At 65.4% G+C, this 55,025-nt stretch carries 60 protein-coding genes (1 of these 60 running past the window's edge); 26 read left to right on the plus strand and 34 right to left on the minus strand.

From position 1 onward, the window contains the following. Positions 1-173: 173 nt before the first annotated feature. From ACTIEZ_RS12760 to hisI, 7 genes are all read right to left on the minus strand, one after another. Entirely contained in the window at positions 174-2,357 is a 2,184-nt protein-coding gene (locus tag ACTIEZ_RS12760) for a 3-hydroxyacyl-CoA dehydrogenase NAD-binding domain-containing protein (protein ID WP_439547063.1), read from the minus strand. Positions 2,358-2,492: 135 nt separating this feature from the next. After that, on the minus strand, positions 2,493-3,704 hold the full coding sequence (locus ACTIEZ_RS12765) for an acetyl-CoA C-acetyltransferase (RefSeq protein ID WP_439547064.1): 1,212 nt from the start codon (positions 3,702-3,704) through the stop codon (positions 2,493-2,495). 139 nt (positions 3,705-3,843) lie between these two features. After that, the gene (locus ACTIEZ_RS12770) at positions 3,844-5,634 is read right to left on the minus strand and encodes an acyl-CoA dehydrogenase C-terminal domain-containing protein (protein WP_439547065.1); all 1,791 of its coding nucleotides are present in this window, start codon (positions 5,632-5,634) and stop codon (positions 3,844-3,846) included. A 1-nt stretch (position 5,635) separates the two neighbouring features. After that, on the minus strand, positions 5,636-6,148 hold the full coding sequence (locus tag ACTIEZ_RS12775) for a MerR family transcriptional regulator (protein WP_439547066.1): 513 nt from the start codon (positions 6,146-6,148) through the stop codon (positions 5,636-5,638). A 33-nt stretch (positions 6,149-6,181) separates the two neighbouring features. Further along, positions 6,182-6,796: an NAD-dependent dehydratase gene (locus ACTIEZ_RS12780; protein WP_439547067.1), complete on the minus strand. Its 615-nt coding sequence runs from the start codon at positions 6,794-6,796 to the stop codon at positions 6,182-6,184. Further along, positions 6,793-8,007: a cytochrome P450 gene (locus tag ACTIEZ_RS12785; RefSeq protein WP_439547068.1), complete on the minus strand. Its 1,215-nt coding sequence runs from the start codon at positions 8,005-8,007 to the stop codon at positions 6,793-6,795. The genes ACTIEZ_RS12780 and ACTIEZ_RS12785 overlap by 4 nt, the downstream gene beginning before the upstream one ends. Then, complete coding sequence (hisI, locus tag ACTIEZ_RS12790; protein ID WP_439547069.1) at positions 8,004-8,378, minus strand: phosphoribosyl-AMP cyclohydrolase; 375 nt, start codon at positions 8,376-8,378, stop codon at positions 8,004-8,006. Before hisI ends, ACTIEZ_RS12785 begins: the two co-directional genes overlap by 4 nt. A gap of 85 nt (positions 8,379-8,463) precedes the next feature. On the opposite strand from hisI, the gene purF reads away from it, so the two are divergent. Both purF and ACTIEZ_RS12800 read left to right on the plus strand, forming a co-directional pair. Further along, positions 8,464-9,930: an amidophosphoribosyltransferase gene (purF, locus tag ACTIEZ_RS12795; protein WP_439547070.1), complete on the plus strand. Its 1,467-nt coding sequence runs from the start codon at positions 8,464-8,466 to the stop codon at positions 9,928-9,930. A gap of 46 nt (positions 9,931-9,976) precedes the next feature. Further along, positions 9,977-10,651: an SDR family NAD(P)-dependent oxidoreductase gene (locus ACTIEZ_RS12800; protein WP_439547071.1), complete on the plus strand. Its 675-nt coding sequence runs from the start codon at positions 9,977-9,979 to the stop codon at positions 10,649-10,651. Positions 10,652-10,663: 12 nt separating this feature from the next. Here the strand turns inward: ACTIEZ_RS12800 and ACTIEZ_RS12805 are convergent, their stop codons facing one another. Next, on the minus strand, positions 10,664-11,044 hold the full coding sequence (locus ACTIEZ_RS12805; protein WP_439547072.1) for a virulence factor: 381 nt from the start codon (positions 11,042-11,044) through the stop codon (positions 10,664-10,666). Between the two features lie 59 nt (positions 11,045-11,103). Further along, entirely contained in the window at positions 11,104-11,673 is a 570-nt protein-coding gene (gene def / locus ACTIEZ_RS12810; protein ID WP_439547073.1) for a peptide deformylase, read from the minus strand. 118 nt (positions 11,674-11,791) lie between these two features. Here def and ACTIEZ_RS12815 point away from each other — a divergent pair, with 118 nt between their 5' ends. Further along, complete coding sequence (locus ACTIEZ_RS12815) at positions 11,792-12,565, plus strand: glucose 1-dehydrogenase (protein WP_439547074.1); 774 nt, start codon at positions 11,792-11,794, stop codon at positions 12,563-12,565. A gap of 185 nt (positions 12,566-12,750) precedes the next feature. Further along, positions 12,751-13,593 carry a helix-turn-helix domain-containing protein gene (locus ACTIEZ_RS12820; protein WP_439547075.1) on the plus strand — a complete coding sequence of 281 codons (843 nt, stop codon included), beginning with the start codon at positions 12,751-12,753 and terminating at the stop codon, positions 13,591-13,593. On the opposite strand, the gene ACTIEZ_RS12825 is transcribed toward ACTIEZ_RS12820, so the two are convergent. Beyond that, positions 13,590-14,120: a DUF2306 domain-containing protein gene (locus ACTIEZ_RS12825; RefSeq protein WP_439547076.1), complete on the minus strand. Its 531-nt coding sequence runs from the start codon at positions 14,118-14,120 to the stop codon at positions 13,590-13,592. The two genes, ACTIEZ_RS12820 and ACTIEZ_RS12825, sit on opposite strands and share 4 nt — an antisense overlap. Before the next feature lie 74 nt (positions 14,121-14,194). Between ACTIEZ_RS12825 and rlmN the strand changes: the two genes are divergently transcribed. Beyond that, the gene (gene rlmN / locus ACTIEZ_RS12830) at positions 14,195-15,523 is read left to right on the plus strand and encodes a 23S rRNA (adenine(2503)-C(2))-methyltransferase RlmN (protein WP_439547077.1); all 1,329 of its coding nucleotides are present in this window, start codon (positions 14,195-14,197) and stop codon (positions 15,521-15,523) included. A 4-nt stretch (positions 15,524-15,527) separates the two neighbouring features. Here rlmN and ACTIEZ_RS12835 read toward each other — a convergent pair whose 3' ends face one another. The 3 genes from ACTIEZ_RS12835 to hrcA all read right to left on the minus strand — a co-directional run bounded on the left by ACTIEZ_RS12835 (position 15,528) and on the right by hrcA (position 18,439). Next, a complete protein-coding gene (locus tag ACTIEZ_RS12835) occupies positions 15,528-16,754 on the minus strand; it encodes a class I SAM-dependent methyltransferase (protein ID WP_439547078.1) in 1,227 nt (408 codons plus the stop codon). Positions 16,755-16,859: 105 nt separating this feature from the next. Then, complete coding sequence (locus ACTIEZ_RS12840) at positions 16,860-17,390, minus strand: nucleotide exchange factor GrpE (protein WP_439547079.1); 531 nt, start codon at positions 17,388-17,390, stop codon at positions 16,860-16,862. Further along, entirely contained in the window at positions 17,387-18,439 is a 1,053-nt protein-coding gene (gene hrcA / locus ACTIEZ_RS12845) for a heat-inducible transcriptional repressor HrcA (protein WP_439547080.1), read from the minus strand. The genes ACTIEZ_RS12840 and hrcA overlap by 4 nt, the downstream gene beginning before the upstream one ends. 103 nt (positions 18,440-18,542) lie before the next feature. Here hrcA and rph point away from each other — a divergent pair, with 103 nt between their 5' ends. The 3 genes from rph to hemW are packed head-to-tail and all read left to right on the plus strand — an operon-like array spanning position 18,543 to position 21,096. Next, positions 18,543-19,259: a ribonuclease PH gene (gene rph / locus ACTIEZ_RS12850; RefSeq protein ID WP_439547081.1), complete on the plus strand. Its 717-nt coding sequence runs from the start codon at positions 18,543-18,545 to the stop codon at positions 19,257-19,259. Then, complete coding sequence (gene rdgB / locus ACTIEZ_RS12855) at positions 19,256-19,870, plus strand: RdgB/HAM1 family non-canonical purine NTP pyrophosphatase (protein ID WP_439547082.1); 615 nt, start codon at positions 19,256-19,258, stop codon at positions 19,868-19,870. Before rph ends, rdgB begins: the two co-directional genes overlap by 4 nt. A gap of 2 nt (positions 19,871-19,872) precedes the next feature. Next, on the plus strand, positions 19,873-21,096 hold the full coding sequence (gene hemW / locus ACTIEZ_RS12860; RefSeq protein ID WP_439547083.1) for a radical SAM family heme chaperone HemW: 1,224 nt from the start codon (positions 19,873-19,875) through the stop codon (positions 21,094-21,096). A gap of 47 nt (positions 21,097-21,143) precedes the next feature. Here the strand turns inward: hemW and ACTIEZ_RS12865 are convergent, their stop codons facing one another. Continuing rightward, positions 21,144-22,409 carry a penicillin-binding protein activator gene (locus tag ACTIEZ_RS12865; RefSeq protein ID WP_439547084.1) on the minus strand — a complete coding sequence of 422 codons (1,266 nt, stop codon included), beginning with the start codon at positions 22,407-22,409 and terminating at the stop codon, positions 21,144-21,146. On the opposite strand from ACTIEZ_RS12865, the gene rsmI reads away from it, so the two are divergent. Genes rsmI through gshB form a run of 4 tightly spaced genes read left to right on the plus strand, consistent with a single transcriptional unit; the run spans position 22,410 to position 25,414 of the window. Continuing rightward, positions 22,410-23,288, plus strand: coding sequence for a 16S rRNA (cytidine(1402)-2'-O)-methyltransferase (gene rsmI / locus ACTIEZ_RS12870; protein WP_439547085.1), 879 nt, complete (start codon positions 22,410-22,412; stop codon positions 23,286-23,288). Then, entirely contained in the window at positions 23,278-23,643 is a 366-nt protein-coding gene (locus tag ACTIEZ_RS12875) for a YraN family protein (RefSeq protein ID WP_439547086.1), read from the plus strand. Before rsmI ends, ACTIEZ_RS12875 begins: the two co-directional genes overlap by 11 nt. Before the next feature lie 6 nt (positions 23,644-23,649). Then, positions 23,650-24,447, plus strand: coding sequence for a transglutaminase family protein (locus ACTIEZ_RS12880; protein ID WP_439547087.1), 798 nt, complete (start codon positions 23,650-23,652; stop codon positions 24,445-24,447). 10 nt (positions 24,448-24,457) lie between these two features. Then, complete coding sequence (gene gshB, locus ACTIEZ_RS12885; protein ID WP_439547088.1) at positions 24,458-25,414, plus strand: glutathione synthase; 957 nt, start codon at positions 24,458-24,460, stop codon at positions 25,412-25,414. 1 nt (position 25,415) lies between these two features. Here the strand turns inward: gshB and ACTIEZ_RS12890 are convergent, their stop codons facing one another. From ACTIEZ_RS12890 to ACTIEZ_RS12920, 7 genes are read right to left on the minus strand one after another with little or no spacing between them, the layout of a single operon-like run. Then, a complete protein-coding gene (locus tag ACTIEZ_RS12890; RefSeq protein ID WP_439547089.1) occupies positions 25,416-25,793 on the minus strand; it encodes a hypothetical protein in 378 nt (125 codons plus the stop codon). Positions 25,794-25,837: 44 nt separating this feature from the next. Next, positions 25,838-26,560, minus strand: a complete 723-nt coding sequence (gloB, locus tag ACTIEZ_RS12895) for a hydroxyacylglutathione hydrolase (protein WP_439547090.1) — start codon at positions 26,558-26,560, stop codon at positions 25,838-25,840. A 1-nt stretch (position 26,561) separates the two neighbouring features. Then, positions 26,562-26,978 (minus strand): VOC family protein, encoded by a 417-nt coding sequence (locus ACTIEZ_RS12900; RefSeq protein WP_439547091.1) that lies wholly within the window; start codon positions 26,976-26,978, stop codon positions 26,562-26,564. Continuing rightward, positions 26,975-27,406, minus strand: a complete 432-nt coding sequence (locus ACTIEZ_RS12905) for an acyl-CoA thioesterase (RefSeq protein WP_439547092.1) — start codon at positions 27,404-27,406, stop codon at positions 26,975-26,977. The genes ACTIEZ_RS12900 and ACTIEZ_RS12905 overlap by 4 nt, the downstream gene beginning before the upstream one ends. Beyond that, entirely contained in the window at positions 27,406-28,194 is a 789-nt protein-coding gene (locus ACTIEZ_RS12910; RefSeq protein WP_439547093.1) for a tetratricopeptide repeat protein, read from the minus strand. The genes ACTIEZ_RS12905 and ACTIEZ_RS12910 overlap by 1 nt, the downstream gene beginning before the upstream one ends. 5 nt (positions 28,195-28,199) lie before the next feature. Further along, positions 28,200-28,934, minus strand: coding sequence for an alpha/beta fold hydrolase (locus tag ACTIEZ_RS12915; RefSeq protein WP_439547094.1), 735 nt, complete (start codon positions 28,932-28,934; stop codon positions 28,200-28,202). 58 nt (positions 28,935-28,992) lie between these two features. Further along, positions 28,993-30,339, minus strand: a complete 1,347-nt coding sequence (locus ACTIEZ_RS12920; protein WP_439547095.1) for an aminopeptidase P N-terminal domain-containing protein — start codon at positions 30,337-30,339, stop codon at positions 28,993-28,995. Positions 30,340-30,495: 156 nt separating this feature from the next. Here ACTIEZ_RS12920 and thrS point away from each other — a divergent pair, with 156 nt between their 5' ends. From thrS to ACTIEZ_RS12945, 5 genes are all read left to right on the plus strand, one after another. Next, positions 30,496-32,499 carry a threonine--tRNA ligase gene (gene thrS / locus ACTIEZ_RS12925; RefSeq protein ID WP_439547096.1) on the plus strand — a complete coding sequence of 668 codons (2,004 nt, stop codon included), beginning with the start codon at positions 30,496-30,498 and terminating at the stop codon, positions 32,497-32,499. Positions 32,500-32,588: 89 nt separating this feature from the next. Next, positions 32,589-33,026 carry a c-type cytochrome gene (locus tag ACTIEZ_RS12930; protein ID WP_439547097.1) on the plus strand — a complete coding sequence of 146 codons (438 nt, stop codon included), beginning with the start codon at positions 32,589-32,591 and terminating at the stop codon, positions 33,024-33,026. 1 nt (position 33,027) lies between these two features. Beyond that, positions 33,028-33,921 (plus strand): c-type cytochrome, encoded by an 894-nt coding sequence (locus tag ACTIEZ_RS12935; protein ID WP_439547098.1) that lies wholly within the window; start codon positions 33,028-33,030, stop codon positions 33,919-33,921. 191 nt (positions 33,922-34,112) lie between these two features. Then, on the plus strand, positions 34,113-35,570 hold the full coding sequence (locus ACTIEZ_RS12940) for a TolC family outer membrane protein (protein WP_439547099.1): 1,458 nt from the start codon (positions 34,113-34,115) through the stop codon (positions 35,568-35,570). 94 nt (positions 35,571-35,664) lie between these two features. Continuing rightward, complete coding sequence (locus tag ACTIEZ_RS12945; protein WP_439547100.1) at positions 35,665-36,291, plus strand: NAD(P)-dependent oxidoreductase; 627 nt, start codon at positions 35,665-35,667, stop codon at positions 36,289-36,291. 40 nt (positions 36,292-36,331) lie between these two features. Here ACTIEZ_RS12945 and ACTIEZ_RS12950 read toward each other — a convergent pair whose 3' ends face one another. The 4 genes from ACTIEZ_RS12950 to ACTIEZ_RS12965 all read right to left on the minus strand — a co-directional run bounded on the left by ACTIEZ_RS12950 (position 36,332) and on the right by ACTIEZ_RS12965 (position 41,086). After that, entirely contained in the window at positions 36,332-36,985 is a 654-nt protein-coding gene (locus ACTIEZ_RS12950; RefSeq protein WP_439547101.1) for a PEPxxWA-CTERM sorting domain-containing protein, read from the minus strand. 134 nt (positions 36,986-37,119) lie between these two features. Further along, complete coding sequence (locus tag ACTIEZ_RS12955; RefSeq protein WP_439547102.1) at positions 37,120-39,147, minus strand: S9 family peptidase; 2,028 nt, start codon at positions 39,145-39,147, stop codon at positions 37,120-37,122. A 157-nt stretch (positions 39,148-39,304) separates the two neighbouring features. Then, positions 39,305-40,204: an acetylglutamate kinase gene (gene argB, locus ACTIEZ_RS12960; protein WP_439547103.1), complete on the minus strand. Its 900-nt coding sequence runs from the start codon at positions 40,202-40,204 to the stop codon at positions 39,305-39,307. A gap of 12 nt (positions 40,205-40,216) precedes the next feature. Then, positions 40,217-41,086, minus strand: a complete 870-nt coding sequence (locus ACTIEZ_RS12965) for a 3-hydroxybutyryl-CoA dehydrogenase (protein ID WP_439547104.1) — start codon at positions 41,084-41,086, stop codon at positions 40,217-40,219. A gap of 211 nt (positions 41,087-41,297) precedes the next feature. Here ACTIEZ_RS12965 and ACTIEZ_RS12970 point away from each other — a divergent pair, with 211 nt between their 5' ends. Next, a complete protein-coding gene (locus ACTIEZ_RS12970) occupies positions 41,298-41,591 on the plus strand; it encodes a hypothetical protein (protein ID WP_439547105.1) in 294 nt (97 codons plus the stop codon). 92 nt (positions 41,592-41,683) lie between these two features. Here ACTIEZ_RS12970 and ACTIEZ_RS12975 read toward each other — a convergent pair whose 3' ends face one another. Next, on the minus strand, positions 41,684-43,243 hold the full coding sequence (locus ACTIEZ_RS12975; RefSeq protein WP_439547106.1) for a long-chain-fatty-acid--CoA ligase: 1,560 nt from the start codon (positions 43,241-43,243) through the stop codon (positions 41,684-41,686). Between the two features lie 102 nt (positions 43,244-43,345). Between ACTIEZ_RS12975 and ACTIEZ_RS12980 the strand changes: the two genes are divergently transcribed. From ACTIEZ_RS12980 to ACTIEZ_RS12995, 4 genes are read left to right on the plus strand one after another with little or no spacing between them, the layout of a single operon-like run. Next, positions 43,346-43,657, plus strand: a complete 312-nt coding sequence (locus ACTIEZ_RS12980) for a YggT family protein (RefSeq protein ID WP_439547107.1) — start codon at positions 43,346-43,348, stop codon at positions 43,655-43,657. After that, a complete protein-coding gene (gene folD / locus ACTIEZ_RS12985) occupies positions 43,654-44,523 on the plus strand; it encodes a bifunctional methylenetetrahydrofolate dehydrogenase/methenyltetrahydrofolate cyclohydrolase FolD (RefSeq protein WP_439547108.1) in 870 nt (289 codons plus the stop codon). Before ACTIEZ_RS12980 ends, folD begins: the two co-directional genes overlap by 4 nt. Further along, positions 44,523-45,182 (plus strand): MarC family protein, encoded by a 660-nt coding sequence (locus ACTIEZ_RS12990; RefSeq protein ID WP_439547109.1) that lies wholly within the window; start codon positions 44,523-44,525, stop codon positions 45,180-45,182. Before folD ends, ACTIEZ_RS12990 begins: the two co-directional genes overlap by 1 nt. Before the next feature lie 25 nt (positions 45,183-45,207). Next, the gene (locus ACTIEZ_RS12995) at positions 45,208-45,867 is read left to right on the plus strand and encodes an SDR family NAD(P)-dependent oxidoreductase (protein ID WP_439547110.1); all 660 of its coding nucleotides are present in this window, start codon (positions 45,208-45,210) and stop codon (positions 45,865-45,867) included. 3 nt (positions 45,868-45,870) lie between these two features. Here the strand turns inward: ACTIEZ_RS12995 and ACTIEZ_RS13000 are convergent, their stop codons facing one another. The 3 genes from ACTIEZ_RS13000 to ACTIEZ_RS13010 are packed head-to-tail and all read right to left on the minus strand — an operon-like array spanning position 45,871 to position 47,707. Continuing rightward, positions 45,871-47,088 (minus strand): argininosuccinate synthase, encoded by a 1,218-nt coding sequence (locus ACTIEZ_RS13000; RefSeq protein WP_439547111.1) that lies wholly within the window; start codon positions 47,086-47,088, stop codon positions 45,871-45,873. A gap of 50 nt (positions 47,089-47,138) precedes the next feature. Further along, entirely contained in the window at positions 47,139-47,441 is a 303-nt protein-coding gene (locus ACTIEZ_RS13005; RefSeq protein ID WP_439547112.1) for a type II toxin-antitoxin system RelE/ParE family toxin, read from the minus strand. After that, the gene (locus ACTIEZ_RS13010; protein WP_439547113.1) at positions 47,438-47,707 is read right to left on the minus strand and encodes a ribbon-helix-helix domain-containing protein; all 270 of its coding nucleotides are present in this window, start codon (positions 47,705-47,707) and stop codon (positions 47,438-47,440) included. The genes ACTIEZ_RS13005 and ACTIEZ_RS13010 overlap by 4 nt, the downstream gene beginning before the upstream one ends. Positions 47,708-47,941: 234 nt before the next feature. Here ACTIEZ_RS13010 and ACTIEZ_RS13015 point away from each other — a divergent pair, with 234 nt between their 5' ends. Further along, positions 47,942-48,340 (plus strand): acyl-CoA thioesterase, encoded by a 399-nt coding sequence (locus tag ACTIEZ_RS13015; protein ID WP_439547114.1) that lies wholly within the window; start codon positions 47,942-47,944, stop codon positions 48,338-48,340. Between the two features lie 36 nt (positions 48,341-48,376). On the opposite strand, the gene ACTIEZ_RS13020 is transcribed toward ACTIEZ_RS13015, so the two are convergent. Further along, the gene (locus ACTIEZ_RS13020; protein ID WP_439547115.1) at positions 48,377-49,993 is read right to left on the minus strand and encodes a GMC family oxidoreductase; all 1,617 of its coding nucleotides are present in this window, start codon (positions 49,991-49,993) and stop codon (positions 48,377-48,379) included. A 258-nt stretch (positions 49,994-50,251) separates the two neighbouring features. Between ACTIEZ_RS13020 and ACTIEZ_RS13025 the strand changes: the two genes are divergently transcribed. Beyond that, positions 50,252-50,743 carry a hypothetical protein gene (locus ACTIEZ_RS13025; protein WP_439547116.1) on the plus strand — a complete coding sequence of 164 codons (492 nt, stop codon included), beginning with the start codon at positions 50,252-50,254 and terminating at the stop codon, positions 50,741-50,743. On the opposite strand, the gene ACTIEZ_RS13030 is transcribed toward ACTIEZ_RS13025, so the two are convergent. Next, entirely contained in the window at positions 50,724-52,214 is a 1,491-nt protein-coding gene (locus ACTIEZ_RS13030) for a S10 family peptidase (RefSeq protein WP_439547117.1), read from the minus strand. The genes ACTIEZ_RS13025 and ACTIEZ_RS13030 overlap by 20 nt on opposite strands. Before the next feature lie 93 nt (positions 52,215-52,307). After that, positions 52,308-52,604 (minus strand): hypothetical protein, encoded by a 297-nt coding sequence (locus tag ACTIEZ_RS13035; RefSeq protein WP_439547118.1) that lies wholly within the window; start codon positions 52,602-52,604, stop codon positions 52,308-52,310. Between the two features lie 29 nt (positions 52,605-52,633). Between ACTIEZ_RS13035 and ACTIEZ_RS13040 the strand changes: the two genes are divergently transcribed. Further along, the gene (locus ACTIEZ_RS13040; RefSeq protein ID WP_439547119.1) at positions 52,634-53,101 is read left to right on the plus strand and encodes a hypothetical protein; all 468 of its coding nucleotides are present in this window, start codon (positions 52,634-52,636) and stop codon (positions 53,099-53,101) included. On the opposite strand, the gene ACTIEZ_RS13045 is transcribed toward ACTIEZ_RS13040, so the two are convergent. Next, complete coding sequence (locus ACTIEZ_RS13045) at positions 53,085-53,762, minus strand: hypothetical protein (RefSeq protein WP_439547120.1); 678 nt, start codon at positions 53,760-53,762, stop codon at positions 53,085-53,087. The two genes, ACTIEZ_RS13040 and ACTIEZ_RS13045, sit on opposite strands and share 17 nt — an antisense overlap. Next, entirely contained in the window at positions 53,759-54,442 is a 684-nt protein-coding gene (locus ACTIEZ_RS13050) for a DJ-1/PfpI family protein (RefSeq protein ID WP_439547121.1), read from the minus strand. The genes ACTIEZ_RS13045 and ACTIEZ_RS13050 overlap by 4 nt, the downstream gene beginning before the upstream one ends. 130 nt (positions 54,443-54,572) lie before the next feature. Between ACTIEZ_RS13050 and ACTIEZ_RS13055 the strand changes: the two genes are divergently transcribed. After that, positions 54,573-55,025, plus strand: the 5' portion of a protein-coding gene (locus tag ACTIEZ_RS13055; RefSeq protein WP_439547122.1) for a potassium transporter Kup. The gene runs 1,452 nt beyond the window's last position; only the first 453 of its 1,905 coding nucleotides appear in the window; the start codon lies at positions 54,573-54,575; its stop codon lies beyond the right edge, outside the window.

Genomic DNA, 55,025 nt, shown 5'->3' on the forward strand with positions numbered 1-55,025 from the left:
GTGGGGGGGTGGTGGGGTGGGGGGGGGGGGTTGTTTTTTTTTTTTTTTTTTTTTTTCCCCCCCCCCCCCGTGGGGGGGGGGGGGGGGGGGGCCCCCCCTGTACATCGAAGGACTGCGCTTGGTGGCACGTCCCCACCCCCGGCCCCTCCCCTAAAGGGGAGGGGAGCAGAAGGTCACGCCGCCTTTTTGGCCGCCACGCCGTAGAAGCTATCGCCGGCGGCTGCCATGTCACGCAGCAATTGCGGCGGCGCAAACCGCGCGCCGTGTTGCTGTGCCAGCCGGTCCAGCGTGGCGACCACATTGGCGATGCCCACCGTGTCCATATGGCTGAACGGCCCGCCGCTGAACGGCGCGAAGCCCCAGCCGAAGATGGCGCCGAGATCGCCATCCTGCGGGGTTTCCAGCACGCCTTCGGCAAAGCAGCGCGCGCATTCCACCAGCTGGCGATAGAGCAGGCGTTCCTTCACCTCGGCCGGCGTGGGCTGCGTTTCGGACAGGCCGCCGGCGACGGTTTCCGACAGTTCCGGCCAGAGGAATTTCTTGCCGCCTTCGGGATAAACATAGAATCCGCGCGCGTTCTTGCGGCCCTGGCGGCCGAGTTCGTACATCCTGGTGATGACGCCATCGGCCGGGCCGGCGACATAGGCATCACCCAGATCGGCACGGGTCTGCTGGCCGACCTTGTACGACAGATCCAGGCCGACTTCGTCGTTCACCGCCAGCGGGCCGACCGGCATGCCCATCTGCTTGCCGACATTCTCGATCAGCGCCGGCACCGTGCCCTCGCCGAGCAGCGACAGGCCCTCCTGCACATAGGTGCCAAAGCAGCGCGAGGTGTAAAACCCGCGGCTGTCATTCACTACGATCGGCGTCTTGCGGATGGCGGCGACATAATCCAGCGCCTTGGCGATGGCTTCAGGCCCGGTTTCCTTGCCGACGATGATTTCCACCAGCGGCATTCTTTCCACCGGCGAGAAGAAATGGATTCCGATGAAATTCGCCGGCTTGCTCCACGCCTTGGCGAGGCCGGTGATCGGCAGGGTTGAGGTGTTGGAGCCGAAAATCACATCTGGGCCGACCACGGCTTCGGTGGCCTTGGTCACCTCCGCCTTGATCTCGCGGGTTTCGAACACGGCTTCGATTATCAGATCGCAGCCCGCCAGATCGGCATAATCGGCCGTGGGGTGGATGCGATCGAGGATCACTTGCGCCTTGGCGGGGTCCATGCGCTTCTTGACGAGCCGGTCGGCGGTATATTGCTTGCCCTTTTCAGCCGCCGCCAGATCACGATCGAGCAGCACCACTTCGATACCGGCCTGCGCCGTCACCATGGCGACCCCTGCGCCCATCAGGCCGGCGCCGAGCATGGCGATTTTCTTCGTCGGCATCGGCGCAATGCCGGCCGGGCGGCGGGCGCCCTTTTCGGCGGCCTGTTTCGACACGAACAGGCTGCGGATCATGTTGCCGGCTTGCGGGTCGGCCACGACCTTGGCGAAATATTTGGATTCGATGCGGATGGCGAGGTCCATCGGCACCTGCGTGCCTTCGTAAACCGCGCTCAGGATCGCCTTGGGCGCGTTCATGTTGTCACCGGCATTCACGTGCGTCATCGCCACGCCGCCGACGAACATCTGCGCGAAGCCGGGCGCCATGGCCGAGGCAGGCCCGCCGGGCATCTTGAAAGTCTTGTTATCCCACGGCTGCACGCCGCCCTTGGGATTGGCCTTCACCCAGGCCTTGGCGCGGGCCACGATCTCGTCTGCGGGCGCGATTTCCTGGGCGACGCCAAAGCCAAGCGCCTCCTGCGGGGACATGTTCTTGCCCTGCAGCAGGTACATCAGCGCCGGCTGAATGCCCATCAGGCGCGGCAGGCGCTGGGTGCCGCCGGCCCCCGGGAACAGGCCGACCATGATTTCGGGGAGGCCCAGCGTGATCTTGGGATTGTCGGCAATCACCCGATAATGGCAGGCGAGGATGAATTCGAGGCCACCGCCGAGCGCGAGGCCGTTCACGGCCGCGGCGACCGGCTTGCCGCAGGTTTCGAGATCGCGCAGCAATTTGTTGAGGGTGAACACGCCGTCGAAGAGCGCGGCCATCTTGCTCTTGCCTTCGGGCAGACCAGCGCCGCCGAACAGCGCGCCCATGCCTTTCAGATCGGCGCCGGCCATGAAGCCGCTGGGCTTGCCGCTGGTGAGGACGGCGCCCTTCACGGCATCATCGGTCTTCAGCCGTTCGATGGCGGCGGCCAGATCGGCCTGCACCTCGGGGGTGATCACGTTCATCGACTGGCCGGGCACGTCGATGGTGAGCAGGAGGATGCCGTCGGCATCGAGATCGGTGTGGATGGCTGTGGTCATATTGAGGTCCCTTTCGTCTCCCCTCCCCTTCAGGGGAGGGGTAGGGGGTGGGGAATGGTGGTTTGCGAACAATGAGTTGGGCGCAGGTGGGACAATCCCCACCCCCAGCCCCTCCCCTGAAGGGGAGGGGAGCAGTCAGAGGCGCTCGATGATGGTCCCTGTGCCCATGCCGGCGCCGACGCACAGGTTGATCAGCGCGGTGCCCTTGCCAGTGCGTTCCAGTTCATCGAGCACGGTGCCCAGGATCATCGCGCCCGTCGCACCCAGCGGGTGGCCCATGGCGATGGCGCCGCCGTTCACGTTGATCTTGTCGTGGGGGATGTTGAACGCCTGCATGTAGCGCAGCACGACGCTGGCAAAGGCTTCGTTCAATTCGAACAGGTCGATGTCGTCCTTGGTCATGCCGGCGCGTTGCAGCACTTTGGCGGCGACGAATTCGGGGCCGGTGAGCATGATCATCGGCTCGCTGCCGATGCTGGCCATGGCGCGGATGCGGGCGCGGGGGCGAAGGCCGTATTTCTCGCCCATTTCCTTGTTGCCGATCAGGATAGCAGAAGCGCCATCGACGATGCCCGACGAATTGCCGCCGTGGTGGACGTGATCGATCTTCTCCACCTCTGGATAGCGCATCAGCGCAATCGCATCGAAGCCGGGCATCTGTTCGCCCATCACCTGGAAGGCCGGGGCGAGGCCGCCGAGGCTCTGCATGTCGGTCTGCGGGCGCATATGTTCATCGTGCGCGAGCACGACTTCGCCGATGACGTCGCGCACCGGCACGATCGAGCCCTTGAAGCGGCCTTCGGCCCAGGCCTGCGCGGCGCGACGCTGTGATTCCATGGCGTAAGCGTCCACGTCGGCGCGGCTGAAGCCATATTTGGTGGCGATCAGATCGGCACCGATGCCCTGCGGTGCAAAATAGGTTTTCCACGCGACGGCCGGGTCCATCGCCCAGGCGGCGCCGTCGCTGCCCATCGGCACGCGCGACATGGATTCGACGCCGCCGCCGATGGCGAACATGGCTTCACCGGTCATCACCTTGGCGGCAGCCATGTTGGTGGCTTCCAGGCCCGATGCGCAGAAACGGTTGATCTGCACGCCGGCAGTGGTTTCGGCATAATCGGCGTTCAGCACGGCGATGCGGGCGATGTCGCTGCCCTGTTCGCCGACCGGGGAGACGCAGCCCAGCACCACATCATCCACGTCCGCCGTATCGATGCCGGTGCGGTCGCGCACCGCCTGCAGCACCTGGGTGGCGAGCTGGATCGGGGTGATCTCGTGCAGCTTGCCGTCCTTGCGGCCCTTGCCGCGCGGGGTGCGGACGGCGTCGTAGATATAGGCTTCGGTCATTGGTCGGGCCCTTTCTGCGTCTCCCCTCTCCTTCAGGGGAGGGGTCGGGGGTGGGGAATGATGATCAAGAACAAGTAATTGGGCGAAGGGTGGCACGTCCCCACCCCCAGCCCCTCCCCTGAAGGGGAGGGGAGCAGTGTCAAAACATCTCGGCGGGTAGCGCCATCACCGTATCGGCGCCAGCCTCCAGCTGGGCACGCAAGCCGGACGTTTCCGGCAACACGCGCGCCGCGAAGAAACGGGCGGTGGTGAGCTTGGCCTGGTGGAAATCCGGGTCCGCCGTACCGGCATCGAGCGCGGCCAGCGATGCGTCGGCCATTTTCAGCCACATATGGCCCAGCGCCACATGGCCCATCATCCGCATGAACGCCGTCGCCCCGGCGCCGGCGTGATCGGGATTGGCCATGCCGTTTTGCAGCAGCCACATGATGCCGGCCTGCACATCGCCGAGTGCGGTGGAGAGCGGCGCAGTGATGAACGCCAGGCGATCATCAGTGGCGGCGCCGAGATCGCTGCCGACCAGCGCCAGCCAGGCCTGGGTGCCGCGGCCACCCTTGGCGCCCAGCTTGCGGCCGACCAGATCGAGCGCCTGGATGCCGTTGGTACCTTCGTAGATCATGGCGATGCGGGCATCGCGCACGAACTGATCCATGCCCCATTCGGCGATATAGCCATGCCCGCCCAGCACCTGCTGGCAATTGGTGGCGACTTCATAGCCGCGATCGGTGCCATAGCCCTTGATGACCGGCGTCAGCAGGCTGATGAGGTCGTCGGCCATTTCGCGCGCCGCCGCGTCGGGCGATTTGCGCGCCAGATCAACACGGATCGCGCTCCACAGCACCAGGGCACGCATCCCTTCGGTATAGGCACGGGCGTCCATCAACATGCGGCGCACATCGGGGTGGACGATGATCGGATCGGCCTTGCCTTCCGGGTTCTTCGCCCCCGTCAGGCTGCGGCCCTGCAGGCGGCCTTTCGCGTAATCCACGGCGTTCTGATAGGCGGCATCGGCCTGGGACAGGCCCTGGATGCCCACCCCCAGCCGCGCGGCGTTCATCATGATGAACATGGCAGCGAGGCCCTTGTTCTCCTCGCCCAACAGATAGCCGGTGGCGCCATCATAGTTCATCACGCACGTCGCGTTGGCGTGGATGCCCATCTTGTGCTCGATGCTGCCGCAGGACACGCCGTTGCGCGCGCCCAGGCTGCCATCGTCGTTCACGAGGAATTTCGGCACCAGAAACAGGCTGATGCCCTTCACGTTGTCCGGCGCGCCCGGCGTCTTGGCCAGCACGAGGTGGATGATGTTCTCGGCCAGATCATGCTCGCCGGCGGAGATGAAGATCTTGGTGCCGGTAATGGCATAGCTGTCGTTGGAAAGCGGTTCGGCGCGGGTGCGGATCAGGCCCAGATCGGTGCCGCAATGCGGTTCGGTCAGGTTCATGGTGCCGGTCCAGCGGCCGTGCACCATCGGCGGCAACCACTTGGCCTTCTGCTCGGGGCTGCCGACCACTTCGATGGCGGCCTGCGCGCCTTCGGACAGGCCGGGGTACATGCCGAACGCCATGTTGGCGGCGCCGATATACTCCTGCAGCACCGCGCCCATCACATAGGGCAGGCCCTGCCCGCCATGATGTTCGTCGGCGATCAGCCCGCCCCAGCCGCCTTCGCAGAATTGGGCATAGGCGTCGCGGAAGCCATCGGGCGTCGTCACGCTGCCATCGGGATGGCGGGTGCAGCCCTGCCGGTCCCCGGGCAGATTGAGCGGCGCCAGCACTTCGCCGCAGAATTTGCCGCCTTCGGTCAGCACGGCCTCCACCAGATCGGGGGTGAGCGCGGCGAAGCCCGGCACATCGGCATGATCGTGCAGGCCAGCCACGGCATCGAGCACGAACAGCGTATCCTTCACCGGAGCGTGATAACGGGGCATGTCAGCGTCCTTTCGTGGCGGCGCGGGTCGGCTTGCTGTCGCCCGCCTGTTGCGACCGCAGCGAGCCTTCAACGATGGCACAGAAATTCTGCAATTCGGCGATGGTGGCATCGATATCGGCGCGCTGTTCGGCGAGCAGCGCAATGCGGGCGCGGCATTTTTCCAGCGTCACGCGCTTCTGCGTCTGGCGATGATCGCCGACATCATAAAGATCGATCATCTCGCGGATTTCGGCGAGGCTGAAGCCGACATTCTTGGCACGCAGGATCCACGCCAGCCGGGCGCGATCGCGGGGGGAATAGATGCGGTTCTGGCCCTGCCGTTCCGGCGCGATCAGTCCCTGGTCTTCATAAAATCGAATGGCGCGCGGCGTCACGTTGAAGGCCAGCGCCAGCTCGGTGATTGAAAACTGCTTGGCGTCGGCCGGCGCCGGCGGCGCAGGGGCGGTGGCAAAAGCCCGCAACAATTCGGCGGCAAGCGGGTCGATTGCGGGGACTTGGGCCATGTCATTCATGGCCGCACGGGGTAGGTGACGTTTACGTAAAGGTCAAGCAAAGCCCCGGCCGGCCAGCCGGTGAATGGCGCGGTTGTCGTGGCGGAACACACCGGGCGCGCCTTGAGTCGATAGCGCGACGATGGCGTGCGCGACGGCCGCCGCGGGCAGGCTGCCCATGGCGGCCGGCAGGATCGGGTTCAGCAGTGGCACCAGCCGTTGCAGCAGCGCCTCCACCGGGCGGCGTTCGGCGCGGGGACCGATCAGCAGGCCGGGTTGCAGGATGTCGAGCCGGGCAAAGTGCATCCGTTCGAGCGCCGCCTCCACCTCGCCCTTGGTGCGCGGATAGAGCAGGCGCGACTTCGGATCGGCACCAACGGACGAGACCAGGATGAAATGCACCGCGCCAGCCGATTGTGCGGCGCTGGCGAAGGCCAGCACGGCTTGCATGTCGACCGCGCGGAAGGCGGCATCGCTGCCGGCCTTGGCGCGGGTGGTGCCCAATGCGCAAACGGCGACGCTGGCGGGCGGCAACGGCGGCAGATCGTCGAAATCAGCGACGACGCCGGGATGGCCCACGATCGGCCGGCGGGTGACGGGGATGGCATCGTGCACCAGCCCCAACACCAGACCACCAACCAGGCCGGTCGCCCCGGCCAGCAGGATCATGCGGGCCGCACCCACAGCGCCTGCACACCGTTGAACGCCGCCGACAGGTTGCGCTCGATCGGTGCGCCGGTCAGCGCCAGATCGGGGAAGCGGGCAAAGAGTTTATTGAGCGCGATCTCGGCTTCGGCGCGGGCCAGCGGTGCGCCCAGGCAGAAATGCACGCCGCCGCCGAAGGCGAAATGCGTCTTGTCGGCCCGGTTGATATCATATCGCAGCGGATCGGGATGCAGCGCCGGGTCCTGGCTGGCGGCCATCAGGAACGTGGTCAGCGCTTCGCCGGCGCGGACCGGGCAGCCGCCGATTTCGCGCGGCGCCAGCGGGATGCGCAGGCTTTGCATTACCGGCGGATCGAGGCGCAGCGTCTCTTCGATGGCGTCCGCCATGCGCGCCGGATTGGCCTTCACCACTGCCAGTTGATCGGGATGGCGCAGCAGGGCCAACGTGGCATTGCCGATCAGATCGGTGGTCGTCAGATTGCCGGCCAGCAGCAGCAGGTTGCACATGGTGACGATTTCCTGGGTGGAGAGGCTGTCACCGCCCTCCTCCACCGCGATCATCGCGCTGATCAGGTCGCCGCGCGGGGCGGCGCGGCGCTGCGCAATCGCCCGTTCGAAATAGGCGCTCAGCTCATCGGCATTGGCCTGCAGCCCGGCCAGCAATTCGGGCGTGCGGATCGGCGAGAAGACATTGGCCAGCCCTTTCGACCAGCGCCGGAAATCGCCGACATCCGCCGCATCGACACCCAGCATGGTGGCAATGACGATGATCGGCAGCGGTGAGGCATAGGATTCGATCAGATCAAACGCGCTGTGACCGGCGACCGCATCGAGCAGTTCATCCGCCACCTCGGCGACCCGCGGCTTGATGGCATCGATGGCTCGCGCGTTGAAGGCGTGGGTCACCAGCCGGCGCAAGCGGGCATGATCGGGATCATCGAGCACCAGCATCGATCGCGGCGCATCACGATCCTGCTGCGTGGTCAGGCGCTGCACGATGGTGTCCGGCGCGGCGTTGCTTTGGTCGACGGACAGGCTGCGATCCTTCAGCACGGCGGCCACATCGGCAGCGCGGGTGAGCAGCACGCGGCCGAGCATGGTATCATTGTGCACCGGATCGGCGGCGCGCAACGCAGCGAATCGTTCGGCTGGGCGATTGCGGAACACCTCGTCAAACACCGTCATCTGCAGGCCGGTGGGGATGTCCTCGCTCATGCGCTACGCTCCGTGACCGGTTCCAGACCATTGTTGCCGAGCCGGCGATAGAAACAATTGATACGGCCAGTGTGGCACGCCGGGCCGGCCGGTTCTACCATCAGCAGCAGGCAATCCTGATCACAATCGACGCGGATTTCCACCACGCGCTGGATGGCGCCGCTGGTGGCGCCCTTGTGCCAAAGTTCCCGCCGGCTGCGGCTCCAGTAATGGGCTTCGTTGGTGGCCAGCGTGGCGGCCAGCGCATCGGCGTTCATGTGCGCGACCATCAGCACGGCGCCCGATGCGGCATCCACGGTTACGGCGGTGATGAGACCATCGGCGCCCCAGCGAGGCGTAAACACCGATGTTTCGTCCAGCGTTGCATTCATGTGACAAAATCCGAGTCAAAAGGGCAGACAAATCCGCCGCCGCGCCCTATATGCCCACCATACGCCCGTTGACAAAGGCCACCCCATGGATCCGATTCTAGCAACTGACCCGTGGGAGCAAGATCATCTCCGCGAGGAATGCGGGGTGATCGGCGTTTATGGGGCGGAAGGGGCGGCCGCGATCACCGCGCTCGGCCTGCACGCGCTGCAGCATCGCGGCCAGGAAGCCGCTGGCATCACCACCTTCGATGGCAAGGAATTCCACACCCACCGCGCCATGGGGCATGTCGCGGGCAATTTCGACAATGATGCGATCATCAACGCGCTGAAGGGCGAGATCGCCATCGGCCACAACCGTTATTCCACCACCGGCGAAACCGCGCTGCGCAATGTGCAGCCCTTGTTTGCCGAACTGGCCAGCGGCGGCTTTGCGGTCGCGCACAACGGCAATATCTCCAACGCCACCACGCTGCGCCGCGAATTGGTGCGGCGCGGCAGCATCTTCCAATCGACCAGCGATACCGAAGTGATCATCCACCTGGTCGCCACGTCGTCGTACCGCACCTTGCTCGATCGCTTCATCGATGCGCTGAAACGGGTGGAAGGCGCCTACAGTCTGCTGTGCCTGACCAGCGAAGGCATGCTGGCCTGCCGCGATCCTTTGGGTATCCGGCCGCTGGTGCTGGGGCGGCTGGGCGATTCCTATATTCTTGCGTCGGAAACCGTGGCGCTGGACATGGTGGGCGCCACCTTCCTGCGCGCCGTGGAGCCGGGCGAGCTGATCATCATCACCGGCCGCGGGCTGCGGTCGATCCGGCCATTCGCGGCGCAGCGCCCGCGGCCATGCATTTTCGAGCATGTCTATTTCAGCCGGCCCGATTCGATGGTCGATGGCAGCAGCGTCTATCAGGTGCGCAAACGCATCGGTGCCGAACTGGCGCGCGAAAATCCGGTGGACGCCGATATCGTGGTGCCGGTGCCGGACAGCGGCACGCCGTCGGCGATCGGCTATGCCCAGGAAAGCGGCATTCCGTTCGAACTGGGCATCATCCGCAGCCATTATATCGGCCGCACCTTCATCCAGCCCGGCGATCAGATCCGCAACCTGGGCGTGAAGCTGAAGCATAATGCCAACCGCGCGATGATCACCGGCAAACGTGTTGTGCTGATCGACGACAGCATCGTGCGCGGCACGACTTCCGTGAAGATCGTGCAGATGCTGCGTGAAGCCGGCGCCGAAGAAGTGCATATGCGCATCGCCAGCCCGCCGACGCGGCACAGCTGCTATTATGGCGTCGATACGCCGGAGCGGTCCAAGCTGCTGGCAGCGCAGATGGACGTCGAGCGGATGCGCGATTTCATCAAGGTGGACAGCCTGTCGTTCCTGTCGATCGATGGCCTGTATCGCGCCGTTGGCGAAGCTGGCCGCGACGAACATGCCCCGCAACATTGCGATGCGTGCTTCACTGGCGATTATCCGACGCGGCTGACCGATCAGGAAGATGTCGAAGTGCCGGATCAACTGAGCTTGCTGGCCGAACGAGTGATCTGACGCCGCAGTGCTTGCCCTGCCCTGCCCGCGCCCCTAATCACGCCGAATGACCGAAACCACAGATAAGCCTCTCGCCCTCATCACCGGCGCCAGCCGCGGCATCGGTGCCGCCACCGCCGAGCTGCTGGCGGCCGCCGGCTGGCATGTGATCCTGACCGCGCGCACTGAAAAGGCGCTCGCCGAAGTCGATGACCGCATCCATGCCGCCGGCGGCACCGCCACCATCGCGCCGTTCGATCTCGCCGATTTCGATGCCATCGATCGGCTGGGCCAGGCCATCGGCGGGCGTTGGGGGCGGCTGGATGCGTTGATCCTGAATGCCGCGCTGCTTGGCACGCTGGCGCCGGTGCCGCATCTGAACCTGAAGGAATGGGACCAGTTGGTGGCGATCAACCTGACCGCCAACATGCGGCTGATCCGCGCCGCTGACCCGTGGCTGCGCCAGGCAAAGGCGGCAACTCTGGTGGCGGTGACGTCGTCGGTGGCGGCGTCACCGCGCGCCTATTGGGGCGGCTATGCCGCGACCAAGGCGGCGCTGGAAAATCTGGTGCACACTTATGGCGCCGAAGTGCGCAATATCAGCCCCATCCGCACCCACATAATCGATCCGGGCGCCACCCGCACCAAGATGCGCGCCGCCGCCTATCCGGGTGAGGACCCGGCCCGGCTGAAGCCGCCGGAGGATGCGGCGCAGATGATTGTCGAGGCGGTGATGCAATAACCTTTGCGGCACTCAGCGCCGCGCACCGCGCTCAACGGCAGGCATGAGATCGTTGTTCTCCTCGATGCGCAGCATGCGAATATCGCGGACGGATGGCTGGAACCAGGCATATTGGGAAGCCAAATCCTGTACGGCCAGCACGCACGTCACCGCATCTACCGTCGGGCCACCAAAATAGGTGCTGCCTTGCTGCCAGTCGAAGCCGTAGCCGGTCAGTATCTTGCGGATATCGTAATAGGCATTGTTCGGCGAATTGCCGTGATACGTGTTGGCAAGCGTATTGGTGTCCAGATCGAACACGATTGCATACATGGAATTGCCTTTGCCGCTGTTGTGGCCGGGACGCGCCAAACGGGGCAATTTCTGAAACGATGATGTCTCAATCGCGTTCATGGCGCACATCCATTCTCATTTTCCGAGAATAAACGAATCGCGCCCATGCAACCAGCAGTTTATGCCGCCCGCCCCGTCCGGCGCATCTTCTCCAGCTTCTTCAGCAGCATGTCGCGCTTCAGCTTGGAAAGATGATCGATGAACAGCACGCCGTTCAGATGGTCCATCTCGTGCTGCAGGCAGGTAGCGAGCAGGCCGTCGATTTCCTCGTCATGGCCGGCGCCCTTCTCATCCAGCCAGGTCACGCGGATGCGGGCCGGCCGCGTCACATCGGCATACATTTCGGGGACGGACAGGCAGCCTTCCTGGTAGATGCTGTGTTCTTCCGATGCCCAGGTGATTTCGGGATTGATGAACACGCGCGGCTGTTTCACGCGCACGATGGTTTCGGGATCGGCGTCTTCGGGCGTGGAGCCAAGGTCTTCTGGGGCTTCGGGTTGCAGATCGATCACCAGGATGCGTTCCGGCACACCAACCTGGATGGCGGCCAGGCCGATGCCGGGCGCGTCGTACATCGTCTCGAACATGTCGGCGATCAGCGTGCGGTGCGCATCGGTAACCGTGGCAACCGGCGTGCTGATCTGTTTCAGCCGCGCGTCGGGCGTTTCGATGATGGGAAGAATGGCCATGGCTGGCAGGTATGGTGCGCATGTGCCAGCGTCAAGAGTGGCGCAATAGTCTCAGCTTGCCCCCGTGCGCGCAGCAGGGCAGCGTGGGCGGCAACGAATTTCAAGGGGAGGCAATGATATGAACCGCATGGCAGGCAAGGTGGCCTTGATCACCGGCGCAGCACAGGGGCTGGGCGAAGCGATGGCACGGCGCATGGCCGAAGAAGGCGCCAAGCTGATCCTGACCGACATCAACGAAGCCGGCGTGGCGGCAGTGGCGGCCAGCATCGGGGACGCTGCCGTTTCGTGCCGCCACGATGTGACCAGCCCCGAAGACTGGGACGCGGCTGTTGCCTTTGCGGAAGGAAAATGGGGCGGATTTAATGTGCTGGTCAACAATGCCGGCATTGCGGCGGGTTCGACGGTGGAGGCCACCGATTTCGACACCTGGAAACGCGTGCACAGCATCGATCTGGACAGCGTGTTCCTGGGCTGCAAACTGTCCCTGCCCACCATGGCGCGCACCGTGCGCGAAACGGGCGTGCGCGGCAGCATCATCAACATCAGCAGTATCGCCGGCGTGATTGCTGCCCACAACAGCGCCGCCTACAACAGCGCCAAGGCCGCCGTGCGCCACCTGACCAAGAGCGTGGCGCTGCACTGTGCCAAGCAGCAATATCGCATCACCTGCAACAGCATCCACCCGGTGTTCATCGACACGCCGATCCTGGATGGCATCACCAGCCGCATGGGCCGCGAGGAAGGCCTGGCCAAACTGGGCCGGCAGATCCCGCTGGGCGCCGTTGGCGAACCGGATGATATCGCCTGGGCGGCGGTCTATCTGGCCAGCGACGAAGCCAAGATGGTCACCGGCCACGGCCTGTATGTCGATGGCGGCATCAGTGCCATGTGAGCGCCGGCCGGCCGGGCACGGCGGGCGTCCGAATAGCCATAAGGGGGATCACACCGCAGGCCGCGCGTGCTCAAGCTGTCGCCATGGCGGCACTTGGCATGATGTTGGCGCGGACATCGGGATATGATCTCCCCGTCTGGACTCCGCCCGCGTTCACGCGCTGCGCAGTTTACACCGAAGATCCCATGCCGGTCGTGACCTTCGCGCTGCCAGCGCCGGCGCTGCGGCCGCTGATCACCACTTATTATCACGTGACGTCGGCAGCACCGCTGGAAGACCATCTGCATCCCGAATGGGGCAATATCCGCTTCACGCTGCGCGGTGATTGGCAGGTGACAAGGCCTGGCTGCAGCGACCCGACCCCGGCGCGGGCCGGGCTGTTCGGGCCCAGCGACCGCACCGCCACCGTCACCGCCTGCGGCCAGGCCGCGATGGTGGGCGTCGGGCTGACGGCGCAGGGCTGGCAGATCTTGATTGGCCAGCCCGCTGATGCCCATGCCAATCGCCAATGCGATCTGGCGGCGCTGCATGGCCCACGTGCCGAGGCCCTGTCGGCGGCGCTGCAGGCCCGCGAATGGGCTGCGATGCCGGCCCTGTTTGATGACTATTTCGCGCAGATCGCCGGCGCGGCGCCGCTGGACCCGCAGATTGCGATGCTGGAACAGGCCCTGATCGATGGCGATATCACCACGGTGCACGGCTTTGCCGAGGGGTTGGGCCTGAACGAGCGCACTTGCGCGCGCCTGTGCCTGCGGGTGTTCGGCTTCTCCTCCAAACGCCTGCTGCGGCGGCAGCGTTTCTTGCGCACCTTGGCCGAAATCGGCGATCAGCTCGATCAGCCGCTGGCTAGCCTGCTGCACGGCAGCTATTTTGACCAGTCACATTTCATCCGCGAATTCCGCAGTTACATGGGGATGACGCCGCTGGCCTATTTCCATTCGCCGCGCCAGATGATGCGCCGCGCCGCGATCGAGCGGATGCGCACCGCCGGCGCCATCGTGCAGGGGCTGCACCACGCAGCAAGTTAACCCATCAGCCAACTGCCCATGGTGCGGCCAAACGGCAGGGTGAAGAAACCGGCGACCAGCAGGCTGCCGATCACCAGGCCGCGAATGCCGCTTTCATGGCCGGCCACATCATGCCGGCGCGCGCGCCGTAACGCCGTCGGCACCATCAGCAGCACGAACAGGCTGATGGCATGGATCGGCGAGAAATCCCCGGCGAATACGCCGCCCGACTGGCTTGACCCGGCGTTGAAACACAGGGTGATCAGCGCATTGCCGAACATCAGCGCGGCCCACACGCGCCCCAGCAGGCGGTGGCCCGGTGTGCCCTTGGCGCGCAGCAGCATCGGCACGGTAATCGCCATGATCGCCACCATCGCCATCAGATGAAGCTGCACCAGCACAGGCAGCAACGGAAACTGCGCAGCGCCGCGCGCCATCGCCGCCAGCATCACCACCAGCAGTGCGGCCGTGGCGATGGCCAGATTGCGGTTGGACAGGACGCCCGCATTGGTTTCGACCGCGCGTGTCACCATGGTTTCAACTCCCACCCGGCAAAACTGTCGCGAAGCCCGTGACGGTGCAAGCAGTTTTCGCACAGGCAATATTGGTATATGGCGCCGCGATGACTGAGAATGTGCAAGCTGATGACGCCGTGCTGCCCGCCGCGGTAATGCCGATCCCCGGCCCGTCCGATCCGATGGTGCTGCCCCGCAAGGCTGGTGGCCGTGCCGATGGCAAGCGTATGCTGATCGGCATGACGCGGACCGAACTGCGCGCTGCACTGGCCGACATCGGCATCCCGGCCAAGCAGATCAACATGCGCGCATCACAGGTGTGGCACTGGCTCTATCATCGCGGCGTCACCGAAATTCAGGCGATGGCCAATATCGCCAAGGACATGCGGGCCGTGCTGGATCAGCATTTCGTCGTCGGCCGCCCGGAAGTGGTGACGGCGCAAGTGTCCAGCGACGGCACCCGCAAATGGCTGCTGCGGTTCGATGATGGCGAGGAAGCGGAATGCGTGTTCATTCCGGATGCCTGGCGCGGGACGCTGTGCGTGTCGTCCCAGGTCGGCTGCACGCTCAACTGCCGTTTCTGCCACACCGGCACCATGAAGCTGGTGCGCAACCTGACGCCGGCCGAAATCGTTGGCCAGGTGATGCTGGCGCGCGATGCGCTGGGCGAATGGCCGAACGGCACCGCCAGCCTGCCGGCGTTGCCCGATACCGACGATGATGAGGACGACCGGCCCTACATCCCCGGCGCGCACAATGCGGGCAACAATTACACGCCGGAAGGCCGCATGCTGACCAACATCGTGATGATGGGCATGGGCGAGCCGCTGTATAATTTCGACAATGTCCGCGATGCGCTGCAGATCGTGATGGATGGCGATGGGCTGGGCCTGTCGAAACGGCGGATCACGCTCTCGACCAGCGGCGTGGTGCCGATGATGGCCAAGGCCGGCCATGAGATCGGGGTGAATCTGGCGGTGTCACTGCACGCCGTCACCAAGGACATCCGCGACGAGATCGTGCCGATCAACAAGAAATATGGCATCGAGGAACTGTTGCAGGCCTGCGCCGATTATCCCGGCGCCAACAACGCGCGCCGCATCACCTTCGAATATGTGATGCTGAACGGCAAGAACGACAGCGACGAGGATGCCCGCGAACTGGTGCGCCTGATCCGCCGCTATCGCCTGCCGGCCAAGGTCAACCTGATCCCGTTCAACCCGTGGCCGGGCAGCGCCTATGAATGTTCATCGCCAGAACGCATCCGGGCGTTTTCGAACATCATCTTCGAGGCCGGCATTTCGGCGCCGGTGCGCACCCCGCGCGGCCGGGATATCATGGCAGCCTGCGGCCAGTTGAAATCGGCATCCGAAAAGATCAGCCGGGCGGAGCTGGACCGGCGGGCGGCGGAGAAGGAACTGGGCTGGGTGGATTGATCCCCTAGCCCACCACCCCACCCGGCAACCCACGCTCCACATCGGCCATATAGCCCCGCGTCAACGGCAGCGTGTCGCGGCGTTTGGTGAGCTGGATCTGCACATTCATGTGGCCATCATTGACAAAGGCACACCAGGCCGACGCCAGGTAAAACAGCCACATGCGCAGGAATCGATCGTCGTGGATGGCGGCGATATCCGCCTGCCGTTCAACGCAGCGATCATACCAGACCTTGATCGTGTGGGCATAATGCAGGCGCAGCACTTCGATATCGGTGCACCACAGCCAGGCGCGCTCGATGCTGGGCATGATCTGGGATAGCGCCGGGGCATAGCCGCCGGGGAAGATATATTTCGCCGTCCACGGATCGGTGGCGCCCGGCCCATCGGCGCGCGCGATGGTGTGGATCAGCGCGACGCCATCGGTTGCCAGCAGCCGCTCGACCGTATCGAAAAAGGCACGATAATGCGGCAGCCCGACATGTTCGAACATGCCCACCGACACGATGCGGTCATACTGTCCGGTCACGGCGCGATAATCGATCAGTTGAAACTCGACCCCCGTCAGGCCCTGCCGCGCGGTTTCGGCCCGCGCATAGGCCAGTTGCGCCTCCGACAATGTCACGCCCAGCACCTGCGCGCCTGAAACCTTGTGCAGATAACGCGCCATGCCGCCCCAGCCGCAGCCGATATCCAGCACGCGCATCCCTGGCCGAAGGTCCAGCTTGGCCGCAATATGCGCCAGCTTGGCCTCCTGCGCGGCTTCGAGTGTCTCGACGCCCGGCGCCCAATAGGCGCAGCTATATTGCCGGTGCGGATCGAGAAACAGATCGTACAGCCGATCATCCAGATCATAATGATGCGCGACATTGCGTTTCGAACGCCGCGCGAAATTGATGCCATCCCACCAGGCCGCGATGCGCGCCTGCCGCCACAGCGCAAAACGCACCGGATTGTCGCGCTGCCAGCGCAAATTATACGTGATCAGATCGAGCAGCGCGAGGATGTCGCCTTGTTCCAGCACCAATCGCCCATCCATGAACGCCTCACCCGCGCCCAGCGCCGGGTTCAACGCGATGGCACGCGCCGTGGCCGCGTCGGCAATGCGCACCCGCACTGGCGCCCGCCCGGCCATTGGCGCGCCATAGCGGCGGACCTGGCCGGTGGGATCCACCACCTCGAACTCACCTTCGCGCACAAAGCGCCGAAACAAGCGGTCAAACAGGATCATGGCGATATGCATGGCGGTAAATGGGCCACCACGGCAATGGTTACATTCGGTACATGGTTGTGATCGCACGCCCGGATGTTGAGCGTGCGCAGATCACGCCAACCCTCACTCGGGCGCCCGCGCCACGCTGACCATGGCGGGGCGCAGCAGACGATCGCGGATGGTCCAGCCGCTGGCCAGTTCGGCCACCACGCTGCCCGCCGGCTGATCGCTCGGCACTTCGATCATTGCCTGATGCCGGTTGGGGTCCAGCGGCTCCCCGGCGGTGATCTCGATGCGGGTGATGCCCTGGCGGCCAAAGATGGCGATCAGCTCACGCTCGGTGGCTTCGATGCCGGCGCGCACGCCGTCAAAGCCCTCGGCCGGCAGCGAAGCGACAGCGCGGCGCAGATTTTCGGCCACGGCCAGCATGTCGCGGGCAAAGTTGGTGACGGCATATTGCGTGGCTTCGGCCTTGTCGCGCTCCAGCCGGCGGCGGGTGTTCTCCACGTCGGCCAGGGCGCGCAGCACGCGATCCTTCAGCTCGGCAATTTCCTGGTCCTTGGCCAGCAATGCCTCAGCCATTTCCAGTTCGCGGCCGGTTTCCGCAGCCTCCGGGGCTTCGGGGATGTCCTGTGTGTCGGTTGCGTCGGTCATGATACCAATCTGCTCAGGGTTCGTGCGGTGTAATCCACCATGGGGATGACGCGGGCATAGTTCAACCGCGTTGGCCCGATAACTCCCACAACGCCGATCACCCGGCCATCGTTGCCGCGATACGGCGCCGCAATCACGCTGGAGCCGGACAAGGAGAACAGCCGCGATTCGGCGCCGATGAAGATGCGGGTGGCGTCCGCGCCGCGCGCCATGTCCAGCAGGCGGATCAGCTCGGCCTTGTCCTCCAGATCATCGAGCAACTGCCGCACTTTATCCAGGTCCATCTCGCCTTCGATCAACTGCGCCTGGCCGCGCACGATCAGCACCGGGCGCGCCGTGGCATCGGCCGACCACACCGCCAGGCCCGCCGACACCGCCGCTTGCGTGATGGCATCCAGCGCAGCACGCTGCGCGTCGATTTCCTGTTCCAGCCGCCGCGTCGCCTCGGCCAGGGTGAGGCCGGCGAGGCGCGTGCTGATGTAGTTGGCGGCAGCCTCCAGCGTGCCGGGCAGCACGCCGGGCGGCAGATCGAGCAGGCGATTTTCGACACTGCCGTCGGCGCCGACGAGCACCACCAGCGCGCGCTGCGGCGACAAGGGCACAAAGCTCACCTGCCGGATGATCATCTCGCGCGCCGGCACCAGCACCAGCCCGGCGCACTGCGACAGGCCCGAAAGCGCCGCGGTGGTGCGGGTGAGCGCGTCCTCCATGGCCACGCCCGGTGCCAGCCCGGCCTCCAGCGCGGCACGTTCATCCTCCGACACTTCGGCGGCCTGCATCATGCCATCGACGAACATCCGAAGGCCCAGTTCAGTCGGCAAACGACCAGCGGATGTGTGCGGCGCAGCGAGCAGGCCAAGCTCCTCCAGATCCTGCATGACATTGCGGATGGAGGCCGGCGACAGGCCCAGTCCGCCCCCCTTCGACAAGGTACGGCTGCCCACCGGCGCGCCGGAGAGCAGATAGGCGTCGACGATCTGTCGGAAGATTGAGCGTGCGCGATCGTTGAGTTCGGCCAGCGCCAAGGTTGGTTGGCTCGTCTGCTGCATGGCTCTGTTGTATGGCCGCAGGGCCGCGCGTGCAATGGGGCGCTTCCCTTCATGACCGGCACGCAATAAGGCCAACACAATTCATATCAGAAAGGCCTGCCCCATGCGCCCATCCGGCCGCACCCCCGACCAGATGCGGTCGATCGAGATGATTCCCGGTTTTTCGGCCCATGCCGAAGGATCCTGCCTGGTGAAATTCGGCAACACCCATGTGCTGGTGACGGCCAGCGTCGAAGACCGGGTGCCGCCGTGGCTGCGCGGCGGCGGCAAGGGCTGGGTGACGGCCGAATATGGCATGTTGCCGCGTGCCACCCACACCCGCGGCAGCCGTGAAGCCGCCAAGGGCAAGCAATCGGGCCGCACCCAGGAAATCCAGCGGCTGATCGGGCGATCCTTGCGCGCCGTCACCGATCTGGTGGCGCTGGGCGAACGCCAGATCACGCTGGATTGCGATGTGATCCAGGCCGACGGCGGCACCCGCACGGCGGCGATCTCCGGCGCCTGGGTGGCGCTGCGGCTGGCGCTGGATCATATCCACGCCCGCACACCGCTGGCCGCCGACCCGCTCAGCAGCCAGGTCGCCGCGATTTCCTGCGGCGTGTACGAAGGCAATCCGGTGCTCGATCTGGACTATATCGAGGATAGCAATGCCGGCACCGACGCCAATTTCGTGCTGACCAACAGGGGCGGCATCGTGGAGGTGCAGGGCACGGCCGAGGGCGAGCCGTTCGACGAGGAAACCTTGCTGCGCCTGCTGCGGTTGGCGCGCATCGGCTGCAATCAGGTGTTCGCCGCACAACTGGCTGCGGTGGGCCGATGAGATTGCTTGAGCCGGGCCGGCTGGTGCTGGCCACCCACAATCCAGGCAAGGTGGTGGAGCTTGCGGAACTGCTCGGGCCCCATGGGCTGGACGTGGTGTCGGCAGGCGCGCTAGGCTTGCCCGAGCCGGAGGAGACCGAGGACAGCTTCATCGGCAATGCCCGGCTGAAAGCGCTGAGCGCCGCCACACTGAGCGGCTTGCCGGCGATTGCCGATGACAGCGGCCTGTGTGTCGATGCGCTGGACGGTGCGCCGGGGATTTATTCGGCGCGCTGGGCCGGCCTAGCCAAGGATTTTTCCGGCGCAATGGCGCGGGTGAACGACGAACTGGGCGACAAGCCCCGCACCGCACATTTCATCTGCGCGCTGTGCGTGGCCTGGCCGGATGGCCATACCGAAGTGGTGGAAGGCCGGGTGGACGGCACCCTGGTGTGGCCGCCGCGTGGCGGCAATGGCTTTGGCTATGACCCGATGTTCCTGATGGCGGGCCGCGACCAGACCTATGGCGAGATGACCCGGGCGGAAAAAGAGGCCGACAATCACCGGGCGCGGGCGTTCGGGTCATTGAAGGCTCTGTTGCCCAGTTCCCCTCCACTTCAGGGGAGGGGTTAGGGGTGGGGACGTGGGAGGCAGGAACGCTCGCGTCGTCATTCCCCACCCCCAGCCCCTCCCCTGAGCCGCAGGCGAGCGAAGCTCAACGGGAGGGGCGTGTCGCCCTTTACGTCCACTGGCCGTTCTGCGTCACCAAATGCCCCTATTGCGATTTCAACAGCCATGTCCGCGCCTCGGTGGATCAGGCGCAGTGGCAGGCCGCCCTGATAACCGATCTGGCGTATGAAGCCGCGCGCCTGCCCGGCCGCCGGTTGGCCAGCATCTTCTTCGGCGGCGGCACGCCCAGCCTGATGCCGCCCGCCACTGTGGCCGCCATCATCGAAGCCGCAGCGGCGCACTGGCCGCCTGAAGGTGACATCGAAATCACGCTGGAAGCCAATCCCTCCAGCGTCGAAGCTGCGCGCTTTGCCGGCTTTGCTGCGGCTGGCGTCAACCGGCTGTCGCTGGGCGTGCAGGCGCTCGATGATGACGCGCTGAAACTGCTCGGCCGTCCGCATGATGTGGCGGCGGCACTGGCGGCGCTGGATGTGGCACAGGCAATGTTCAGCCGGGTCAGCTTCGATCTGATCTACGACCGGCCCGGCATGACCCGGGAAAGCTGGCAGGCCGAGCTCGCTCGCGCCATCGGCTTCGGCACCAGCCACTTGTCGCTCTACCAGCTCACCATCGAACCCGGCACGCGCTTTGCCGCCCTGCATGCGCGGGGGCAATTGGTGATGCCGGATGAGGACGCCAGCGCCGATCTGTTCGCCCTCACGCAAGAGACCACAGCCTCGGCGGGCATTCCGGCCTATGAAATCTCCAACCACGCCCGCCCCGGCCAGCAAAGCCGCCACAATCTCGTCTACTGGCGCTATGGCGACTATGCCGGCATCGGGCCGGGGGCGCATGGGCGGCGCGAGGGTATGGCGACGCTGCGCCGCAAGAAGCCGGAGGCCTGGCTGGCCAGCATCGCCGACGCCGGACACGGCATGGAGAGCGAGGCGCCGCTGACCATCAAGGAACGCACCAGCGAAGCGCTGGTGATGGGTCTGCGGCTGGCCGAAGGCCTGGATGCGGCGCGGTTTGCAGCCCGCGCGGGGGTGGCGCTGGCAGATGCAGTAAAGCCGGACGCAGTGGCGCGACTGGCCACGCAGGGGCTGATCGAGGCCGATGCACGCGGGTTGCGGCTGACGGCGGCGGGGTGGCCGCTGGCCAATGCCGTGCTGGCGGCGATTGCGCAGTAGGGGCGGTCCGGTAACGCCCTGCGCGCTGAACGTCTTGCGAGATTGGCTCAGAACGACGTCGGCGCCGGCGACACAACGCCAGTGCCGATCTGGTCCACCTCCAGCGCCCGCTCCGCCACGCCGGCCGGCGTGAAGCGGAAGGCACCATCGATGCCGGCAAAGCCATCGCGCGCCATCAACGCGGCGCGCGGGAACGGCTGCCCGAGCGGCCAGCGCGCCGCCAGGCTGTGCGCCAGCAACACCGCATCATAGCCCAGCGACGCGAGGCGTGACGGGTTACCGCCGTGCTTGGCGCGATAGCGGGCCGCCATCTGGTTGAAGCGCACATCCGACACGGTGGCATAAAGTGCGCCCTTCAATGCCGGCACCCGCGCGAGGCCCGGTTCGTTGTTCCACAGCTCCGTGCCCAGGATCACCACCTGCCCCGGCGCAGCGCCGTAACGGGCGAGCGGGGTGAGGAACCGCAGTGCGGTGTTGCCCGAATCGGCGATCATCAATGCCTGGAACGGCACAGGCGCCAGCGCACCGGCCACTTGCGCCACCGTGCCATCCGGGCGGATGGTCGGCTTGCCGCTGGCCCGCAGCCGCGCATCATGATTGGTGACCTGGCGGGCGGCCAGCGCCATTTTTTCCGGATCGCGGCCATAGCTGACCACCGCCGTCGAACGCCCGCCGGCATCATTCACCGCCTTTACGAAGGCCAGTTGCGACCGCTGGCCATAGGCGCCCTGCGGCACCAGCGCCGCGAAACGTTCGATGCCGCGGCTGCGCACATAGGACACGACGCGGTTGATCGCCTGCCCCGGCTGAAAACCCAGCACGAACACGTCGCCGCCCGGCCCAACGCTGGCGACTCCGGCATCGTTGGAGAAGGACAGGATCGGCACCGGCCGCCCGGCGACGGCGGCGCTGACCGCCGGCACATCGCTGGCCAGCAACGGCCCCAGGATCAACCCGGCACCCTCTGCCACCGCCTTGGCAGCCGCTTCGCCGGCGCTGGGCGCGCTGTCATAGGTGATCAGCTGCACCTGCGGCTGCCCAAGATCGACCATTGCCATGGCCGCGGCATTGGCAATCGATTCCCCCAGCGCGGCATTGGCGCCCGAAAGTGGCACCAGCAGCGCCACCTTGTTCAGCTTTGCTACCGGCAGCGGCGCCGGGCGCGGCGCTTCAACGGCGGCAGGTGGCGGCGCTGCCGTGACCGGCGGCGGCGCGCGGCGCGGCGCCGAACAGCCGGCAACCAGTATCGTCAGCGCCAGCACGACCGGCTGCAAGACTTGCCAGTTGCGGCCAAGACCGCTCTTGATAGCCATGTGCACGAACATCCTTCTTCCGAACCAGTCTCCGCTGAGGAGCCAGCCAGCCTCGCGCCGGGCCTATATATCGTGGCGACGCCAATCGGCAATCTTGGCGACATGACCGCGCGCGCCGTGCGGGTGCTGGCCAGCGCCAGTCTGATCGCCTGCGAAGACACGCGCGTCACCGGCCGGCTGCTCAATCATTTCGCCATCACCACCCGCATGCAGCCCTATCATGATCATAATGCCGCCAGCGTGCGCCCCGGCCTGATCGCGCGCGCGGCTGTCGAGCCGGTGGCGCTGGTGTCGGACGCCGGCACGCCGTTGATTTCCGATCCCGGCTACAAATTGGTCGCCGATGCGCGCGACGCCGGCGTGACTGTGGTGGCAGTGCCCGGCGCCTGCGCGGCGATTGCCGCGCTGTCGATCGCCGGCCTGCCCACCGACCGCTTCCTGTTCGCCGGGTTCCTGCCCGCCAAGGACAAGGCCAAGCGCGACGCCATTGCCGAACTGGCAAATGTGCCGGCCACGTTGGTCTTCTACGAATCGGGGCCGCGGCTGGCGGCGACGTTGCTTGCGTTGCACGACGGTCTGGGCGACCGGCCGGCCGGGGTGGGCCGTGAACTGACCAAACGATATGAGGAGATGGTCACCGGGCCGCTCTCCGAACTCGCCGCGCGCTGGGCCGATGCACCACCCAGGGGGGAGATTGTCGTGTTGGTTGGTCCGCCCCTGCCCGCGGCGGCGGCCACCGCAGATGATCTCGATTCGGCCCTGCACGCTGCCTTGGCGACGATGAAGGTGAAGGACGCGGCGCGCACCGTGGCCGAAGCGCTGGGCGTGTCGAAAACCGAAGCCTATGCCCGTGCGCTGGTGTTGAAGAATGGCGAATAGGCAGCGCCAGCGCCGCGAACGTTGGGGCCGCATCGCCGAGCGAATCGCAGCGGCCTGGCTGATGGCCAAGGGCTATCGCCTGATCGGCCAGCGCCTGAAAACGCCGGTGGGGGAGATTGATCTGTTGATGCGCCACGGCGATGCACTGGTGTTCGTGGAGGTGAAGGCGCGCGCCGCTCTCGACTCTGGCGTTGCGGCACTGCATCCTGCGGCGGCGCGGCGCTGTAAGGCTGCGGCCCGCTGGCTGGCTCCGCGCCATGGCTGGCCGGGGGCCGCGATCAGGCACGACGCGGTGGTGATCAGGCCATGGGCGCTGCCGGTGCATCTGGTGGCAATCTGGCGGGATGGATGGTGATTGAGCGTGACGGAATTGGGCACAATCGGCCTGATGGACGATGGCGACATCGATCTGATCGAGGCCTGCATCGCACTCAGCCTGGCAGACCGGCCGCGCGGCGATGCATCACGCCTGCGCCACCTGATGCAGAATTGGGCGATCAGCCTGCAGCGCGAAAATGCCCCCGCCAACGGCCAGGCGCGCGCGCTGCGGCTGGCCGGGCTGATTGCCGGCGATGGCGGCTTCACCGGCGATACCGCGGATTATGACAATCCGTTGAATGCCGATCTGGTGGCGGTGGCGACACGCGGCTGCGGCCTGCCGATTGCGCTGTCGATCCTGTATGTGGCGCTGGCGCGCCGCGTCGGCTGGCGCGCCGATGCACTGTCGCTGCCCGGCCATGTGCTGGTGGAAGTGCACGGCGGCAGCACCCCGGCACTGATCGACCCGTTCGAACATGGCAGCAGCGTGACGCAGGCCCGCGCCGCCGATATCGCCCGCCAGGGCGGCGGCATGCCGATCGGTGGCCGTTTTCCGGTGCTCGGCAATCGCCAGATGCTGGTGCGGCTGATTTCCAATCAGGCCAGCCGGGCGCGGCTGGCCGGTGATGTCGTCCGCGCGCTGACCCTGTATGAACGGCTGACCATCGTGGCGCCGCAGATGAGCGCGCTGTGGTGGGAACGCTCCCGGCTGGAACAGCGCCTCGGCCGCATGGGCGCGGCGCGCGCCAGCCTGACCGCGATGCTGGAAACCACCCATGATCCTGCACTTGGGGCACGCATCCGCACCACGCTTGCAGCGCTGGCAAGATCAGACAACTGAAAGCATCCTCATGACATTGCGCGTCGCGGTCCAGATGGACCGGATCGAAACCATCAATATTGCCGGCGATTCGACCTTCGCCCTGATGGAGGAGGCGCAGGCGCGCGGGCACAGCCTGGTGCACTATCTCGCCGATGATCTGTCGGCGGAAAATGGTCAGGTGCGCGCGCGCGCGCGGCCGCTGCGGGTGATCAACCAGGTCGGCGCGCACTTCGACTGGCTGGGGGAAGCCGCGACCATCGATCTGGCCAATGATGCGGACGTGGTGCTGATGCGCCAGGACCCGCCGTTCGACATGGGCTATATCACCGCCACGCACCTGCTTGAGCAGGTGCAGCACAAGACGCTGGTGGTGAACGACCCGGCCGAGGTCCGCAACGCGCCGGAAAAATTGTTCGTGCTGCGCTTTCCCGATCTGATGCCGCCCACCCTGGTCACGCGCAGCCTCGCCGAGGCCATGGATTTCCGCGCCCGCCACGGCGCCATCGTCGTCAAGCCGCTCTATGGCAATGCCGGCGCGGCGGTGTTCCTGATCGACAAGAATGATGGCAATCTGCCGGCACTGGTCGAATTGTTCGGCAGCGTGTGGCGTGAAGCCTTCATGGTGCAGGCCTTCCTGCCCAGCGTCGCCATGGGTGACAAACGCATCGTGCTGGTCGATGGCGAGCCGACCGGCGCCATCAACCGCCTGCCCAAGCAGGGCGAGATACGATCAAACCTGGCCGCCGGCGGCAGCGCGGAGCCGACCGAACTCACGCCGCGCGAACAGGAAATCTGCGCGCGGATCGGGCCGGAACTGAAGGCGCGCGGGCTGATCTTCGTCGGCATCGACGTGATCGGTGGGTTTTTGACCGAAATCAACGTCACTTCCCCCACCGGCCTGCGCGCCATCGATCGGTTCAATGGCACCAACACACCGGCACGCATCTGGGATGCGATCGAAGGGCGTATCGCAGCGCGCGGCTGAGTTACTTCGCCTTCTTCGCCTTCTTCACCTTGCCCGGCAGGCCTTCGACCTCTTCCCAACTGCCCAGGCCGCACCCGCCAAAGCTGATGCCGCCCATGGTGAAATCGACAACCTGCACGATGTCACCACGGCATTGGCTGCCGATGGGGCTGATGTGGACCAGCGCGCGATACGGCGCCAGGCTGGGGCATTCCATGTTGTTGCGAAACCATTTGCCGTCGCGGGTCTTGGCATACCAGTGCCGGTCGGACGCCGCCTCGGCCTGCATGATGCTGCGCGTCTGCAGACAGTCCACCGGTTTGACGGGCGATTTCGGCGCATCCTGTGCAACGGCGGGGGTGGCAGCCAGTGCCGCCAGCAAAAGGCCTGTCCTGATCATCCCCATAACATGCGCCTGCCTTGCTGACTCCATGGTGAACGCCCCTATCCGCGGAACATGTCCTTGGCGGCGCGGCGGCGGGCGAGTTCCGCCACGCTGCCGGCGCGCACGAACGGGTTGGTCGCGGCCTCCATTGCCAGGCTGAACGGCACGGTCGGTTCACCCCGGGCGCGCAGCCGATCGACCGCTTCGGCGCGGTTCACCAGCGCCGCGTTGTCCGGCTCTACGGTCAGGGCGAAGCGCGCGTTGGATTGGGTATATTCGTGCGCGCAATAGACCAACGTGCGCGGCGGCAGCGCCATGAACTTGGCCAATGCACTGTGCATCTGTTCGGCGGTGCCTTCGAACAACCGCCCGCAGCCCATGGCGAATAATGTGTCGCCGGCGAACAGCGCGCCTTCGAAGGCAAAGGCGATATGGCCGGCGGTATGCGCCGGGCAGTCGATGACCCGGCCGACGTGGGCGCCGATCTGCACTTCATCCCCTTCGCCGACGCTGCGGCTGATCAGCGGGATCTTCGCCGCCTCGCCGCGCGGGCCCGTCACCTTGGCGCCGGTCGCCGCCACGATCACCGCATTGCCGCCGACATGATCGGGATGCCAGTGCGTGTTGAGGATCTGGGTGATTTTCCAGCCACGTTCCTTGGCTGCAGCCAGCACCGGTTCGGGCACGGCCGGATCGATTACCGCCGTCTCACCGGTCGCCGCATCATGGGCGAGCCAGACATAATTGTCGGACAGCACCGGCACGCCAATGATATCGAGCATCTCACCAGCTCCCGACATTGGGCATCGACGCCCAGGGTTCGGCCACTGGCAGCGCCGGCCCGGCCTGCAGCAATTCCACCGAAATGCCATCGGGGCTGCGCACGAAGGCCATGCGGCCGTCGCGCGGCGGCCGGTTGATGGTGACGCCGCCCGCCATCAGGCGTTGGCAGCTGGCATAGATATCGTCCACCGCATAGGCGAGATGGCCGAAATTGCGGCCGCCGCCATAGCCGGCTTCGTCCCAATTGTGGGTCAGTTCGACCTGGGCGTCTTCATCGCCCGGCGCGGCCAGGAAGATCAGGGTGAAGCGGCCGGCGTCATTGTCATAACGGCGCAGTTCCTTGAGCCCGAGCAGTTCGAAGAAGCGCAGCGTTTGCGCCACATCCGACACGCGGATCATGGTGTGGAGATATTTCATTTCAGCGCGCGTCCTTCATAGGCTTCAAACAGGGCGACGACATGGTCCGGCACAGGCGTCGGCCGGCCGCGCGGTTCATCGACATGGACCTGCACCTCGGTGCCGCTGGCGCGCAGGTCCTCGCCTTCCCCGTGCACTTCGAACGCGAAGGTCAGCGAGGTGCGGCCCACTTTTTCGCAGCGCACGCAAATCGCCATCATTTCATCGAGCAGCACAGGCGCGTGATAGACGACCTCGGCCTTCACCACATGCAATTCGGGCGCGCCCTGCAGATTGGGCTCAGGATACAGGCCGACGCTACGGAAATATTCGGTGATGCCGATATCGAAATATTCCAGATAGCGGCTGTTGAACACAACCGCCTGCGCATCAACCTCGGCATAGCGGGCGCGCTGGGTCCAGATGAAACGAAAATCCGATCGAGCCATCAGCGGGGTGTAGCAGGCAGCATCGCATCCGTCAGCGGCTTTTGCGGCGACAGGCCCATGCGGCCCAGCGCAGCACTGGCCGCAGCACCAGCCGGCGTATCGGGCCCATCGGCCGCGGCCGCTTCCCAGGCCTGACGCGCCAGATCGGTCTCGCCCTTGGCCGCCGCGATATTGCCGGCTTCCAGTTCCACATCCGGCGATTCCGGCGCCAGCGCCGCGGCCTTCAGCAGCGCGCTTTCGGCCGCCACCAGATCGCCGCTGCGCCGGGCCAGCGTGGCGCGCAGCAGCCACGGCGTAAAGCCATCGGGCGCGATTTCGGTGGCACGCGCCAGATCGGCCATGGCGGCGTCCGGCTTGTCGTCCTCGACCAGCGCCTGCGCGCGCAGCACCAGCAGATCGGCCTCGGCGCGCGGGGACACCTCCAGCCCGCCCGGCTTGCCGAGCGCGCGGGTCAGGAAGTGCACCGCTTGATCGGGCCGCTGCGCGATCAACGCGGCATCGGCGGCCTGCCGCCACAGCGCAATCGCCTGGCCGTCGCGCGCCGCCTCGCTGGCCTGCCCGGCCGCATCATAGCTTTTCAGCGCGGCGTCGTGGTGGCGGGCGTGCATCTGCGCCACGGCCAGGCAGTGCTGCGCCGCGACGCCGCCGCCTTCGATGCGCCAGCCATAGGCCATCTGCAGCGCGCGCGCCGGGTCCTTCGGCGCCATTTCCAGGCAGGCGCGATAACGGGTCGGGTCAGACGGCGCAGCAAACGCTGGCGTCGCAAACAGCAGCAAAAGAGGCAACAAACGCTTCACACCAGGTCCTCGATCATGCCGATCAGCGCCTTGATATCGCTGTCGCGGGAGAGGCGATGGTCGCCATCCTTGATGAGCCGCACCTGAACATCGTCGCCAGTGACCCGCGCCGCGATATCCAGCGCCAGCCGCCACGGCACCGCATCATCGCGCTGGCCATGCAGCAGCCGCACCGGCGCCGTGATGCGGATCAGGCCATCCATCAGCAGATGATCCGGCGCATCATCGATCAACGCGCGCGAATAACGATAGGACGCACCATAATCGGATGGCCGGGTGAAGAAGCCGTCCACCTCCAGATGGTGGCGATCCACTTCACCGATGGTCAGGCCCCAGATGGTAAAATCCGGTGCCGCCGCAATGCCGACCAGCCCGGCCAGTCGCTTGTTCAGGCGCTGGCCTGCCAGCAACGCCACCCAGCCGCCCATCGACGACCCGACCAGCAGCACATCGCCATCCGGCCAGACATGATCGATGAGCGCCAGCGCATCATCGGTCCAGCGCCCGATGCTGCCATCCAGAAAATCGCCCGTGCTGGCCCCGCAGCCGGAATAATCCAGCCGCAAGCTGGCCCGGCCCTGCGCCCGCGCCCAATCCGCCACCGCCGTCGCCTTGCCGCCGGTCATGTCGCTCATGTAGCCGGGCAGGAACACCAGCAAGGGGCCGGTGCCGCGCACGAAGCGATAGGCAAGCGACGCGCCGCCGTGCGGAAATTGCTGCGGATGGCTCATGGCGAAGGGTTGTAGGCCAGCCCCGGCTGGCTGGAAAGGCTGGGGACCCCCTCAGACCCTATTTGCCGCCGCCGCGCATGAAGGCCTCGATCTCGGCGGCGCTGCGCGGGATGCCGGCCGACATGCGTTCCGATGCGGTTGCCTTCACCAGATATTGATCCTCGATGCGGATGCCGTAATTTTCCGCCTGCACATACAGACCAGGCTCGATGGTGATCACCGCACCCGCCGGGATCGGTTTCGACCGGTCAAAGGCATCATGGACATCAAGGCCCACATAATGGCCCAGCCCATGCACGAACGCATCGATCATGCCGGCACGGCGAAACACATCCTTGGCGGCCGCTTCCAGTTCGTGAAACATCACCCCGGCCTTGAGTTTGGTTTCCGCAGCGGCTTGTGCTGACAGCACCAGATCATGAAGCTTGCGCTGCGGCGCCGTGAAGCGACCATTGGCCGGAAATGTGCGGGTGACATCGCAGCTATAGCCATCCACCGACGCCGCCGCATCGATCAGCACCAGGTCGCCATCCCGGATCGGCCCGGTCTGCTGGACATAATGCAGCGACGCCGCGTTGCGCCCGGCGCCGACAATGCTGCTATAGGCAAGGCCGGTGCCACCGGCTGCGGCAAAGGCCGCCTCCAGCACGCGGCCCAAATCCCGTTCCGTCATCCCCGGCTTCACCGCCCGCATCGCGGCCATATGCCCGGCGCGGGTCGCGGCCATGGACTTGCGCATCAAATCCAGCTCGCGCGGCTCCTTCACGGTGCGCAGCGCCGTCAACAGGCCGGAATGATCGCGGATGCTGGTGCCCGGCACGCGGCCCGCGATCTTGCCATAAAGCTCGAGCACGGGCGGTGGCGGCGCATCGGCCGAGACGATCGGCCCCAGAAAATGCAGATCCTTGCCGCGGCTGGCAAGCATCGTCGCCAGGCCGCCAAGCGCACCGCTGCGCAGGACGCGCTGCACACCCGTCCGCTGCTCCATGATGGACCCCAGCGGCAGCCGTTCGACATCCCAGCGTTCGGCTTCGACATTGCGCGATGGCAGCAGCAGCCATTCCTGCACATCGGCCTCCGCCGGCGCGAGGATCAGGATGGCGCCCGGTTCATCGCGGATGCCGGTCAGCCAGGCGAAATCACCATTCTGCTGAAACGGTGCAGAAATCACATTGTCAACCGACGGCGGTGGCACCGCGCCATAGATCACCGCAAGCCCGGTTTTCAATTGCGCCATCACCTGCGCCCGGCGCGCCCGATAAACCTCTGGCGCAAACGGGCTGGTGCCGATCGGCGTGGCAAAGCCCGGCCCGGGCATCACTTGCGCGGCGGCGCCGGTTGGCGGCAGCGCGGCCGCCGAAACCATGCCCGCCATAAGTTCACGGCGACCCAGCAGCATGTTCATTCCCCCACCCCAAGATGTGAAAAGCTGGCAGACAAGCGCGCATCCGTCCAGCGCCATCAGCCCTGCCAGCAAGTTGCGGGTGGCGACGCCACGCAATTTTGATTAGGCACAGCTTGCTGCCGATCGGGGCAGCATCCAGATTGCACAAAGGCCACCATGTCCGACCTCATCACCCTCACGCTCCCCGATGGGTCGCAGCGCGACGTCGCGCGCGGGACCACCGGCGCCGACGTGGCGGCGAGCATCGGGCCTGGGTTGGCCAAGGCGGCGCTGGCGGCGAAGCTGGATGGCGAACTCGTCGATCTGTCCCGGCCGATCGAGGCCGATGCGTGCCTGGCACTGGTGACGGCACGCGATGAGGCCGACGCGCTGGAACTGGCGCGCCATGATTTCGCGCATGTGCTGGCCGAAGCGGTGCAGACGCTGTTTCCCGGCACGCAGATCACCTTTGGCCCGTCCACGGACGATGGGTTTTATTACGATGTCGCGCCGCCCGCGGATCGCGGTGCTTTCACCGAGGATGATCTGCCCGCCATCGAAGACGCGATGCGCGCCATCATTCGCGCCGACAAGCCACTGAAGCGTGAAGTGTGGAGCCGCCAGGCGCTGATCGAGCGCTGGCAGGCGGCGGGCGAGAGCTTCAAGGCCGAATGGGCCGCGGCCCTGCCCGACGGGGAGGAACTGTCCGTCTATTGGTCGGGTGCCGACTGGATGGACATGTGCAAGGGGCCACACCTGCCCTCCACCGGCAAACTCGATCCGGCCGCCTTCAAGCTGACGCGCGTGTCCGGCGCCTATTGGCGCGGCGATCAGAACAACGCGATGCTGTCCCGCATCTATGGCACCGGCTGGCTCAACAAGAAGCAGCTCGACGCGCATCTGCTGCGCCTGGAGGAAGCCGCCAAGCGCGACCACCGCAAGCTGGGCCGCGAGATGGACCTGTTCCATCTGGAAGAGGTCGCCCATGGCAGCGTGTTCTGGCACCCGCGCGGTTTCGTGATCTATCGCGAACTGGAGGCCTATATGCGCCGCCGGCTCGATCCAGCCGGGTACAGCGAAGTGAAGACCCCGCAGATCATGGACGCGCGCCAATGGGAACAATCCGGCCACTGGGGCAAATATCGCGAGAATATGTTCGTCATCCCCGACGAAGTGCCAAATACCGAAGACGAAGGCCCGGTGGTGAGCAATGACGCGCAGTGGATGGCGCTGAAACCCATGAACTGCCCGGCGCATGTGCTGATCTTCCGCCAGGGCATCAAGAGCTATCGCGATCTGCCGCTGCGGCTGGCCGAAATGGGCTGCTGCCACCGCAATGAGCCGCACGGCGCGCTGCACGGCATCATGCGCGTGCGCCAGTTCACCCAGGACGATGGCCATATCTTCTGCCGCGAAGACCAGATCGTCGCCGAAGTGCAGATGTTCTGCGACCTGCTCGACACCGTTTACATGGATCTGGGCTTCGATCATTATTCGATCAAGCTGGCGCTGCGCCCGGAAAAGCGCTTCGGCAGCGATGCGATGTGGGATCAGGCCGAAGCCGAACTGCGCAATGCCGTGATCGCCTCTGGCCGCGCCACGGACGAATTCGGCTGGGAAGAACTGCCGGGCGAAGGCGCCTTCTATGCGCCCAAGCTGGAATTCCACCTCACCGATGCCATCGGGCGCACCTGGCAGTGCGGCACCATCCAGTCCGACCGGGTGCTGCCCGAACGGCTGGACGCCACCTATGTGGGCGAAGACGGCAACCGCCACCGCCCGGTGATGCTGCACCGGGCCATATTGGGCACCTATGAACGCTTCATCGGCATATTGATCGAGCATCATGCCGGCTGGTTCCCGGTGTGGCTGGCGCCGGTGCAGGCCGTGGTGGCGACCATCGTTTCGGATGCCGACGATTATGCCGAACAGGTTGCGGCCACATTGCGCAAGGCTGGCCTCCGCGTGGAAACCGATCTCAGGAACGAGAAGATCAACCTGAAGGTGCGCGAGCACAGCTTGCAGAAATCGCCCTACATGCTGGTTGTCGGCCGCCGTGAAGCCGAGGAAGGCACGGTGGCGCTGCGCAGCCTGAACGGCGGCCAGCAAAGCTTCATGCCGCTGGCCGATGCGGTGGCAAAACTGCTGGCCGAAGCCACACCACCTGATTTGCGGGGCTGATCATCCCGCCTGCGCCAATTCGGCCATGGCTTGAACCAGTGTCGCAGGGTATGAAGGTTGCAGCCGAAAGGCAATCGAGGGAGATTTTCATGCGCATGTTCGTTGCGGCCGTTCTGGCCACCGCCATCATCCTGCCCGCCGCCAATGCCGCCGCAGGCCCGATCGAGGATCGCCAGGCGATCATGAAGGGCAATGGCCGTGACACCAAGATGGGCGGCGACATGCTGAAAGGCGCGACGCCATTCGATGCCGCCACCGCCAACAAGATCCTGGCCAATTATGCCGCCGCCGCCAAGGCGTTCCCCACGCATTTCCCGGCCGGCAGCAACACCGGCGACACCGAAGCCTCCTCGGCGATCTGGTCGATGCCCGCCGATTGGAAGATAGCCACCGACAAGTTCCAGAAGGACACCGCTGCCGCCGCCGCAATGAAGCCGGCCACCGCCGCCGATTTCGGCAAGGCATTCGGCATGGTCACCGCCAACTGCAAGAGCTGCCACGAAGGCTTCCGCGTCAAGAAGGGTTGACATGCGGCGGCTGCTCGCGGGCCTGTTCGGGCTGATCCTGGTTGGCGCGGTGGCGGGGTGGATCGTCACCGCCCCCGTCACATTGCCTGATGCCCAGGTCGCTCAAGCGCCCGGCGATACCACCCGCGGCGCGCGCATCTTCTGGGCCGGCGGCTGCGCATCCTGCCATGCGGAAAAGGGCGCCAAGGGCGATGGCAAGCTGAAACTGGGCGGCGGCGCCGTGCTGGCCACGCAGTTCGGCGATTTCCAGCCGCCCAACATCTCGCCCGGTCCCGATGGTCTGGCGGGCTGGACGCTGGCCGAGTTCGACAACGCCATGCGCCGCGGCGTGTCTCCGCAAGGCCGCCATTATTATCCGGCCTTCCCCTACACCAGCTATGCCCGCATGACGGCGGCGGACATCGCCGATCTGTTCGCCTATCTGCAGTCGCTGCCCGCCGTGGCGGGCAAGCCAGCCGAAGGCGACATCGCGTTCCCGTTCAACATCCGCCGCGGCATCGGCCTGTGGAAGCGGCTTTATCTGGATGATGCGCCGGTGATTGCCTTGCCGGCGGACGCTCCCCAGGCCGTGCGTGACGGGCAATATCTGGTGGAAGGGCCGGGCCACTGCAGCGAATGCCACGCCCCGCGCACCCAGTTCGGCGGAATCGACAAGGCCAATTGGCTGGCCGGCGCACCCAACCCGGAGGGTAAGGGCATGATCCCCAACATCACGCCCGGCAAACTGACCTGGAGCGCAGCCGAGATCGCCGATTATCTGAAAACCGGCTTCACGCCCGAATATGATTCGGTGGGCGGCACCATGGTGGCGGTGCAGGCCAACATGGCGCAGTTGACGGATGCCGATCGCGCCGCCATCGCCGCCTATCTGAAAGCCGTGCCTGCGGTGAAATGATCGCAGATTTGGTCGTTGCTCAAATTTGCAGGGTGGGCCTCTTGGCCCGGCTGTGTCTTGCCTCTATACGGCACCGGCGGGGGGCGCCGGCAGGCCGTGAAGACACGGCTGGTCTGAACGAAGGAATGACGTGAATGCAGATGCGTTGCTCTAAGGGGGGCCCAAGGGGGGGCGCACCGATCCGCACTTTGGTGCGCAAACGCCTGATCTCCGCCCTGTTTGCCGGCACCATGCTGGCGCTGCCCGGCGCAGCCAGTGCTGAAACCCTGCAAGGGGCGCTGATCAAGGCCTATCAGACCAATCCGACCCTCAATGCCGCCCGCGCCAACCAGATGGCGACCGATGAGAATGTGACCATCCAGCGCGCCAGCAGCCTGCCGTCGCTGCAGTTGAACTCCACCTTCAACGAGAATGTGCTGATTCCGCCCGGCCAGTTCATCGTCATTCCGCGCAGCATGAACACGCAGGCGCAGTTGCAGGTGCCGATCTATCAGGGCGGGCTGGTGAAAAATGGCATTCGCGCTGCCGACGCCCGCGTGGCCGCCGGTGCCGAAACGCTGCGCGCCACCGAAGCCAGCGTGTTCAGCCAGGTGGTGGCCGCCTATAACGACGTGATCCGCGACATGGCCATCGTCGAGCTGAACCGTGCCAATGTCAGCCAGCTCGATGTCAATCTGCGCGCCACCAATGATCGGTTCGAGGTCGGCGATCTCACCCGCACCGATGTTGCCCAATCCGAAGCGCGGTTGAGCCAGGCCCGCGCCGATCTGCGCAATGCCGAAGCCAATCTGATCGCATCGAAGGAACGCTATATTCAGCAGGTCGGCGAAGCCCCGACCGATCTGACGCCGCCGCCGCCGCTGCCCAATCTGCCCACCGACGTGAATGAAGCGGTGGAAATCGCCATCAAGGAAAATCCCGATATCGCCGCTGCCACCAAGAACAGCGAAGCCGCCGGCTTCGATGTGAAATCGGCACGGGCTGCCCGCCTGCCGACCTTGGCAGCAATCGGCAATTTCAACCGCAGCGACAACTTCGGCGGCGCCATCGTGCCACCGGGGCTGCAGCTCAACATTCCGGCAACGCAGGAATCCGCCGCCGTGGGCGCGCAATTCTCGCTGCCGATCTTCCAGGGCGGGCGGCCATCCGCGCAGATCCGCCAGGCCCAGGCCCGCAAGACTGCCGCGATGGAAAACCAGATCGGCACCGAACGCAGCGTGATCCAGCAGGTGCGCGCCGCCTTTGCCAGTTGGCGCGCCAGCCTGGATGTGATCAAATCCGCCGAAGCGGCCATTGCTGCCAATGATCTCAGCCTGGAAGGCGTGCGCGCCGAAAACGGCGTGGGCAACCGCACCATCATCGAAGTGCTCAACGCCGAACAGGAACTGATCAACGCCCGCGTCACGCTGGCAACCGCCCGGCGCAATGCCTATGTCGCCGGCTTCACGCTGCTGGCGGCGATGGGCAATGCCGAGGCCCGCGATCTCGATCTGGAAGGCCTGCAACTTTATGATGCAGACCTGAATTATCGCCAGGTGCGCGGCAACTTCCTCGACTGGTCGGGCCGCGACGCGCCGATGATCCGCAGCACGCGCACGGTGAACACGCCAGCACAGGATGCCAAGCCGGTCAGCGCGCCACAAAACTGACGCAAAATACCAATGCCCTGCCCCGCAGGGCTTGTCTGCTGCAGCGCAGCATGACACAAAACCATGTGGGTATTGATCCGCAGGGGTGGGTGTTGTGCGACTGCTGGTAATCGGAGCATCAGGTCGGCTGGGCCGGTTGATTGTTGGCGAAGCCATGATCCGCGGCCATCAGGTGACGGGCCAGAGCCGCAGCGCGGCGCGGGTGCCGGCCGGCGCGGTGCCGGCAGTTGGTGCGCCCGATGATGCCGGGCTGCTGGCCGGCGTGGTGCCTGGCCATGATGCGGTGATCTTCGCGCTTGGGGTCGATGCGTCGGCGCCGGCCACGTTGTTTTCCGATGCGACGCGTGTGCTGCTGGATGCGATGGTCGATGCTGGCGTGCGCCGGCTGGTGGCAATCACCGGCGCACGCGGCGGTGAAACCTGCAGCGCCAGCAACTGGCTGCCCAGTCGTGTCCTGTACCCGCTGTTCGGCCGCGATCGCCACCCGGACAAGGATGCACAGGAAACGCTGATTGCCGCCAGCGATCTTGATTGGACGATCATCCGCCCCGGCCCGATCGCCGATGGCCCGTTGAAAGGCGGCCTGCACGCGGTCTGGCCGGTACCGGCGCATGTGCAGGTGGCCGCAGTCACCCGCGGCGAAGTGGCGGAAGTCGTGCTGGATGCGGTGGAACAGCATCGCTGGCAGCACGCCAAGCCGCTGGTCGGGCATTTCGCCTGAAGGCGGCGCCCGCCCCATGCAGGGCGGGCGCTGCAGCGGTTCAGGCGGTTCCGCGCGCCAGTTGGCGACCACGCCGGCGCATTGCAGCGCCGGTCAGGCCGAAACCGGTGATCAACATCATCCAGCTTGCCGGTTCCGGAATGGCTGGCGTCACGAAGGATTGGCTGTCGAATGCCACTTCGGCAAGGCCGGTGAAGCTGGGCGACGATTGCACGGCTTCGATGTCGAAACGTACGCGCGACACATTGCTGGTCAGTGCGAAATCGATGCGCTGGGCAAAGGCATTGTCTGGCAGCAGCGCATGATCGTCGATGAACAGCAGGATATTGTCGTTGCTGTCGAACAAGGTCAGATCGAACAGGGTGACGTCGTAACCCGAATTGGCAGCCAATGGCAGCGTGGACTGGTGGTTCCAGATGTAGGCCGCGCCCATGGTGACGGGGCTGTTGAATGTCCAGTCGATCCACTGCGTGGTCGGCTGGGTTTGGAACGCTGTCGTCCAGTGGTTGCCTTGGACATATATACCATGCGCTTGGGTGATATCGGTGCCGGCACCAGTCAGGCCCGAGCCGTTGATGGTATTTTCCGGCACATAATCGCTGTTGAAAAAGCTCGAGGCGGTCGCCCCCGTCGGCTTGAACACCGCTGCCTGCGCCTGTACGGCCGCCAGCCCCACGCCAGCAGCCAAGATCATTGCACGAACTGTCCTCCCCGCTCTCCCTCGCTGTCGAAATTTTTTCGGACAATTGAATGTTCGATTTACTTTCGTCCCACTTGAGTAATCGCAGAGTAAGTTTGCAATCAAGTGAGGCTGAAGCCGCTGTATCGCTAATCTTGCGACAAAACGGTCTCTTCGCGCGACAATCCGAGATAAAGATGCAGCCACGCCACCCAGCGCCGCCACACATCGCGGGCGCGAATCGGGTCCGCCGGACTGTGGCCGGGCACCGGATAGGCAATGAATTTCACCGGCACCTTGTTGTCCGACAGCGCGTGATACAGCTTATAGGCTTGGGGGATCGTCACCCGCCAGTCACCGACATCGGCCATGATCAACGTCGGCGCCCGCGCGCGCCAGGCCAGTGAAATCGGCGACTGTCTGGCATAGCTCGCCATATTGTCCCCCACGAACGGCGACGGGCCATATTGGCTGGCGCGGGCGCGATTATTGTCGGCGGTGGTATATTGATCGACGATATCGGTCACCGGCGCACCGGCCACCGCGGCTTTCCAGGCATCGGGATAGGCGCCGATCAACCAGCTTGTCATCATTCCGCCATAGGACCAGCCGGTCACTGCCATGCGATTGCGGTCGATCAGGCCGCGCTGTTCCAGGCTGGCGACGCCGGCCATGATATCACGCCCCGGCCCGGCCACGGCGTCACCGATGATGGCTTCCTGAAAGGCGTGGCCGCGGTTGTTGCTGCCGCGATAATTGGGCTCCAGCACCAGCCAGCCCTGCGCCGCCAGGATCTGCGCCGATGTGCTGAACGATTGTTTCGATGCCGCCACCGGGCCGCCGTGAATATAGAGCACCAGCGGCAATTTCGTGCCCGGCGTATGGCCCGGCGGGTAGGTCAGCACGCCATCGGCGGTCATGCCGTCGCTCTGCCAACTGATGGTTTCCTGGCGGCCCAGGGTGACGCCATCGAGCGCCGTCTGCACCCTGGTCAGCGCCACTGGTTTGGCACCCACCGCGGGCATCACGAACAATTCGGCCGGCCGATCGGCGGTGGTCGCCGTGAAGGCGATGGCGCCCCTGGCGGTGGTGGCCGTCACCGGATCGAGATTGCCCAGATTGATCCGCGTCGCCTTGCCATCGCGCGCCAGCCAGAGGCCGCTGTGGGTGCCTTCGGTGCCGCTGATCACCACCGTCTTGCCATCGGGCAGCCAGCCGACCAGATCGAGCGCCACATCGAGCGCCGGGGCGACATCGTTGGCGCTGCCGCCAGCGATGGGCGCCACCATCACCCGGCTCTGGTGCGCCGCCACGCCGCCGCGCGCGCCGACAAAGGCGACCATGCGGCCATCGGGCGACAATATCGGCAGCGATTGCCGCGCCGTGCCCGGCAGGATCGTCCGCACCGCGCCGGTTGCGACATCGATCAACGCCAGCCGGCTGCTGTCGGCGTCGCCGGTGGCAGTGGTATCGGCCTGCACGAACAGGATGCCGGCGCCGTCCGGCGTCCACTGCAGTTGCGACGGCGGGCCGGACGGCGGCAGGCCGATCGGGATGGAGCGCGGCCCGCTGGTCAGGCGCTTGGGAATGCCTTCGGCCAGCACCACGGTCCAGACATGGGTCGACCGGCGCGGCGTGCGATCCAGATAGCTGTTGTTGCCCACCTCGAACGCGTCTTCGAACCGGGCTTCGCCGCTGCGTTCCGGCGCCGCATCGGCCGCGGCAAAGGCCAGCGCGCCGCCATCGGGGCGCCAGGCCAGGTGAGTGATCGACGTCGGATGCGCAGTCAATCGCTGGGCATCCCCGCCGGCCATCGCCATGACATGCACCTGCGCGCGGCCAGCATCATCCAGCGCCAGAAACGCCAGCGCCCGACCGTCGGGCGACCAGCGCACGCTGCTGATGCCGCGCCGATCGCGGCTGAGCACACGGCTACCCCCGCTGGCGACATCGACCAGCACGAGCAGCCCATCCCAGCGATTGTCGATAAGGTTGGCGCGGGCGACAACCACCGCCACCGCCTTGCCATCGGGCGAAAGCTGCGGATCGGCCAGGCGCACGATCCTGGGCAGATCATCGGCCGAAAAGCGCCGATCCTGCGCCAGCGCCGGCCCGCTCAGCCACAGCAGCATGACCAGCATCAGCAGCCGATGCCACGCATTTCTGGTGATGTTCATATGATCCCCCGCCATGACCGGCAGGCTAGCAGCGCAGCGCAGGCGCAGCAATCGTGGCGCAGAGGCATGCAGTTAAGCCCCTGCTATATCGATGTTCGTGAAGATCATTGATCTGGATGCCGTAAGGAAATCTCGCATTCCTGCAACAATCAGCAGGTCACGCCCGCACCAGCGTGCCGGCCCCCTTGCGCGTGAAGATTTCCAGCAGCAGCGCATGCGGCACGCGGCCATCCAGGATCACCGCCGCATCGACGCCGGCCGCCACCGCCGCCACGCAGGTTTCCAGCTTGGGGATCATGCCGCCGGTGATGGTGCCATCGGCGATCAGATCGGCGACGATTGCCGGCGTCAGATCGGTCACCAGATCACCGGCCTTGTTCAACACGCCGGCCACATCGGTGAGCAGGAACAGTCGCGCGGCATCCACGGCGCCGGCAATGGCCCCGGCCATGGTATCGGCGTTGATATTATAGGTATGGCCATCCGCGCCCACTGCGACCGGGGCAATCACCGGCACGATGCCGGCCGCGACCAGCGTGTCGATGATGCTGCGATCAACACTTGCCGGTTCGCCGACGAAGCCCAGGTCCACCGCCTGCTCGATGGCGCTGCCCGGGTCCTTCACCGTCCGCTCGACCTTGGTGGCGATCACCAGCCCGGCGTCCTTGCCGCTGATGCCCACGGCGCGGCCCCCCGCCTGGGCGATATGGGCGACGATTTCCTTGTTGATGCTGCCAGCCAGCACCATCTCCGCCACTTGCGCAGTGGCGGCATCGGTCACGCGCAGGCCATCGACAAACCGGCTTTCGATGCCCAGCCGCTTGAGCAGGGACCCGATCTGCGGGCCGCCGCCGTGCACCACCACCGGGTTGATGCCCACCGCCTTCAGCAGCACGATATCCTCGGCGAAATCGCGCGCGCGCTCGGCATCGCCCATGGCATGGCCGCCATATTTCACCACGAACGTCTTGCCGGCATAGCGCTGCAGATAGGGCAGCGCCTCGATCAGCGTCTCCGTCTTGGCCAGCATGTCGGGGTGCGGGGCATGTGCGTTCATGGGCGTGTCCTGTCAGCGTGTCGGCACGGGCTCAGGCCCGCTGTAATCATAGAATCCGCGTCCGGATTTGCGGCCCAGCCAGCCAGCCTCGACATGCTTCACCAGCAGCGGCGCCGGGCGATATTTGGGATCGCCGGTGCCGGCCTGCATCACCTGCATGATGGACAGCAGCGTATCCAGCCCAACGAAATCGGCGAGCGCCAGCGGCCCCATCGGGTGATTGGCGCCCAGCTTCAGCCCGGCATCGATATCGGCAACACTGCCCACCCCATCCCCGAGCGCAAAGATCGCTTCGTTCAGCATCGGGCACAGCACGCGGTTGACGATGAACGCCGGGGCATCACCAGCCAGGATCGCCGTCTTGCCGAGCCTGGCCGCAAAGGCCTGCATGATCGCGGTCGTTTCATGCGACGTCGCCAGGCCGGGAATGATTTCCACCAGCGCCATCAACGGCACCGGATTGAAGAAATGCAGCCCGCAAAACCGATCCGCCCGGCCAGTGGCAGCCGCCAGCCGGGTGATCGAAATGCTGCTGGTGTTGCTGGCCAGCAGCGCATCGGGCTTCAGCACATCGGCAAGCCGGGCGAAGATCTTGCCCTTCACGCCTTCATTTTCAGTGGCCGCCTCGATCACCAGATCGGCGGAAGCGAAATCGCCATTGTCGGTGGTCAGGCGGATGCGGCCCAGCGCGGCGTCGGCCTGGGCCTGGTTCAGCACGCCCTTGCTCACCTGCCGCGCCATGTTTTTCGCGATGGTGGTGCGCGCCGCCGCGCAGCGGTCCATGGCAACATCACTCAGGATCACGTCGTATCCGGCCTGCGCGGCGATATGGGCGATGCCATTGCCCATCAGGCCCGCCCCGATCACTCCGATGGTCTGCATATCCGCTGTCCCGTCTTGAATCCCGTTGATGGCGGCGCGATAGCAGGGCCATGCACAGACTGAAAGGCAAGACCGTGATTACAAGCGCCGCGCTGAAGTCTTTTTCCCACCTGTTTAGTAGGGATTTGAATTTTGCAAAATACAATGTAAAGGGACTGCACGATGGATCGATACAGGGTCGGCATCGTACAGACCAAAGGATATCAAACGCATGACCATGCAAACCAAGTTCGCGCAGCTTCTGCTCGCTGGTGTGGCCACGTTCGCGCTGGCTGCCTGTTCGGACAAGACCGGCGAATCGGCTGAAACCACCGTCGAATCCGCTGGTGACGACACCGCCCGCAACGTCGACGCTGCTGGCAATGCCATCGAAAACGCCGCTGAAGACACCGGCGATGCCATGGCACGCGCTGGCGACAACGCCGAAGCGGCCGCCGCCGATGCCAAGCAGAACACCGGCGAAGCGCTGGAAGAAGCCGGCAAGGATCTGCAAAATCCCAAGTAAGGCTGCTGCCTTACTGATGCAGGGCGGCCCGGCGATCGCGCCGGGCCGCCCTTTTATTGCCGGCAGTTTCAGCTGGAGGCGCGGCTAACCGTTCAATTCACGTTGCGCGTCCGCCCGGCCCAATAGGGTTCGCGCAGATCCTTCTTCAGGATCTTTCCGCTGGGGTTCCTGGGCAGCACATCGATGAAGTCCACGCTCTTGGGCAATTTATAGCCGGCGATGCGATCCCGCGCGAAGGCGATCAGTTCGGCCGCCGTCACGTCGCCGCGCTTCACCACGATGGCCTTCACCGCTTCGCCCCATTTTTCATCCGGCACGCCGATCACCGCGCAATCGGCCACGGCCGGGTGTTCGTGCAGGGCGTTTTCCACTTCCGCCGGATAGATATTCTCCGCGCCCGACACGATCATGTCCTTCACGCGGTCGTGGATATACAGATAGCCATCTTCATCCAGATAGCCGGCATCGCCGCTGTGATACCAGCCATCGATCAACACCTTGGCGGTCGCCTCGGGCTTGTTGTGATAACCGGTCATGTTGCTGGGTGATCTGATCAGGATCTCCCCGACCGCGCCGGGCGGCAGATCATGGCCATGACCATCGACGATGCGGATGGCATCACCCGGAAACGGCTTGCCGCAACCGCGCATGCGGATGTTGCCGGCCGGATCATGATCTTCGGGCGGCAGATAGGTGACGCTGGCCGAGGTTTCGGTGGCGCCATAGACCTGCACGAAGCCGGCGCGCGGGAAGGCCTGGATCGATCGGCGCAGCACATCGAGCGGGATCGGCGAAGCGCCATAATGCAGCTCCTTCACGCAAGCCAGATCGGCTGGCGCCTGTTCCAGATACAGGCTGATCGCCAGCATCACCGCCGGCACCAGCACCAGATGCGTCACCCGTTGTTCGACAATGGTGGCCACGATGCCGGCAATATCGGGCCGCGGCATGATCACCGATGGCACGCCGTGCGCCATGCCCAGCAGCAGCCACAGCGAACCGCTGACATGAAACACCGGCATGGCCACCAACGACACATCGCCGTCCTGCCAGCGGCCGAAGGAGGCGCCTTCCACCCGGCCCGGCTTGGCAATCGCCGCCAGCAATTGCCGGTGCGACAGCAGGGCCCCCTTGGGGAAGCCGGTGGTGCCGCTGGTGTACATCTGCACGGCGATATCATCCGGTGCCGCAGCCACGGCGGCCGTATCGGGCGCATGACCGGTCACGAATTCGCCAAAGGCCGGCCGGCCTTCATGGGCGGCATCCAGCAGCAGCACACTATCCAGCCCGGTCGTCGCCTGCGCCTCGACCACCAGCGGCAGGAAAGCGGATTCCGACACCAGCACATTGATGCCGGCATCGCCCAGCACATAGGCGATTTCCCGCGCCACCAGCCGGGCGTTGATCGCCACCATCACCGCACCCAGCCGGAAACAGGCACAGACCAGGGTCGCATATTCGATGTGATTGAGCGCCAACCAGCCCACCCGATCCCCCGGCTTCACGCCCAGGCTGCGCAGCGCGGCCACCGCGCGCCGTTCGCGGTCATGCAATTGCGCAAAGCTCCACGCCACGCCATCGGCGCGCACCGCGATATTGTCGGGCGTGGTGGTGGCAAAATGAGCCGTCACATCGGCAAGCGTGGTGAACATGGCGCGCATTCCTTTCGTCTGCTGCCGCGATGTTGCCGAAAGCCGGGCGATTTTGCCACTGTGGATTGCGGCCCGGCAGGGGGCACGGTAAAGCCCCTGCCCATGGCCAACACTACCCTCGCGCTCGTCAACATCTTCATCATGGTCACCCAGGTGCTGATCTGGGGCCTGGTGATCTGGGCGATTTCCAGTTGGCTGGTGGCATTCAACATCGTCAACGCCAGCAATCCGGTGGTGCGTGCGATCCTCACCGGGCTGGACCGGGTCTACGATCCGCTGGTGCGCCCGATCCGCCGCATCCTGCCGGATTTCGGCGGCATCGATCTGTCGCCGGCCGTGCTGTGGCTGGTGCTGGCTGGCCTGCAACAACTGGTGCCGGCACTGGTGTACGACAGCGCGCGGTTGTTGCAGTGAGCGCCGTCCTGATCGACGGCAAGGCCCGCGCGGCCGCGTTGCGTACAGAGGTTGCAGGCGGCGTGGCGCAGTTCGTGGCGACACACGCCCGCGCGCCGGGGTTGACTGTGGTGCTGGTTGGCGATGATGCCGCCAGCGCCGTCTATGTCGGCGCCAAGGGCAAGGCCACCCGCGAAGTCGGCATGATCTCCACCGAACATCGCCTGCCGGCCACGACGCCTGAGGCCGAATTGCTGGAACTGGTGGCGCAACTCAACGCCGATACAGCGGTGGACGGCATATTGGTGCAACTGCCGCTGCCCGCCCATATCGATGCCGACAAGGTGATCGCCGCCATCGATCCGGCCAAGGATGTCGATGGCTTTCACCCCATCAACGCCGGCAAGCTCGCCATCGGCCAACCCGCGCTGGTGCCGTGCACGCCGTCGGGCTGCCTGCTGATGATCCGCGAAGCGCTGGGCAATATCAGCGGCGCCGAAGCACTGGTCATCGGGCGGTCGTCCATCGTCGGCAAGCCGATGGCCGCGCTGCTTACCGCGGCGTCGGCCACCGTCACCATCGCCCACAGCCGCACCCGCGATCTGGCCGCGCATGTCGCCCGCGCCGATATCGTCGTCGCCGCCGTCGGCGTGCCCCACCTGGTGCAGGGCGCCTGGATCAAGCCCGGTGCCTGCGTGATCGATGTCGGCATGAACCGCATCACCCTGCCCAGCGGCAAGACGAAGCTTACCGGCGATGTCGATTTCGACGGCGCGGTGGCGCGCGCCGGCTGGATCACGCCCGTGCCGGGCGGCGTCGGCCCGATGACCATCGCCTGCCTGCTCGCCAACACGCTGAAGGCCGCCACCGCGCGCGCTGCTGCTTGATGGATGGCCCGCTCATCCAGTTGTTCATCTCGGCCTTCGTGACGCTGTTCGTGGTGATCGATCCGCCCGGTTGTGTGCCGATCTTCTCCAGCCTCACCGCCGGCACATCGCCGGCCCATCGCCGCACCATGGCCATCCGCTCCAGCCTGATCGCCACCGGCGTGCTGGTGGCATTTGCGCTGGGCGGCGAGGCGTTCCTGTCGGCGCTGGGCATCACCCTGCCCGCCTTCAAGATTGCCGGGGGCATCATGGTGTTCGTGATCGCCATCGACATGGTGTTCGAAAAACGCACCCAGCGCCGCGAAAACCGCGCCGAGGAAGTGGTCTCGTCTGCCGTGGCATCCGGCAAGCAACTGGAAGAAGAAGATATTTCCGTCTTCCCGATGGCGATCCCGATGCTGGCCGGGCCGGGCTCCATCGCGTCGGTGATGCTGCTCAGCGCGCGCACCGGCGGTGATCTGGCTGCCGAAGCCGTGGTGCTGGCCGCGCTGGTCGCCGTGCTGGCGCTCACTTTCCTGTCGCTGCTGGCGGCCGCGCCGATCATGAAATTGATGGGCGCCAAGTTCGAAGGCGCGCTCACCCGGCTGCTCGGCGTGGTGCTGGCCGCCCTGGCCGCGCAATTCGTGATCGACGGCATCAAGCAGAGCTTTGGCCTATAGTCTCCCCGCGAAAGGAACATCACCCATGCCTACCGCCCTCATCATCGGCGCCTCACGCGGGATCGGCCTTGGCCTCACGGCCGAACTCATCGCCCGCGGCTGGCAGGTGGTCGCCACCCACCGCAGCGCCGCGCCCGAACTTGTCGCCACCGGCGCAACCACGGCCGTGGTGGACATGGACGATGCCGAGAGCGTCGCCGCACTCGCCGCCGCCCATGCCGGCACGATGTTCGATCACATCCTGATCAACGCCGGCATCAGCAGCACCCCCACCGCCAGCACCACCGACAAGGACAATGTGACAAAATTGTTCTGGACCAACGCCATCGCCCCCATTCGCGCCGCGCGCATCCTGCTGCCGCTGGTGAAGGATGGCGGCAGCATCGGCTTCATGACCTCGATCCTGGGCACTGTCGGCGGCCGCCAACACGGCTATGCCGAACTGTACAGCGCCTCCAAAGCCGCGCTCAACAGCCTGACGCGGGGTTTCGCAGTGCAGGATGTCGGCAGCCGCAATATCGCGGTGATCAACTTCCACCCCGGCTGGGTGAAAACCGACATGGGCGGCGACGGCGCCGACATCGATGTCGCCACCAGCGTGCAAGGCCTCGCCACCCAGATCGAGACCGTCAAACCACCCGGCCAGCACTATATCGACTATACCGGCAAGACGATCCCCTGGTGAGGCTCAGCGCCCGTCGCGCCGCCCCAGCAAGCGCAAACGCAATGCATTCAACCGAATGAACCCAGCCGCATCGCGCTGATCATACGCCCCGCGATCATCCTCGAATGTCACGATGCCGGCCGAATACAGGCTGTTTGGCGATTTGCGGCCCACCACGCTGGCGCTCCCCTTGAACAGCTTCAGCCGCACTGTGCCGCTCACCTTGGCCTGGCTGTGATCGATCGCCGCCTGCAGCATCTCGCGCTCCGGGCTGAACCAGAAGCCGTTGTAGAGCAGCCCGGCATATTTGATCGCCAGCTCGTCCTTCAGATGCGCCGCGCCTCGGTCCAGCGTGATCTGCTCGATGCCGCGGTGCGCCAGGTGCAAGATCGTGCCGCCCGGCGTTTCATACATGCCGCGCGACTTCATGCCGACAAAGCGGTTCTCCACCAGATCGAGCCGGCCGATGCCGTGGCGCTTGCCCATCGCGTTCAGCGTGGCCAGCAGCGTGGCCGGCGACTGGCCCTCGCCATTCACCGCCACCGCATCGCCGCGCTCGAAATCGACCGTGATATACTCGGGCTCATTGGGCGCATCTTCCGGGTGGTCGGTGCGGCTGTAGACATAGTCCGGCACCTCCTCCCACGGATCTTCCAGCACCTTGCCTTCGCTGGACGTGTGCAGCAGGTTGGCGTCGGTCGAAAACGGGCTTTCGCCGCGCTTGTCCTTGGACACCGGGATCTGGTGCTGTTCGGCAAAGGCGATCAGCGCCTCACGGCTGTTCAGCGACCATTCCCGCCACGGCGCGATGATGCGGATATCGGGGGCCAGCGCATAATAGCCAAGTTCAAAGCGCACCTGGTCATTGCCCTTGCCCGTCGCGCCATGGCTCACCGCATCGGCGCCCACGCTGCGCGCGATCTCGATCTGCCGCTTGGCAATCAACGGCCGCGCGATCGACGTGCCGAGCAGATATTGCCCTTCATACAGCGCATTGGCGCGCATCATCGGAAACACATAATCCGCCACGAATTCCTCGCGCAGATCGTCGATGAAGATATTTTCCGGCTTGATCCCCAGCAGCAACGCCTTGGCCCGCGCCGGCTCCAGCTCCTCGCCCTGGCCCAGATCAGCGGTAAACGTCACCACCTCGCAGCCATATTCGGTCTGCAGCCACTTCAGGATCACGCTGGTATCCAGCCCGCCCGAATAGGCGAGGACGACCTTGTTGACTTGCGACATGGGCAGTTCCTTGAACGTCGTGATTCGTGAGCCGGCCTTGTGGGGCGGGATCAGCGTTCCTGCAACAGGCCAGGCCAATCCTGCCCGGCATAGCGGACGGCAATGATCACCACGGTTTCGTTGGCAACGCGGTAGACAATGGTGACATTGCGGCGGACGCTGATCGAGCGCAGGCCGGGCCGTGGCAAATCATGTCTCGGACTGCCGCGATAGGGAAACGAGGACAGTGAACAGGCCTCTGCTGCAATCTGACCAACAAATCGCCGGGCGGTCTCTGCGTCTGCGACTTCCTCCAACCAGGCTTCAAGTCGAACAAGGTGCCGCGATGCGGACGGCAAAAACCGAACCTTCACGCACGTTCAGCCGTGCGCAATCGGCGGGCCTCATCCAGTTCAGCCATCACGTCTTCGAGGGTGAGCAAAGGCTCCTGGCCCGCATCGAGCCGATCAACAATCTCGGCCACTTCTGCATGCCACTGCGCCAGCGCCGCCGGCGACCCGTCCAGCCCCCGCAACCAATCCGCAATCACGGCGCCTTCATCGGGATACTCCCCCGCCGCCACGCGGGCGCGGATGTCGGCGGCCAGATCGTCGGGCAGAGTGATGGTGAGCGTTGCCATCGCCCATGAATATCACAACCGCCAGCCTCGATGCCAGCCCGCCGGTCCGGTGCCAAGCTGCGCGGCGATCCTGGCCAATGATGGCGCAGCGCCATCGGCGGGGAAAAACCCGGCGGCATGAAAAACTGCTACAGGTTCGGCGGCGTTTTGCCCTATTCCGTGCCGACGTCTGGTTCAACGATGCTGGCACGAAGTGCGGGGTGAGGCACTTGTCAATCAAGCTGGGGGCTTCACATGGCAACGCAAAGCGGTTTTCGGGAACCTGCAATCCGCATCACCGCGATGCCCGCCGATGCCAATCCGGCCGGCGACATCTTCGGCGGCTGGCTGATGGCGCATATGGACATGGCGGCAGGCATTGCGGCCGCCCGGCGGAGCAAGGGCCGGTGCGCGACGGTGGCCGTGGAGGCGATGACCTTCCTGCAGCCTGTGCGCATCGGCGATGAAGTCACGGTCTATGCCGATCTGGTCAAGACCGGGCGAACCTCCATCACCATCGAAGTGGAAGCCTGGCGCCGCCCCCGCTCAGCCGAAGAGCGAACCCAGGTGACCCACGCCCGCTTCATCTTCGTGGCCATCGACGCCGAAGGCCAGCCAAGGCCCATACCACCAGCGGAAACCGCGCCGATGTAAAGCCGCAACCCCTGACCGTCGTGTACGGAAGATGCCCTAAGCCGCCAGAATCATGTCCGCCGCCTTTTCGGCGATCATCACGGTTGCCGCGTTGGTGTTGCCGGAAACGAGGCGCGGCATCACCGAGGCATCGACAACGCGCAGGCTGGCGATGCCATGAACGCGCAATTGCGGATCGACGACGCTGCTGGGGTCATCCGCGCGGCCCATCGCCGCTGTGCCGACCGGGTGATACAGCGTCGAGCCCATCGTGCGGGCGTAATCCAGCAGTTCATCATCGCTTTGCAGTTCAAGGCCCGGCATCAATTCTTCGGCCATCCACGGGCTGAGCGCCGGTTGTGACGCCAGCAATCGCGCCCAGCGCAGGCCAGCGACAATCGTCGCCTGGTCCGTCGCATCGGCAAGGTAATTGGGCCGGATTGCCGGACGATCGAGCGGTGCCGCCGTCTTGATATGGATGCTGCCGCGGCTTTCGGGGCGCAACTGGCACGGCGCGATGGTCAGCCCCGGCAACTTTTCGAGCACCAGTTCGCCCTTGTTCACATAGGCATCGGCATCCATGCTGCCGGGCAGGATATGATATTGGACATCGGGACCGGAAAGGCCGGGCCGCGTCCGCACATAGGCCTGGATATGCGCCGCCGACAGCGCCAGCAGACCCTTGCGCTGCACCGCATAGCGCGCCACCTCGCGCACCAGCCGCCACCCACGGCTGAGTTCATTGACCGAGATACAATCCTTCAGGCGGAATTTGGTGCTGACCATATAATGGTCCTGCAGATTGCCGCCAACGCCCTTCAGCGCGTGCACCACCGGCACGCCCGCAGCAGCGAGCACATCCGGATCGCCAATGCCGGACAGTTCGAGCAGTTGCGGCGAGTTGACCGCGCCGCCTGACAATATGACCTCGCGCCGTGCCTTTGCGGTGATGCTGGTGCCATTTTGCGTATAGCGAACCCCGGTGGCGCGCTTGCCGTCAAAGGTCACGCATTCCGCCTGGGCATGGATTTCAAGCGTGAGGTTCGAACGCTGCAACGCCGGGCGCAGATAGCCCATCGCCAGCGACCAGCGCCGGCCATTCTTGATGGTCATCTGAAAATAGCTGATGCCGTCCTGTGCTTCGCCGTTGATATCATCGTTGAACGGTATCCCCGCTTCGACCCCGGCGCGGATCACTGCATCCGAAATCGGGTGGCGATCCTGCGGGTCCGACACGTTGAGCGGACCATCGCCGCCGTGCAGCGGATCTGCCCCCAGCCGTTCATTGCTTTCGGCCCGGCGGAAATAGGGCAGCACATCGCTGTGGCTCCACCCCGTGCAACCAAGCTGCGCCCATTGATCGAAATCCGCTGCCTGGCCGCGCACATAAAGCAGCCCGTTGATCGATGATGATCCGCCCAGCACCTTGCCGCGCGGCCAGACGTGCGGGCGGTTGCCCGATGTCGGGTCGACCTCGGTTTCGTACAGCCAGTTGACCTTGGGGTCCTTCAAGGTCGTCGCATAGCCGATGGGAATATGGATCATCGGGCTGCTGTCCTTGCCGCCCGCTTCCAGCAACAGCACGCTGTGCTTGCCATCGGCCGTCAACCGATTGGCGAGAACGCAGCCCGCGCTGCCGGCACCAACGATGATAAAATCAAATTCGCGCATCATCCATTCCCCCGTCCATCCCTGGACCGCTCAGTTCATGCCTGTCCCCCTTGGGCCTGTCCACCAAAGTCGCGGGCTGGGCCGGTTTCCCGGCGCGCAATTGCGGAAACACGGATTTAACGGCCCCGATCACGTCCGTGACCTTGGGACAGGGGCTGCCTGAAAACTTATGGGTCCAGGGTCCGCGACCCTGGCTGCGGTAGGCTCTCTTCTTGTTCACGCTCTGTCCTACACGCCCCTTGCCGGGTTACTGTACCGCCCATGAGCAGCAACACGCCCCCCGCCCTTCGCCCGCAGCACAATGGCTGGTCACCAGAGCGCCAACAGCGGTTTCTCGATCATCTGGCGCTGCATGGCAGTGTGGCCGCTGCCGCGCGGGCGGCGGGGATGACGCGGCAATCGGCCTATTGGTTGCGGCACCAGCCCCACGCGTGGGAATTCGCCCAGGCCTGGGATGCTGCGCTGGCCGATACCGGTCGCTGGATCGAGGATATGGCGCTCGACCGCCTGCTCGATGGCGAGGCGGAGGTGCTCGAGCGCGAGGGCGTGGTGGTGGCGGTGCGGCGGCGGCCGGCCGATGTGCGGTTGCTGCTGTTTCACCTCAATCGGCTGGAACGGCGAAAAAGCGAAGCTTTACAAAACCGAAACCGGCCGGATTCGTCTCAAGTGGCAAAACTGCGGGCGGAATTGCGGGCGCTGGCAGCCATGCCGGAAAAAGGCCAGCCCGTGCCACCTATTTTTGCCGGCGGATGAAATCGCGGATGTCGGTGGAGAGTTTCACCCGGTCTTGGCTGCGGACATACATCATGTGACCGGCGTCATAATAATGATACTCCACCCGGTCGCTGGGCCAGCCGGGGCGGTTCATCGAATATTCGGCGAAATAGAAAGGCGTGGCGAAATCATACCAGCCCTGCCCCACCCACACTTTGGCGCCGCTGTTTTCGCGCAGCGTGCGGGCGAGGCCAGGGGCGACGTTGACATAGGAATCGCGGCCATTGCCCAGCCGCCAATCCCAACGGCCGACACCGCCGATGGACACATAGGAGCGGTCGGTCTTGTAGCCCAGATCACCGCGCAGATAGGCATTGATGGCGGCGGGATAGGAGGCATCGATGCCATAGAAGCTGGGATCATTGTCGGGGGTTTCGCCGGCATTGTCATAATCCTTGCCGGTGTAGCGGGCATCGAGCCTGCCGATGGTGAGGCCCCGGTCGCGCAGCAGTTCCTTGTAGAAACGGCTGGGGGTCACGCGCAGATTGGCCTGTTCCAGATAGGTTTCCGACAGCCCGGTGAAACGGGCGAGCTGCTTGCGGATCGCCACGCGTTCGTCGGCGGGCAGGCTGTTGCCCTTGATCAGCGCGGTGATGTAGGCGCCGCTGGCAAAGGCGCGGGCTTCGGCGGCCCAATCGGCGACGTTCGCCGGCTTGTTCGCCACCTTGTCGTGGTACCAGGCAGCGGCGGCGTAGCTGGGCAGCAGGCCCATATACTGCATTTCATTGCCTTCATCCTCGGCCTCCAGCCCGAAATCGAGGATGGTGGAAATCAGGATGACGCCGTTCAACGCGACATCATTGTACCCGCGGTTGAGTTCATGGGCGACCGCGGCCGACCGGGTGGTGCCATAGGATTCGCCGCCCAGAAACTTTGGCGCGTTCCAGCGGTTATGCTCGTTCAGCCACAGCCGGATGAACTCCGCCACCGATTTGGCATCGCTGGTGACGCCCCAGAAATCCTTTGGATCGGTCTTGCCCAGCGCGTGGCTCCAGCCGGTGCCGACCGGATCGATGAACACCAGATCGGCAACATCCAACAGCGATTCAGGATTCTCGGAAATATCATAGGGCGGCGCACCATCGTCCTTGGCATCCGGGATATTCACCCGTTTCGGCCCGAAAGCGCCCATGTGCAGCCACAGGCTGCCCGAACCGGGGCCGCCGTTGAACAGGAAGAACACCGGCCGGTTCGGTTCGGCTGCGTCCTTCAGATAGGTGGTGGAAAAAATCGCGGCGGTCGGCTTGCCGTCCTTGTCCTTCAGGTAGGTCTCACCGGCGATGGCGGTGTAGTTCATCTTCACGCCGCCGAAGGTGCCGCTGCGCTTGGCGGTCACGCGGTTGGGGGCCGGAATTGCTTCGGCGGCCTTTTCCGGGGGCTTTTCGGCGGTCTGCGTGAAGGCTGGTGCCGCCATTGCCATGGCCAGCGCGGCCAACGAAATCCGTATCATGATGCCTCCCGAAATTTCGTTCGGGATAGCGGCGGCACAGAGGGGGCGCAATCCATAACCCCGCGCCCGCCAGCGGGCGCGGGATCTAGTGGCTCAATAATCCGCGGCCCCGCTCCAGGCGATCGGCGGCGGCGTCACGATCGGCGCGCGTTCCGGCGGCGCTGGCGCCGGTTCAACCGCCGGCACCGCCTGCGCCAGCCGCCCCACCGCCCAGGCGCCCACGGCCACCGCGGCCAGACCCACCGGCGATACCCGGCTCAGCACGAACGGCAGCGCCACGGCGGCGGCATTGCCCAACGGCCCCAGCCCGCCATGCGCAACACGCGCAGCGATCTGGCGGGTGGCAACGGCGGCCAGCGAACGGGTGGCAAAACGGACCAGCATGGACATCAAGAAATTCCTCCTGACCCCTGCTTACCATGTTCGGGCGCGAAGGTTCACCCTGCCGTCTCGCGCCGGGCAGTTCGCCGCGCTATGGCCACGCCATGCCGGAAAAACCCCTCACCCTCGCCGATGCGCTGCTGCGGCTGTGTCTGCTCGCGGAAGTTGCGATGGCCGGGCTCTACATCTGGCAGGGCTGGCTGCTGTGGCCCTATCCAGGCGATTGGGACGCACCGCCAACCCGCCGTGCCGTCACTGTGGTGGAGGGCCTGTATCTGTTCCTATTCGTGCCGGCGGCCATCATTGTCGGCCAGCGCTGGCTGGCAACACGCGACCGCACGCAGGCCATGCTGATGCTGAGCTATGGCCTGTTGACGGCAGCGTCGTTCGCGGCGTGGGGGATGGCGGCCGCCTTGGGGGAGGTGCGTGCGCTGTTCCTTGCGGATGCGCTGATTTCGCTGCTGGGCGTGCCGATCATCGCCCGTGCGCTCAGGGTGCGAGCTTGACCGCGCTGCTGGCCCCCGACAAGGCATCCAGCGCCGTTACCCAGGTTGCGCCCGCCGGCACCGCGCCGGCGAACCGCCCGGTCTGGCCCGCATATGCCAGCGGCACCCGCTTGTCGCCGACCCAGGCATCGATGCGGAAACGCTTGGCATCCCACAGCGACCCCGGCGCGATCGGACAGCCGCACAGCATCGACACATCGGCGACGACACGCCCGCCTTCGCGTTTCGCCGTCAACGCCAGGCCTTGCAATTCCACCACCCAGCCATCGCCAGCAATCGGCTGGCCGGGAATCAGCCAGCGGGAGGTGGTCAGCGATACCGCGGTGCCGGCGGGCTGCAACGGGCCATTCACCGTCAGGCGGATTTCGGCGGGTTCGCTGATGTCGAGCATGGTGGCAAAGGTGCCGACACCTTCGGTGGCGATCCGCTCACCGCGCGGCGCGCCGTTCATGATGCGGGCGGTGTCACCGGTGCTGCCCACGATGCGCCCCTGTTTCAGCGTCTTGCCGCTGGCGACATCGACCAGTGTCACGTCAACGCCGCCCATGCCGTCGCCGATGAACTTGGCACCCTGGGACAAGACCCGCACCACCACCGGTGTGGGCACCGCAAAGGCTGGGGCAGCAGCGAGCAGAACAGCAATGGTGAGAATCGACTTCATGATTGGTTTCCAGCAAATACGGCAGCAGCGCTGCGGATTTCGGCCTCGCGCTGGCCAATACGGGTGGTGTTGATCGCCTGCACTTGCGCCAGGATTTCGGGCCGGGCCGTGGCGGGCGTGCCACCCGGCGCCTGATCCGGATCATATTCCAGCGCCAACCGCAACACATCGGCCAGATCGCGCCCATGCAGATGTTCGGCAATGCGGAAGGCGAAATCGATGCCACTGGTGACGCCGCCAGCGGTGATGATGTTGCCATCGATCACCGTGCGCTCCGCGACGAATTCCGCGCCGAACAGCGCCAGATATTGCCCCCACGCCCAATGGCAGCCGGCGCGCCGGCCCACGAGCAGCCCGGCCGCAGCCAGGATCAGCGATCCGGTGCACACGCTGGTCAGATACTTCAGCCCCGGCGCCTGCCCGCGCAGCCAAGCGAGCACCACGTCGTCATTCATCACCGCCGAACAGCCAAAGCCGCCCGGCACGCAGAGCAGATCAAACTGGCCGGCATCGGCCAGCGTTACCGTGGGCATCAGCGCCAACCGGCAATCGCTCATCACCGGCGCCATCGTGGCCGCGACATAGTCCACCTGCGCGCCGGGCAGCCGGCTGAGCACCTGCGCCGGCCCGGTCAGATCGAGCTGGGTGAGATTGTCATAGAGCAGAAAGCCGATGCGCATGGGTTCGCCTCCGTTTATCGTTGCCATAGCCCGGCTGGCCGGGCTTCGCCAGCGCCGCGGCCTGCCTGCCGCATTGCAGCATGCAGGGGCCTGTGATAGGCCCCGCCACCGTCAACAGGGTGACATCTGCATGTCAAACCACGGGGCACCGTCCGCGGCCGCTCACACCGATCACGGGCACCCCCAGCCGCTGGTGAAGCTGGCGGTGGGTGCCATCGGTGTGGTGTTCGGTGATATCGGCACCAGCCCGCTCTATGCCTTCAAGGAGACGTTTGCGGGCCACCACCCGCTCGCGGTCGATGCACTGCACGTGTTTGGCGTGATCTCGCTGATTTTCTGGACGATGATGCTGGTGGTGACGGTGAAATATGTCACCGTGATCATGCGGGCCGACAATCGCGGCGAGGGCGGATCGCTGGCGCTGCTGGCGCTGATTTCGCGCCTGTCACCCGGCGACACCCGCTCGACGCAGCTGGTGCTGCTCGGTGTGCTGGCCACCGCCTTGTTCTTCGGCGATTCGATCATCACACCGGCAATCTCCGTGCTGTCGGCCGTCGAGGGCATCACGGTGGTGGAGGCCCGC

This window comes from Sandarakinorhabdus sp., from assembly GCF_051860625.1.
Lineage (GTDB): Bacteria > Pseudomonadota > Alphaproteobacteria > Sphingomonadales > Sphingomonadaceae > Sandarakinorhabdus.

Bases quoted from the DNA above. Each gene is read 5' to 3' on its own strand.
- ACTIEZ_RS12900 (WP_439547091.1), bottom strand. From the start codon at position 26,978: ATGAAATATCTCCACACCATGATCCGCGTGTCGGATGTGGCGCAAACG.
- ACTIEZ_RS12995 (WP_439547110.1), top strand. From the start codon at position 45,208: ATGCCTACCGCCCTCATCATCGGCGCCTCACGCGGGATCGGCCTTGGC.
- ACTIEZ_RS13045 (WP_439547120.1), bottom strand. From the start codon at position 53,762: ATGAAGTCGATTCTCACCATTGCTGTTCTGCTCGCTGCTGCCCCAGCC.
- ACTIEZ_RS12915 (WP_439547094.1), bottom strand. From the start codon at position 28,934: ATGAGCCATCCGCAGCAATTTCCGCACGGCGGCGCGTCGCTTGCCTAT.
- purF (WP_439547070.1), top strand. From the start codon at position 8,464: ATGGATCCGATTCTAGCAACTGACCCGTGGGAGCAAGATCATCTCCGC.
- ACTIEZ_RS12840 (WP_439547079.1), bottom strand. From the start codon at position 17,390: ATGACCGACGCAACCGACACACAGGACATCCCCGAAGCCCCGGAGGCT.
- ACTIEZ_RS12800 (WP_439547071.1), top strand. From the start codon at position 9,977: ATGACCGAAACCACAGATAAGCCTCTCGCCCTCATCACCGGCGCCAGC.
- rlmN (WP_439547077.1), top strand. From the start codon at position 14,195: ATGACTGAGAATGTGCAAGCTGATGACGCCGTGCTGCCCGCCGCGGTA.
- ACTIEZ_RS12775 (WP_439547066.1), bottom strand. From the start codon at position 6,148: ATGAATGACATGGCCCAAGTCCCCGCAATCGACCCGCTTGCCGCCGAA.
- ACTIEZ_RS12835 (WP_439547078.1), bottom strand. From the start codon at position 16,754: ATGATCCTGTTTGACCGCTTGTTTCGGCGCTTTGTGCGCGAAGGTGAG.
- ACTIEZ_RS12760 (WP_439547063.1), bottom strand. From the start codon at position 2,357: ATGACCACAGCCATCCACACCGATCTCGATGCCGACGGCATCCTCCTG.
- ACTIEZ_RS12930 (WP_439547097.1), top strand. From the start codon at position 32,589: ATGCGCATGTTCGTTGCGGCCGTTCTGGCCACCGCCATCATCCTGCCC.
- ACTIEZ_RS13020 (WP_439547115.1), bottom strand. From the start codon at position 49,993: ATGATGCGCGAATTTGATTTTATCATCGTTGGTGCCGGCAGCGCGGGC.
- ACTIEZ_RS12950 (WP_439547101.1), bottom strand. From the start codon at position 36,985: ATGATCTTGGCTGCTGGCGTGGGGCTGGCGGCCGTACAGGCGCAGGCA.
- ACTIEZ_RS12935 (WP_439547098.1), top strand. From the start codon at position 33,028: ATGCGGCGGCTGCTCGCGGGCCTGTTCGGGCTGATCCTGGTTGGCGCG.
- ACTIEZ_RS13010 (WP_439547113.1), bottom strand. From the start codon at position 47,707: ATGGCAACGCTCACCATCACTCTGCCCGACGATCTGGCCGCCGACATC.
- ACTIEZ_RS12980 (WP_439547107.1), top strand. From the start codon at position 43,346: ATGGCCAACACTACCCTCGCGCTCGTCAACATCTTCATCATGGTCACC.
- ACTIEZ_RS13040 (WP_439547119.1), top strand. From the start codon at position 52,634: ATGTTCGGGCGCGAAGGTTCACCCTGCCGTCTCGCGCCGGGCAGTTCG.
- gloB (WP_439547090.1), bottom strand. From the start codon at position 26,560: ATGCTCGATATCATTGGCGTGCCGGTGCTGTCCGACAATTATGTCTGG.
- gshB (WP_439547088.1), top strand. From the start codon at position 24,458: ATGACATTGCGCGTCGCGGTCCAGATGGACCGGATCGAAACCATCAAT.
- def (WP_439547073.1), bottom strand. From the start codon at position 11,673: ATGGCCATTCTTCCCATCATCGAAACGCCCGACGCGCGGCTGAAACAG.
- ACTIEZ_RS12975 (WP_439547106.1), bottom strand. From the start codon at position 43,243: ATGTTCACCACGCTTGCCGATGTGACGGCTCATTTTGCCACCACCACG.
- hisI (WP_439547069.1), bottom strand. From the start codon at position 8,378: ATGAATGCAACGCTGGACGAAACATCGGTGTTTACGCCTCGCTGGGGC.
- ACTIEZ_RS12770 (WP_439547065.1), bottom strand. From the start codon at position 5,634: ATGCCCCGTTATCACGCTCCGGTGAAGGATACGCTGTTCGTGCTCGAT.
- ACTIEZ_RS13025 (WP_439547116.1), top strand. From the start codon at position 50,252: ATGAGCAGCAACACGCCCCCCGCCCTTCGCCCGCAGCACAATGGCTGG.
- ACTIEZ_RS13015 (WP_439547114.1), top strand. From the start codon at position 47,942: ATGGCAACGCAAAGCGGTTTTCGGGAACCTGCAATCCGCATCACCGCG.
- ACTIEZ_RS12965 (WP_439547104.1), bottom strand. From the start codon at position 41,086: ATGCAGACCATCGGAGTGATCGGGGCGGGCCTGATGGGCAATGGCATC.
- ACTIEZ_RS12875 (WP_439547086.1), top strand. From the start codon at position 23,278: ATGGCGAATAGGCAGCGCCAGCGCCGCGAACGTTGGGGCCGCATCGCC.
- argB (WP_439547103.1), bottom strand. From the start codon at position 40,204: ATGAACGCACATGCCCCGCACCCCGACATGCTGGCCAAGACGGAGACG.
- ACTIEZ_RS13035 (WP_439547118.1), bottom strand. From the start codon at position 52,604: ATGTCCATGCTGGTCCGTTTTGCCACCCGTTCGCTGGCCGCCGTTGCC.
- ACTIEZ_RS13050 (WP_439547121.1), bottom strand. From the start codon at position 54,442: ATGCGCATCGGCTTTCTGCTCTATGACAATCTCACCCAGCTCGATCTG.
- ACTIEZ_RS12780 (WP_439547067.1), bottom strand. From the start codon at position 6,796: ATGATCCTGCTGGCCGGGGCGACCGGCCTGGTTGGTGGTCTGGTGTTG.
- ACTIEZ_RS12990 (WP_439547109.1), top strand. From the start codon at position 44,523: ATGGATGGCCCGCTCATCCAGTTGTTCATCTCGGCCTTCGTGACGCTG.
- ACTIEZ_RS12955 (WP_439547102.1), bottom strand. From the start codon at position 39,147: ATGAACATCACCAGAAATGCGTGGCATCGGCTGCTGATGCTGGTCATG.
- ACTIEZ_RS12970 (WP_439547105.1), top strand. From the start codon at position 41,298: ATGACCATGCAAACCAAGTTCGCGCAGCTTCTGCTCGCTGGTGTGGCC.
- ACTIEZ_RS13030 (WP_439547117.1), bottom strand. From the start codon at position 52,214: ATGATACGGATTTCGTTGGCCGCGCTGGCCATGGCAATGGCGGCACCA.
- hrcA (WP_439547080.1), bottom strand. From the start codon at position 18,439: ATGCAGCAGACGAGCCAACCAACCTTGGCGCTGGCCGAACTCAACGAT.
- ACTIEZ_RS12865 (WP_439547084.1), bottom strand. From the start codon at position 22,409: ATGGCTATCAAGAGCGGTCTTGGCCGCAACTGGCAAGTCTTGCAGCCG.
- ACTIEZ_RS12805 (WP_439547072.1), bottom strand. From the start codon at position 11,044: ATGAACGCGATTGAGACATCATCGTTTCAGAAATTGCCCCGTTTGGCG.
- ACTIEZ_RS12815 (WP_439547074.1), top strand. From the start codon at position 11,792: ATGAACCGCATGGCAGGCAAGGTGGCCTTGATCACCGGCGCAGCACAG.
- rdgB (WP_439547082.1), top strand. From the start codon at position 19,256: ATGAGATTGCTTGAGCCGGGCCGGCTGGTGCTGGCCACCCACAATCCA.
- ACTIEZ_RS12785 (WP_439547068.1), bottom strand. From the start codon at position 8,007: ATGAGCGAGGACATCCCCACCGGCCTGCAGATGACGGTGTTTGACGAG.
- ACTIEZ_RS12890 (WP_439547089.1), bottom strand. From the start codon at position 25,793: ATGATCAGGACAGGCCTTTTGCTGGCGGCACTGGCTGCCACCCCCGCC.
- ACTIEZ_RS12905 (WP_439547092.1), bottom strand. From the start codon at position 27,406: ATGGCTCGATCGGATTTTCGTTTCATCTGGACCCAGCGCGCCCGCTAT.
- ACTIEZ_RS13000 (WP_439547111.1), bottom strand. From the start codon at position 47,088: ATGTCGCAAGTCAACAAGGTCGTCCTCGCCTATTCGGGCGGGCTGGAT.
- rph (WP_439547081.1), top strand. From the start codon at position 18,543: ATGCGCCCATCCGGCCGCACCCCCGACCAGATGCGGTCGATCGAGATG.
- ACTIEZ_RS12920 (WP_439547095.1), bottom strand. From the start codon at position 30,339: ATGAACATGCTGCTGGGTCGCCGTGAACTTATGGCGGGCATGGTTTCG.
- thrS (WP_439547096.1), top strand. From the start codon at position 30,496: ATGTCCGACCTCATCACCCTCACGCTCCCCGATGGGTCGCAGCGCGAC.
- ACTIEZ_RS12820 (WP_439547075.1), top strand. From the start codon at position 12,751: ATGCCGGTCGTGACCTTCGCGCTGCCAGCGCCGGCGCTGCGGCCGCTG.
- ACTIEZ_RS12765 (WP_439547064.1), bottom strand. From the start codon at position 3,704: ATGACCGAAGCCTATATCTACGACGCCGTCCGCACCCCGCGCGGCAAG.